Source organism: Billgrantia saliphila (assembly GCF_002930105.1).
GTDB classification, from domain to species: domain Bacteria; phylum Pseudomonadota; class Gammaproteobacteria; order Pseudomonadales; family Halomonadaceae; genus Halomonas; species Halomonas saliphila.
In genome coordinates this window covers 1-56,272 of the sequence record NZ_PJRN01000008.1, presented here as the reverse complement: position 1 = coordinate 56,272, position 56,272 = coordinate 1, and the positions used below count along the sequence as shown (strand labels likewise).

52 protein-coding genes, 1 tRNA gene and 1 pseudogene (1 of these 54 cut by a window edge) are annotated in these 56,272 nt (G+C 62.0%); 36 read left to right on the top strand and 18 right to left on the bottom strand.

The annotated features are described in order from the left end of the window. From CYJ07_RS10700 to kduD, 4 genes are all read right to left on the bottom strand, one after another. Positions 1–563, bottom strand: the beginning of a protein-coding gene (locus CYJ07_RS10700) for a UxaA family hydrolase (protein ID WP_104203693.1). The gene continues 1,078 nt to the left of window position 1, outside the view; 563 of the gene's 1,641 nt are visible here — the first part of the coding sequence; the start codon lies at positions 561–563; its stop codon lies off the left edge, out of view. A gap of 30 nt (positions 564–593) precedes the next feature. Then, positions 594–1,445, bottom strand: coding sequence for a fumarylacetoacetate hydrolase family protein (locus CYJ07_RS10695; protein WP_104203692.1), 852 nt, complete (start codon positions 1,443–1,445; stop codon positions 594–596). A gap of 111 nt (positions 1,446–1,556) precedes the next feature. After that, positions 1,557–2,306, bottom strand: a complete 750-nt coding sequence (locus CYJ07_RS10690; RefSeq protein WP_104203691.1) for an SDR family oxidoreductase — start codon at positions 2,304–2,306, stop codon at positions 1,557–1,559. A gap of 269 nt (positions 2,307–2,575) precedes the next feature. Beyond that, complete coding sequence (gene kduD / locus CYJ07_RS10685; RefSeq protein ID WP_104203690.1) at positions 2,576–3,328, bottom strand: 2-dehydro-3-deoxy-D-gluconate 5-dehydrogenase KduD; 753 nt, start codon at positions 3,326–3,328, stop codon at positions 2,576–2,578. A 784-nt stretch (positions 3,329–4,112) separates the two neighbouring features. Here kduD and CYJ07_RS10680 point away from each other — a divergent pair. Then, a complete protein-coding gene (locus CYJ07_RS10680; protein WP_104203689.1) occupies positions 4,113–4,850 on the top strand; it encodes a Crp/Fnr family transcriptional regulator in 738 nt (245 codons plus the stop codon). A 272-nt stretch (positions 4,851–5,122) separates the two neighbouring features. On the opposite strand, the gene CYJ07_RS10675 is transcribed toward CYJ07_RS10680, so the two are convergent. Then, positions 5,123–5,341 carry a hypothetical protein gene (locus CYJ07_RS10675; protein WP_104203688.1) on the bottom strand — a complete coding sequence of 73 codons (219 nt, stop codon included), beginning with the start codon at positions 5,339–5,341 and terminating at the stop codon, positions 5,123–5,125. Positions 5,342–5,860: 519 nt separating this feature from the next. Here CYJ07_RS10675 and CYJ07_RS10665 point away from each other — a divergent pair. Next, a complete protein-coding gene (locus CYJ07_RS10665) occupies positions 5,861–6,637 on the top strand; it encodes a Crp/Fnr family transcriptional regulator (RefSeq protein WP_104203686.1) in 777 nt (258 codons plus the stop codon). 286 nt (positions 6,638–6,923) lie between these two features. Here the strand turns inward: CYJ07_RS10665 and CYJ07_RS10660 are convergent, their stop codons facing one another. Further along, the gene (locus CYJ07_RS10660) at positions 6,924–7,097 is read right to left on the bottom strand and encodes a YqaE/Pmp3 family membrane protein (protein ID WP_104203685.1); all 174 of its coding nucleotides are present in this window, start codon (positions 7,095–7,097) and stop codon (positions 6,924–6,926) included. A 281-nt stretch (positions 7,098–7,378) separates the two neighbouring features. Here CYJ07_RS10660 and CYJ07_RS10655 point away from each other — a divergent pair, with 281 nt between their 5' ends. Beyond that, entirely contained in the window at positions 7,379–8,392 is a 1,014-nt protein-coding gene (locus CYJ07_RS10655) for a TerC family protein (protein ID WP_104203684.1), read from the top strand. A 1,096-nt stretch (positions 8,393–9,488) separates the two neighbouring features. Here CYJ07_RS10655 and CYJ07_RS10650 read toward each other — a convergent pair. The 3 genes from CYJ07_RS10650 to CYJ07_RS10640 form a co-directional block, all read right to left on the bottom strand. Beyond that, positions 9,489–11,156, bottom strand: coding sequence for a methyl-accepting chemotaxis protein (locus CYJ07_RS10650; RefSeq protein ID WP_197038317.1), 1,668 nt, complete (start codon positions 11,154–11,156; stop codon positions 9,489–9,491). A 614-nt stretch (positions 11,157–11,770) separates the two neighbouring features. Then, a tRNA-Pro gene (locus CYJ07_RS10645) sits at positions 11,771–11,847 on the bottom strand. 169 nt (positions 11,848–12,016) lie between these two features. Continuing rightward, on the bottom strand, positions 12,017–12,373 hold the full coding sequence (locus tag CYJ07_RS10640) for a hypothetical protein (RefSeq protein WP_104203682.1): 357 nt from the start codon (positions 12,371–12,373) through the stop codon (positions 12,017–12,019). Between the two features lie 206 nt (positions 12,374–12,579). Here CYJ07_RS10640 and CYJ07_RS10635 point away from each other — a divergent pair, with 206 nt between their 5' ends. The 5 genes from CYJ07_RS10635 to CYJ07_RS10615 all read left to right on the top strand — a co-directional run bounded on the left by CYJ07_RS10635 (position 12,580) and on the right by CYJ07_RS10615 (position 17,266). After that, a complete protein-coding gene (locus CYJ07_RS10635; protein WP_104203681.1) occupies positions 12,580–12,753 on the top strand; it encodes a DUF2970 domain-containing protein in 174 nt (57 codons plus the stop codon). Positions 12,754–12,935: 182 nt separating this feature from the next. Beyond that, complete coding sequence (coxB, locus tag CYJ07_RS10630) at positions 12,936–14,054, top strand: cytochrome c oxidase subunit II (RefSeq protein WP_104203680.1); 1,119 nt, start codon at positions 12,936–12,938, stop codon at positions 14,052–14,054. Positions 14,055–14,128: 74 nt separating this feature from the next. Next, positions 14,129–15,766 carry a cytochrome c oxidase subunit I gene (ctaD, locus tag CYJ07_RS10625; RefSeq protein ID WP_104203679.1) on the top strand — a complete coding sequence of 546 codons (1,638 nt, stop codon included), beginning with the start codon at positions 14,129–14,131 and terminating at the stop codon, positions 15,764–15,766. A 52-nt stretch (positions 15,767–15,818) separates the two neighbouring features. Beyond that, positions 15,819–16,412 (top strand): cytochrome c oxidase assembly protein, encoded by a 594-nt coding sequence (locus tag CYJ07_RS10620; RefSeq protein ID WP_104203678.1) that lies wholly within the window; start codon positions 15,819–15,821, stop codon positions 16,410–16,412. After that, entirely contained in the window at positions 16,409–17,266 is an 858-nt protein-coding gene (locus tag CYJ07_RS10615; protein ID WP_104203677.1) for a cytochrome c oxidase subunit 3, read from the top strand. Before CYJ07_RS10620 ends, CYJ07_RS10615 begins: the two co-directional genes overlap by 4 nt. Before the next feature lie 43 nt (positions 17,267–17,309). Here the strand turns inward: CYJ07_RS10615 and CYJ07_RS10610 are convergent, their stop codons facing one another. Then, entirely contained in the window at positions 17,310–17,507 is a 198-nt protein-coding gene (locus tag CYJ07_RS10610) for a DUF2909 family protein (protein WP_104203676.1), read from the bottom strand. Positions 17,508–17,550: 43 nt separating this feature from the next. Here CYJ07_RS10610 and CYJ07_RS10605 point away from each other — a divergent pair, with 43 nt between their 5' ends. From CYJ07_RS10605 to ihfA, 13 genes are all read left to right on the top strand, one after another. Then, a complete protein-coding gene (locus CYJ07_RS10605; protein ID WP_331280926.1) occupies positions 17,551–18,255 on the top strand; it encodes an SURF1 family protein in 705 nt (234 codons plus the stop codon). Positions 18,256–18,292: 37 nt separating this feature from the next. Next, positions 18,293–18,829: a hypothetical protein gene (locus tag CYJ07_RS10600; protein ID WP_231489603.1), complete on the top strand. Its 537-nt coding sequence runs from the start codon at positions 18,293–18,295 to the stop codon at positions 18,827–18,829. Positions 18,830–18,913: 84 nt separating this feature from the next. Continuing rightward, the gene (locus CYJ07_RS10595; RefSeq protein WP_231489602.1) at positions 18,914–19,987 is read left to right on the top strand and encodes a COX15/CtaA family protein; all 1,074 of its coding nucleotides are present in this window, start codon (positions 18,914–18,916) and stop codon (positions 19,985–19,987) included. A 40-nt stretch (positions 19,988–20,027) separates the two neighbouring features. Further along, the gene (gene cyoE / locus CYJ07_RS10590; RefSeq protein WP_231489613.1) at positions 20,028–20,927 is read left to right on the top strand and encodes a heme o synthase; all 900 of its coding nucleotides are present in this window, start codon (positions 20,028–20,030) and stop codon (positions 20,925–20,927) included. Positions 20,928–21,173: 246 nt separating this feature from the next. Further along, positions 21,174–21,641, top strand: coding sequence for a DUF2489 domain-containing protein (locus tag CYJ07_RS10585; protein WP_104203672.1), 468 nt, complete (start codon positions 21,174–21,176; stop codon positions 21,639–21,641). A 243-nt stretch (positions 21,642–21,884) separates the two neighbouring features. Beyond that, a complete protein-coding gene (locus CYJ07_RS10580; RefSeq protein WP_104203671.1) occupies positions 21,885–22,583 on the top strand; it encodes an OmpA family protein in 699 nt (232 codons plus the stop codon). 350 nt (positions 22,584–22,933) lie between these two features. Then, positions 22,934–24,832 carry a threonine--tRNA ligase gene (thrS, locus tag CYJ07_RS10575; protein WP_104203670.1) on the top strand — a complete coding sequence of 633 codons (1,899 nt, stop codon included), beginning with the start codon at positions 22,934–22,936 and terminating at the stop codon, positions 24,830–24,832. 31 nt (positions 24,833–24,863) lie between these two features. Beyond that, complete coding sequence (gene infC / locus CYJ07_RS10570; protein WP_479688552.1) at positions 24,864–25,433, top strand: translation initiation factor IF-3; 570 nt, start codon at positions 24,864–24,866, stop codon at positions 25,431–25,433. 83 nt (positions 25,434–25,516) lie between these two features. After that, on the top strand, positions 25,517–25,711 hold the full coding sequence (gene rpmI / locus CYJ07_RS10565) for a 50S ribosomal protein L35 (RefSeq protein WP_104203668.1): 195 nt from the start codon (positions 25,517–25,519) through the stop codon (positions 25,709–25,711). 35 nt (positions 25,712–25,746) lie between these two features. Next, positions 25,747–26,100 (top strand): 50S ribosomal protein L20, encoded by a 354-nt coding sequence (gene rplT / locus CYJ07_RS10560; protein ID WP_104203667.1) that lies wholly within the window; start codon positions 25,747–25,749, stop codon positions 26,098–26,100. Between the two features lie 148 nt (positions 26,101–26,248). Then, positions 26,249–27,268, top strand: a complete 1,020-nt coding sequence (pheS, locus tag CYJ07_RS10555; RefSeq protein ID WP_104203666.1) for a phenylalanine--tRNA ligase subunit alpha — start codon at positions 26,249–26,251, stop codon at positions 27,266–27,268. A gap of 26 nt (positions 27,269–27,294) precedes the next feature. Beyond that, entirely contained in the window at positions 27,295–29,676 is a 2,382-nt protein-coding gene (pheT, locus tag CYJ07_RS10550; RefSeq protein ID WP_104203665.1) for a phenylalanine--tRNA ligase subunit beta, read from the top strand. Between the two features lie 103 nt (positions 29,677–29,779). Further along, a complete protein-coding gene (ihfA, locus tag CYJ07_RS10545; RefSeq protein WP_104203664.1) occupies positions 29,780–30,088 on the top strand; it encodes an integration host factor subunit alpha in 309 nt (102 codons plus the stop codon). A gap of 102 nt (positions 30,089–30,190) precedes the next feature. Here ihfA and CYJ07_RS10540 read toward each other — a convergent pair whose 3' ends face one another. Then, positions 30,191–30,397 (bottom strand): DUF2788 domain-containing protein, encoded by a 207-nt coding sequence (locus CYJ07_RS10540; RefSeq protein ID WP_104203663.1) that lies wholly within the window; start codon positions 30,395–30,397, stop codon positions 30,191–30,193. A 133-nt stretch (positions 30,398–30,530) separates the two neighbouring features. On the opposite strand from CYJ07_RS10540, the gene CYJ07_RS10535 reads away from it, so the two are divergent. Next, a complete protein-coding gene (locus CYJ07_RS10535) occupies positions 30,531–30,995 on the top strand; it encodes a flavodoxin domain-containing protein (protein ID WP_104203662.1) in 465 nt (154 codons plus the stop codon). Positions 30,996–30,997: 2 nt separating this feature from the next. Then, positions 30,998–31,372, top strand: coding sequence for a hypothetical protein (locus CYJ07_RS10530; RefSeq protein ID WP_104203661.1), 375 nt, complete (start codon positions 30,998–31,000; stop codon positions 31,370–31,372). 65 nt (positions 31,373–31,437) lie between these two features. On the opposite strand, the gene ppnN is transcribed toward CYJ07_RS10530, so the two are convergent. Next, positions 31,438–32,802: a nucleotide 5'-monophosphate nucleosidase PpnN gene (gene ppnN / locus CYJ07_RS10525; protein ID WP_104203660.1), complete on the bottom strand. Its 1,365-nt coding sequence runs from the start codon at positions 32,800–32,802 to the stop codon at positions 31,438–31,440. Positions 32,803–32,974: 172 nt separating this feature from the next. Between ppnN and CYJ07_RS10520 the strand changes: the two genes are divergently transcribed. Beyond that, positions 32,975–33,889: a LysR family transcriptional regulator gene (locus CYJ07_RS10520; protein WP_104203659.1), complete on the top strand. Its 915-nt coding sequence runs from the start codon at positions 32,975–32,977 to the stop codon at positions 33,887–33,889. Positions 33,890–33,957: 68 nt separating this feature from the next. Here the strand turns inward: CYJ07_RS10520 and gcvP are convergent, their stop codons facing one another. Together gcvP and gcvH are read right to left on the bottom strand one after the other, a co-directional pair. Continuing rightward, positions 33,958–36,852 carry an aminomethyl-transferring glycine dehydrogenase gene (gene gcvP, locus CYJ07_RS10515; protein WP_104203658.1) on the bottom strand — a complete coding sequence of 965 codons (2,895 nt, stop codon included), beginning with the start codon at positions 36,850–36,852 and terminating at the stop codon, positions 33,958–33,960. A gap of 67 nt (positions 36,853–36,919) precedes the next feature. Continuing rightward, the gene (gene gcvH / locus CYJ07_RS10510; protein WP_104203657.1) at positions 36,920–37,312 is read right to left on the bottom strand and encodes a glycine cleavage system protein GcvH; all 393 of its coding nucleotides are present in this window, start codon (positions 37,310–37,312) and stop codon (positions 36,920–36,922) included. Positions 37,313–37,864: 552 nt separating this feature from the next. Between gcvH and CYJ07_RS10505 the strand changes: the two genes are divergently transcribed. Further along, positions 37,865–39,271, top strand: coding sequence for an alanine/glycine:cation symporter family protein (locus tag CYJ07_RS10505; protein WP_104203656.1), 1,407 nt, complete (start codon positions 37,865–37,867; stop codon positions 39,269–39,271). 77 nt (positions 39,272–39,348) lie between these two features. Continuing rightward, the gene (gene gcvT, locus CYJ07_RS10500; protein ID WP_104203655.1) at positions 39,349–40,461 is read left to right on the top strand and encodes a glycine cleavage system aminomethyltransferase GcvT; all 1,113 of its coding nucleotides are present in this window, start codon (positions 39,349–39,351) and stop codon (positions 40,459–40,461) included. Between the two features lie 142 nt (positions 40,462–40,603). Here the strand turns inward: gcvT and CYJ07_RS10495 are convergent, their stop codons facing one another. The 4 genes from CYJ07_RS10495 to CYJ07_RS10480 are packed head-to-tail and all read right to left on the bottom strand — an operon-like array spanning position 40,604 to position 44,632. Then, on the bottom strand, positions 40,604–42,718 hold the full coding sequence (locus tag CYJ07_RS10495; RefSeq protein ID WP_104203654.1) for a YjbH domain-containing protein: 2,115 nt from the start codon (positions 42,716–42,718) through the stop codon (positions 40,604–40,606). Beyond that, the gene (locus tag CYJ07_RS10490; RefSeq protein ID WP_104203653.1) at positions 42,715–43,539 is read right to left on the bottom strand and encodes a capsule biosynthesis GfcC family protein; all 825 of its coding nucleotides are present in this window, start codon (positions 43,537–43,539) and stop codon (positions 42,715–42,717) included. The genes CYJ07_RS10495 and CYJ07_RS10490 overlap by 4 nt, the downstream gene beginning before the upstream one ends. Positions 43,540–43,580: 41 nt before the next feature. Next, positions 43,581–44,303: a YjbF family lipoprotein gene (locus tag CYJ07_RS10485; protein WP_104203652.1), complete on the bottom strand. Its 723-nt coding sequence runs from the start codon at positions 44,301–44,303 to the stop codon at positions 43,581–43,583. After that, complete coding sequence (locus tag CYJ07_RS10480) at positions 44,303–44,632, bottom strand: hypothetical protein (protein WP_104203651.1); 330 nt, start codon at positions 44,630–44,632, stop codon at positions 44,303–44,305. Before CYJ07_RS10480 ends, CYJ07_RS10485 begins: the two co-directional genes overlap by 1 nt. An 810-nt stretch (positions 44,633–45,442) precedes the next feature. On the opposite strand from CYJ07_RS10480, the gene CYJ07_RS10475 reads away from it, so the two are divergent. The 10 genes and pseudogenes from CYJ07_RS10475 to CYJ07_RS10435 form a co-directional block, all read left to right on the top strand. Then, positions 45,443–46,582, top strand: a complete 1,140-nt coding sequence (locus tag CYJ07_RS10475; protein ID WP_104203650.1) for a polysaccharide export protein — start codon at positions 45,443–45,445, stop codon at positions 46,580–46,582. Next, positions 46,582–47,040 carry a low molecular weight protein-tyrosine-phosphatase gene (locus CYJ07_RS10470; RefSeq protein ID WP_104203649.1) on the top strand — a complete coding sequence of 153 codons (459 nt, stop codon included), beginning with the start codon at positions 46,582–46,584 and terminating at the stop codon, positions 47,038–47,040. The genes CYJ07_RS10475 and CYJ07_RS10470 overlap by 1 nt, the downstream gene beginning before the upstream one ends. A gap of 38 nt (positions 47,041–47,078) precedes the next feature. Next, positions 47,079–49,277: a polysaccharide biosynthesis tyrosine autokinase gene (locus CYJ07_RS10465; protein WP_104203648.1), complete on the top strand. Its 2,199-nt coding sequence runs from the start codon at positions 47,079–47,081 to the stop codon at positions 49,275–49,277. Between the two features lie 135 nt (positions 49,278–49,412). Continuing rightward, entirely contained in the window at positions 49,413–50,729 is a 1,317-nt protein-coding gene (locus tag CYJ07_RS10460; RefSeq protein WP_104203647.1) for a nucleotide sugar dehydrogenase, read from the top strand. A 29-nt stretch (positions 50,730–50,758) separates the two neighbouring features. Beyond that, positions 50,759–51,709: a Gfo/Idh/MocA family oxidoreductase gene (locus CYJ07_RS10455; protein ID WP_104203646.1), complete on the top strand. Its 951-nt coding sequence runs from the start codon at positions 50,759–50,761 to the stop codon at positions 51,707–51,709. Between the two features lie 9 nt (positions 51,710–51,718). Further along, positions 51,719–52,312, top strand: a pseudogene (locus tag CYJ07_RS20455) (acyltransferase); the annotation flags it as partial. Positions 52,313–52,366: 54 nt separating this feature from the next. Then, the gene (locus CYJ07_RS20450) at positions 52,367–53,452 is read left to right on the top strand and encodes a DegT/DnrJ/EryC1/StrS family aminotransferase (protein WP_197038328.1); all 1,086 of its coding nucleotides are present in this window, start codon (positions 52,367–52,369) and stop codon (positions 53,450–53,452) included. Between the two features lie 26 nt (positions 53,453–53,478). Next, on the top strand, positions 53,479–54,930 hold the full coding sequence (locus CYJ07_RS10445; protein ID WP_104203644.1) for a lipopolysaccharide biosynthesis protein: 1,452 nt from the start codon (positions 53,479–53,481) through the stop codon (positions 54,928–54,930). Between the two features lie 65 nt (positions 54,931–54,995). Next, on the top strand, positions 54,996–55,658 hold the full coding sequence (locus tag CYJ07_RS10440) for a GNAT family N-acetyltransferase (RefSeq protein WP_104203643.1): 663 nt from the start codon (positions 54,996–54,998) through the stop codon (positions 55,656–55,658). Then, the coding region (locus CYJ07_RS10435) for a GNAT family N-acetyltransferase (RefSeq protein WP_104203642.1) at positions 55,655–56,272 on the top strand (618 nt) is incomplete at its 3' end. The genes CYJ07_RS10440 and CYJ07_RS10435, both read left to right, overlap by 4 nt.

Genomic DNA, 56,272 nt, shown 5'->3' with positions numbered 1-56,272 from the left:
GGGGGCAGCGTCGTTTCTTCTTCGGCTTGCCCGTGCAGTAGCTCCCTGGCCAGGCGCTTGTAGTCGCGATAGGGGTCCTCGCCCAGCGCATCGGCTACGCTCTGGCGCAGCACCTCGATGTTGCGGTTCTCGCAGAAGACCAGCGGCACCACCAGCCAGACATTGGCGGTACCGACCTGACCGTCCGGCCGGTGATAGCCATCGAACTTTGCGCCGCTGAAAGCGGAAACATCGGGAGCCTGCCAGTGCTTTTGGCGTGTCGCCGCTTTCTCGGTGGCCGTGCTGTGCTCGGTATTGGCGGTGGTAATGGCGGCACCCGCGGCAATGGGGCGGGTTGCCCGGCCCACCGTGACACCATACATGATCACGCTGTCGCCCTCGGCCAGGTCAGCCAGGGAGAACTTGTGCTTGTGGCGGATCGGCTCGACAAGGCGAATACGACGGCCGTCGTCCTCGATCTCGACCCCTTCCGGCAGGTCCTTCAGGGCGACGCGCACGTTATCGGCGGCGTGAACGCGCAGGGTGGCGAGTCGGCCGGCGTCGCTGGCGATGGCGTGGGTCATGGCAAGCTCCTGCTAAGGCGGTATGGGGTCTCAAAGCACTTCGTCGGAGACTACCGTCTGTTGCTGTTCGCCAAGACCCTCGATGCCAAGGCGCATGCATTGACCCGGCTTGAGGTAGACCGGCGGCTTCTGGCCCATGCCGACCCCGGGCGGGGTGCCGGTGGAAATGACATCGCCCGGTTGCAGGCTCATGAAGCGGCTCAGGTAGCTGATCAAATAGGGTATGCGATAGACCATGGTGCGGGTACTACCGTCCTGATAGCGGTGCTCGTCCACCTCGAGCCACATCGCCAGGTCGTGAGGGTCGGGCACCTCGTCCGGTGTGACCAGCCAGGGGCCCAGCGGGCCGAAGGTATCGCAGCCCTTGCCCTTGTCCCAGGTGCCGCTGCGCTCGAGCTGGTACTCGCGCTCGGAGATATCGTTGACCACGCAGTAGCCGGCCACGTGAGCCCGGGCGTCGGCCTCATCGATGTAGCGCCCGGCCTTGCCGATGACCACGCCGAGCTCGACTTCCCAGTCGGTCTTCTGCGAGTCCCGCGGCAGCAGCACGTCGTCGTTCGGGCCGCTTATGGCGCTGGTCCACTTGTTGAACACCACTGGCTCCGGCGGGACTTCGGCGCCGGTCTCGGCGGCGTGGTCGGAGTAGTTGAGACCAATGCAGATGAACTTGCCGACTCCGCCCACGCAAGGGCCCAGGCGAGTGTCGGCGGACACGATCGGGAGGTCGGCGGGATTGAGCGCGGCCACCACGTCAAGCCGTGCCCGGCCGAGATAGGCGCCACCGAGGTCGGGCAAATGGGCCGAGAGATCGCGGATAACGCCGTCGGCATCGAGCAGGCCGGGTTTTTCCTGTCCCTTCGGGCCAAAGCGCAGCAGTTTCATGATCGGTTTCCTTGTCGTCGATTTCTAAAGACGTCGATTCCAGAGTCTTCGTGCCGGTAACGGTCTTGCGGATAATCGCCGGTGCGGCGAGCGCTGCACCGGTTGCCTTGTTCAGGTTAGCCAGCCACCGTCGATGATATGTGCCGTGCCGGTGGTATAGGCCGATTCGTCGGCTGCCAGATAGGTGGCGAGCGCGGCGATCTCATCGGCTGTGCCCAGTCGGCCAAGGGGCTGCCGGGCGAGGAAGGCGTCGAACACTTCCGCCTCCGAGCGTCCTTCCCGGTTGGCCTGGTCGTGTATGCGCTGGCGCAGGGAAGGGGAGTCGACCGTGCCCGGGCAGATAGCGTTGCAACGGATACCCTGGGCCACGTAGTCGGCGGCCACCGACTTGGTCAGGCCGATCACCGCGGCCTTGGACGTGCCGTAGGCGAAGCGGTTGGGCACTCCCTTCAAGCTCGAGGCCACCGAGGCCATGTTGATGATGCTGCCGCTGCCCCGCGCAAGCATGCCGGGAAGCAGGGCGCGTATGAGGCGGTACATGGCGGTGACGTTCAGTGCCAGGGAAAGCTCCCAGTCCTCTTCGCTGCACTCCAACAGGCTGCCGCTGGCCACGTGGCCGGCGCAATTGAACAGCACGTCCGGCGCGTCGATGTCCGCCGCCAAGGCGTTGATCCCGCCGGGGTCGAGAACGTCGAGGCGGCGGGTCTCGATGCCTTCGACCCCGCGTAACGCTTCCAGCTTTTGAGGATCTATATCGGTGGCGATGACACGCGCACCCTCCCGGGCGAAACGTTGCGCGGTGGCCTGGCCGATGCCTTGACCGGCGGCGGTGACCAGGGCCGTCTTGTCGTGCAGTCGCATGGCGGGGTTCCGTGTGTTGTGGTTGTCGGAAGCGTGCCTTGGTTCATGCTGGTATGACAGGATACTAGCCTGACGTTTATCCCGATTATGGTCCAGTTCGATGGAAATGCAACACCGCTTCGGTGTGACTGGGCTTGGCTGCGGGCTGCGGGCTGCGGGCTGCGGCTGTATCGGAGGTACGACTGGGCTGCTGTGCTGCAGCCCTGCCGGCACGGCAATGCGGCGAGCCGGAGCCCGCCGCGATGCAGGAGAAAGTGCTCGCTGTGCGCTCAGCGGGCCAGCCAGCCGCCATCGACAGCCAGCGCGTGACCGTTGACGTAGCTCGCCGCATCCGAGCAGAGAAAGATTGCTGCACCCGCCAGGTCCTCAGGCGTGCCCCAGCGACCGGCGGGTATGCGGCCGAGAATTTCGGCGCTGCGCTGTGGATCGTCACGCAGGGCCTGGGTGTTGTCCGTGGCCATGTAGCCCGGCGCGATGGCATTGACGGTTATGCCGTGGGCGGCCCATTCGTTGGCCAGCAGGCGCGTCAGTCCGAGAATGCCGCTCTTGCTGGCGGTGTAGGATGGCACGCGGATGCCGCCCTGAAACGACAGGACCGAGGCGACATTGACGATGCGCCCCGGCACCTTGCGCGCCACCCAATGGCGCGCCACTTGCTGGCTGAGGAAGAAGGCGGCCTTCAGGTTGACGTCGATCACCGCATCCCAGTCGTCCTCGCTGAACTCCAGTGCCGGAGCGCGGCGAATCATGCCGGCGTTGTTGATCAGGATATCGACACGGTCGGTGTGCTCCAGTGCGCGGGCGACGATCTCCTCCGCTCGGTCATGTCCCAATTCCGCCTCGACGTGGTGATAACGTCGACCCAGCGACTCGACCTTCTTCCTTGTGGCTTGTGCCTCGCTTCGGTTGACCCCGATGATCTCGGCCCCCGCCTCAGCAAGCGCCATGGCGATACCCTGACCGAGTCCCTTGTTGCAGCCTGTGACCATGGCGACCCGACCCTCAAGTGAAAACCGTGTCATGCGTGTCTCCTTTGTTGAGATTACGGCATTGGCGGTTCGTCAGTATGGACCGTGCGGGGCCATTGGATAAGACCATTGGCCCCGGCCTCATTGTGAGGCGGCGAACGGGATAGGGGTAGGCGCTGAGGCTTTGTGAGCCTGGCGAATGAGGCGGGTGAGTGTATCTGGCGAAAAAAAGGGGGGCGGGAGCCGGCATGCGCCCTTCGGACAGGCCCGCAGGGCGCATGTATTGGCAGGAATGGGGCGAACTAGTCGGGACGATTACCGGGTTGACGATTCGGGTCTTTGCCCGGCGGGCCCGGCGGGCGATTATTGGGCTTCTTCCCACTAAACCCACGCCAGGCGTTTTTCACCTTGGTGCGGTTCGCTGGCTTTCTCAGCCAGTTCGCAATGGCTAATCCTAACCACTTCTTCATACAGACCTCCATGCCCGCAGTAAGCGCTTCTCATTGGGTAAGCTGCTGCCGTTCACGCTCGTCGTTGCTGGACGCCTCGGTCTCGAACCGCGACCCGAACGCACCCATTCGACTTCCTTATCCTGGGGAATATGCTCTCTAGGTATGGTTGCCCTCAGCTCATGAGTCAAGCGAGGCGGATATGCTGGGCTCGCAAGGGGCAGGTCAGGTAGTGAAGGTGTGCTGGGGTGAGGATCAGCTCAGCTGCCGTTTGGTCAGCCGTCGGCTAGTGCACCATAATAAGATCTGGGCTAGAGCGTAAGGTTCTTGTCGTCAGACGGGCAGCGTTATGGCCAGGGAGCTTCTTTGTACCGGTATGGAGCGCAAGCATGACCGATGATCCTCGCTCACCCAACCTATTGATGATCAGTAAGTTGGAAAACACGTTCACCTTCTCAAGCGAGGAGAAGCAGGCTCTTTTGGACTTGCCGGTTCAGGTTACCGTTCTCAAGGAGGATCGGGACATTGTGCGCGTCGGCGACCGCCCATCCCAGTCTTGCCTGATCTTGGAAGGCTTCACCTGCATATACAAAGTGACGTCGGAGGGCAATCGCCAGATCATGGCCCTGCATGTCCCCGGCGACATACCGGACCTGCAAAGCCTGCACCTGAGGTTTATGGACAACAACCTTGCTCCGATCAGCCCCTGCACAGTCGGGTTCATCGAGCACAGGGACTTGCTCCAGATATGCGAGCGCTATCCCAGCATTACCGCTGCCTTTTGGCGCGAGACGCTGGTTGACGCCTCGATCTTTCGAGAGTGGCTGCTCAACGTTGGAAGGCGCGAGGCCTACACTCGGATGGCCCACCTTCTCTGCGAGTTTCTGGTGCGCCTGGAGGTGGTGGGCCTTGTCGAGAACAGTACCTTCGACCTGCCGATTACCCAGGCTGAGCTGGCGGACGCACTGGGCATCAGCGCGGTTCACATGAATCGTGTCTATCAGGCGCTTCGTGCCGATGGTTTGATACAGACCAAGGGTACGCAGGTGACTGTCCCTGATTGGGAAAAATTGAAGGCAGCGGGTGACTTCGATCCTCTCTACCTTCATCTGAAAGGGGGCCAGTAAGCATAAGCCTTCCTTTTTCCATAGCGCTGCACTCAACGCACAAGGTGGATGGTCGATAGAGCACAAAATTGAGTCATCATGGTTCGCTCGAAACTGCCATGCTGGTAAGTGCGTCAAGGAAGAGGCTTTGCAACGGGACGGGCCCGGCCGGTTATCGGTCGGGCCCTTCGCTTGTCCAGGTCTGTTGCTGGCGCCGAAACCTCGACAGCTAGCGGTGGAGTCGCTGGGCAATCGCCGATTTGCCAGATGGCGAGGCGCGCGGTGCGCTTCTGTCAGCTTAGCTTTCTCGTGACCGTGCAGTGGCACACATCGCCCTCGATACTGTCAATGCGAACGACAACTGGGCGATCCTCAGCCGGGTCCTCGGTAAACAGCAACCAGCTATTGGAATCGAACCCCCGGACATACTCCTTGCCCACCTCAGGCTCCTTCACCTGATCTGTGCCAATCTTTGTGGTCATGCCGACCTCAAGACGTCTTATATCTTGCATGCCCATCTCCTGTGCCGATTTTCTCGCTGAGACACAGGGCCGCCTGAAGCTACCGTCACTGTGCCTGCGTATTGTCGATGCTTGCGATTACTGTAGATCATGCTTGCCACCCCCATTAGCTTCGTAGGGCCTTTAGGGTAGCGCATATGAATGGGCGTCAAGGAGGATGGGATATGACGTGGCGTGCCAGGGGGAGAGATGTATGGGGTGGAACCGCTTGCGAAGCGGCCGGGTCTGTGTGTCTGGGGTAGGTGCTTTCACCAGATCCTCAACGGCTGGCGCCGGGAGCCGTTGGACATCGTCGATGTATCAGATAGGGACAGCGGTAGGGCGCTGATAGGCAAAGCAAAGCGGCCGTTGGTGTGGCTCTACCATTGAGCTGCACCTGCGTATGACGGCTGGCTATATACCCCGCACATGAAGCATGATTTGGGACTGGAATAGGAAGTTCGTTCACGTTAGACGAGCAGAGACACTGTTGCAGAGGGCTTCAGTCCTGCCAAGATAGGGAGTCCAAGCATGACCGTAAGCTCTTATTCTCCCAATACCCTGATGATCCGTAAGCTGGATAGCATCTTCCCCCTCACCGACGAGGAGAAGCAGGCACTTCAGGAATTGCCAGTGCAGGGAAAAGCCCTTAAGCCCGATGAAGACCTCGTTCGCATCGGAGAGAGCCCGACCCGGTGCTGCTTGATCCTGGAAGGCTTCATGTGTATGTACAAGGTGACTTCCGCGGGCAATCGCCAGATTTTGGCCTTGCATGTTCCCGGTGACTTGCCGGACCTGCAAAGCCTGCATCTGAAGGTTATGGATATGAGTATTGCCCCGGTCAGCCCCTGCAAGGTCGGGCTCATTCAGCATGAAGAAATATACCGTATATGCGAGCGGTATCCCCGCCTTACTGCTGCCTTATGGCGCGAGACGCTGGCACATGCCTCAATCATCCGAGAGTGGATGCTGAATAACGGACAACGCGATGCCTACACCCGGATCGCCCATCTTCTTTGCGAGCTCGTGGTGCGCCTGAAGGCGGTGGGGCTTGCTGATAACAGCCCCATTGACCTGCCCATTACTCAGACTGAGCTTGCAGACGCGACTGGCATGAGCCCGGTCCACATGAACCGGGTTCTCCAGGCTCTTCGTGCCAATGGCCTGATCGAGAGTAAAAAGGCGGAACTGACGGTCCCTAACTGGGAGAAGCTGCGGGAAGCGGGTGAGTTCGACCCTCTCTACCTTCACCTGGGGGAGAGGCGTGACCTACACCCTAGTAAAAGCCAGGGACAGCAGTGGAGTTAGCCGTTGCCAGCATGCATGCCCCGTACAACCTGGCCGTAGCGCCAGTAGCCCACAACGAAAAACCGCCACCGGGCATGGCCCGTGAGTGGCGGTCTGTGCAGTTCATGGAGGGAACGACAGGATTCAAACCTGCGATCTCTCTGCAAACCCAGCCGTATGGCGTGGCCTATCACATGCCCAACGTTGGCCGGCTGGGTACGAAGCCCCGCGCCGCCTTGTGCTGGCCGTGCCGTTGTAGTGGAGAACAAGGCTCAAGACGCCGGCCACCTGGGCTTTACGCCTACGGCTAGTGTTTCAGGATGACGTAGAAAGCGTGAATGATGCCCGGGATGAAGCCCAGCATCGTAAGCAGTATGTTCAGCCAGAAGTGGCCCTTCAGGCCGACCTCCAGAAACACGCCGACTGGCGGTAACAAGACGGCGAAGATTGCTTTGATGGGGTCTGTTGCGGTTAAAGCCATGACTTCCTCCTTGATGGTGACGCTCCTGATCCTGCCTCTAGTCTAGCGCATCTCCAGGCTCTGTCTGCGGGGCTTGACGTTTGGTTTCGAAAGTCAAGCACTTTGCAATATGAAAGCTGCATGGGGTGCCCACGAGGTGAAAAGCCATGAAGGCTCATTGCTGGGCGACGGTTGGCGCTCCTCAGGCGCCGCTTGCCGTGCGAATCCTAGTGATTGCTTGGGCCCGAGTGTGGCACGATCGGCTTGTGCCGCTATTCGGCGGCCTGAGAGAGAGGTAGGGAATGGATACGGTCTGGATGTGGGTGGGCTTCAACCTGTTTGTCGTAGGGTTACTCGCACTCGATCTTGGAGTGTTGCATCGCGGAGAAAGACAGATCACGGTGAGGCACGCCTTATGGCTGAGTCTAGGCTATGTAGTGCTCGCGATGATCTTCGCGGGCGGCATGTTCGTCTTCATGGGCGAGGCGGAAGGGTATCAATTCCTGACGGGTTACCTGATCGAAAAGAGCCTGAGTGTTGATAACATTTTTGTCTTTGTGCTGATATTCAGCCACTTCGCCGTACCGCATCAGTACCAGTATCGGGTCCTATTCTGGGGCATTCTGGGTGCGCTGGTGATGCGAGCCACATTGATCCTGGTAGGAGCAGCCGTGATCGATGCCTTCCACTGGGTTATCTATCTTTTCGGCGCGTTCCTCATCGTCACCGGTATAAAGATGTTGGTAACCGTTGGGCAGGAGCCAGACGTAGATAACAACCGTATTGTTCGTTTCATGCGCCGCCGCTTCAGAGTGACTGAAGGCTACGAGGGTAACCGTTTCTTTGTGATCAAGGATAAGGTGCGTTACATGACCCCCTTGTTCTTGGTTTTGATTTTAATCGAGCTGACCGATGTGGTCTTTGCCTTGGATTCCATTCCGGCAATCTTTGCCATTACGACGGACCCCTTCATCGTCTACACCTCGAATGTATTTGCAATTCTAGGTCTTAGAGCGCTTTACTTTGCTTTGGCGGGTGTCATCCACCGTTTCCATTATTTAAAGTATGGCTTATCACTGGTCCTAGTTATTGTGGGGATGAAGATGGTGCTCAACGCTTGGTTTGGTACCAAGGTGATTCCTACCGAAGTAGCTCTGTTGATCACCGCTGTACTCATTGGTGGTTCGATTCTGTTCTCTATCTGGAAGACACGCAGCCTACCTGTCGAAAAAGCTGAGCAAATAGCGAATCAATGGTGGGTACCGGGTAGCCCGCCCAAGAGTGACTCCAAGCCGGACGGTAAACGTAAAAGTTAAACGAGCAGACGCAATTGAGTAAGAGGGGCCGCAGAGGCCCCTCTGTCTTTTAGCGTGCTCTGCTAAAGCCTGACTGGTAAGCCGATTTAATGGCACACATTTCATCGATGCTATAAGGTTCGACGCCGGGGGAAATCCTCGATCACTGCCTTCGCTCGGGCTGACATGTCTCCATAGAGCTACGCAACCATCGTTATTTGAGAGCACGCCGACGGGACGGCCGTTCAGCCGTGTCTGGATATAACCGAGAGCCCATGCTGTAAGCGATTTCGCACAATGCGGAGGGGCGAAGGCTCACAGATTTCATCTGTCCTGCCTGACCTCGAAGATGGCAGGATGAGCGTGTGCCAGGGAAGGCATACCAAGGAACAGGAGTGCAGGAAGGCGCAACGAGAGGGGCCCGGCCGGTTATCGGTCGGGCCCTTTGCGTGCCTGGACCTTGATCGTACCCTCGGCGGGACCCGGTGAAGCGATATTCAGCCTGGAGTAATAGGTGGCTTGGGAAAGGGCGGTATGTCGTGAGGCCGCTGTTTGTTGGGTTCGTCTTCGGGACGAGGAGGCTGCTGAGGCTGTTGCTCATCCGGAAGGGGATCAGGCGGGGTCGGATTCTCCTCTGGGCGAGGCGGTTGCTTTGGGTGTTCACCGTTCGAGGAAAGCCCCACAAAATATGGCTGATTCATAATGATGCAGCTCCCAATGGCTGTGGCAGTCAATTCAGGATAGGGCATCTGCGAGGAGGCCATGGAAATAGACTGTGGTGTTATGGGGTCAAGGGAGATGCAGCGGGAGAGGCCCGCCCATAATCGGCTGGGCTTTCATGTGTCTGGGCTGGTGCTGGCGGCCGCCGTTGTCAAGGTCCTGAGCTTCGACCATACGGAGTATATATACTGTATGTGTCTGCTTTACAGCAATGTTTTAGGCGCACAGCTATGCAACACTGGAGAGTTAAGGTGCGTGAAGTACTCAGCCAACGAAGTGAACATCATTTGGGAACGGAGGAGGCCTTGTGGAGTTAAGGCCAAGATAGTTCCTTCTAAGAACACAAGCCCACCATGAGGATGGGCTTGTGCAAGTTCGATATAACCTGCCTAACTATTTAGAAGGTCTCCCATTCCGCCTCTTCTGCCTTCTGACGGGCTACCGGCTGGCGTTCTGGTTTGGGATCGCGTTTTAGGAGTTTTGAAGGGGTGTTTTCCGTTGCATCGCCCACATCAAAGTAGTCAACGGCACGCTGAAGGTCTTGTGCTTGCTGCTCCAGCGAAGCTGAGGCATTAGCGGTCTGCTCCACCAAGGCGGCATTATGTTGTGTGACTTCGTCCATTTGATTAACAGCAATACTCACTTGACCGACCGCTGCAGTCTGCTGTTCTGATCCTCGGGTAACTTCCTCCATTAAAGAAGACACTTTCTGTACACGATCAAGAATTTCTTGCATAACCGAGCCCGCTTCGCCTACGTACTGGCTGCCTACGTTAACAATGTCAGCATTTACGTTTATCAGCTGCTGGATTTCCTTGGCAGCATCTGCGGAGCGCTGAGCCAATTTGCGCACTTCCTGAGCCACAACGGCGAACCCGCGGCCCTGCTCGCCGGCGCGGGCAGCTTCTACAGAAGCATTGAGCGCCAGGATATTTGTTTGAAAAGAGATGCTGTCGATGACTGCGATAATACCATTAATCTTGCTAGAGCTCTCGGTGAGCTCCTGCATCTTGCCGATCGCCAGGCGTGTTTTGTCACCTCCGTCAGTGGCTGAAACACGGGTTTGTTGCACAAGCTCGTTGGCCTCGGCAGTATTCTCTGTGTTAGTGGCTACGGTGCTAGCCACTTGCTCCATGCTGGTGGCGGTTTCCTGAAGGCTCGAGGCTTGTTCCTCGGTTCGTTGCGACAAATCGGTATTGCCCGCCGCGATCTGCCCGGCTCCCGTGGCAATGCTTTCTGCCGATTGTTGGATAGACAGAATGAGTTGGCGTAGCTGGGATTGCATATTGTCTAGCATCACAAGCGTTTGGCCAATCTCGTCTCTGGAGTCAATCTGGATATGGTTATCCAACTTGCCATCAGCCATTCTTGAAAAATAACCCATCATACGCTTCAGCGGGCGGTCGATTGAGCGCGTGATCCACCAGCCGAGAGCGCTGGCAACAATAAGTGAGGCCAGCATAGCTATAAGGCTAATTTTAATATTATTTTGCCCGGTGGCCTGGGCTTTGGTGAAGAGCTCATCGGCTACCGTGTCCTGCAAAAGAATCAATTCCTGTAAGGGAACGTTTGCGGCATAAAATTGTGGCGTGGCCGTGCGATACATGACGATGTTAGCTGCACGGTAATTTTTCTCCTCATAGAGCCGCATGGCTTGGCCTAGACCCTCATCCAAAAAGGCTGCGCGCAGATCGCTAAACTCATCGGCTAGTAACCGTTCTTCGTGGGTTTGGTAAGAGGTCATGTAACGCTCCCATACGGCACTTATTTCCTCTGAGTTACTGCGAATCCTCTCTAGAAATTCTTGGGTATCCTCTTCGAAGCGGGCACTCTCTTCGAGCCGTGGGTCATGGCTGGAGAGCATTCCGAGCAACATTTGATTGTCACGCATCAGAGCATTAATACGCCCGAGTTGGCGGGTCGGGACTAAGCGCTCTATATATAGATCTTCCATAGAGCGCTCTATGCTATTCATGCTATGTAGACTGAATCCTCCTATAGCAAGGAGAAGACCGGCTAGCAGGACGCAAAGAAGAACGACTCTGGCTTTTATCGAAATACTCATTCTAATTCTCATTCTCATTTTGAGTTGTGAAATGCTTGCGCAGACTGGCTTATCGCGAGCATGCCTAGCTTCGGCGATAGCAAAGAAAACTTAAGAGTAGAAGCTTTTGAATAAGCGTTTTGGCATATTGCTAGCAAAAACGGCTTGATTGGCGGCCAAATGCTATCTAAGTGAAGCAATACTGAACGTAGGCCCAGAGGAAGCGTGAATGGCGAAGGGTAGGCTGGCTGTTATCCCTGTGGTTCGACCTTAAGAACAGCCGATAGAAAATCCAAAACCAGCAATGCGTTGCGCGCGCCGATAATAGGCGGCCATTCATAAATGTTGGCAGTGAAGGTGTCGCCATCAGAGATCGCCGCGATCTCATCGACCCGAAGGTCTCCGTAATCGGAGTAGGGGTAGGGGTAGGACGTGCTTCCGTAACCGCGAGTGCCGATTCCCAGTGATGTGGTCCATGAGAGCAAGCATGCCTTAGCTGCGCCGAAAGCCTGAAGTTCTCTGCCTGGGTCGGTGTTGCAGGCGCGTAGTGTTACCAGGATTTTGCGAGAATTTTACCATCAACGAAAAACCGCCACCCGGCATGACCCGTAAGCGGCGGTTTCTCTTGGTGTTCGTGGTCGGAGCGACAGGATTCGAACCTGCGACCTCTGCAACCCCATTGCAGCGCGCTACCAAGCTGCGCCACGCTCCGATACTTAGGACTTCCGGTTCGACCGGCGCCCTCAGAACGAGGCGTATACTAGCGCGTTCGCAGATAAATGAAAAGCCTCCTTTGTACTTTCCTTTCAGAAGCTTGCCTATCGCCTACCGCTGCATGGCCCGACCGTGCGTCCCAAATGCCGACCGCGGTTCTGTGTCAATCAGAGCTCTTCCCAGATTCGACTGCGAAGCTCGTGGGGCAAGGAGGCGACCTGCTTCAGGCGTTCCATCTGCTGTTCGGCCACCTCCCGTGCCAGTTCCTGATAGCACTCGCCCATCTTGACGGGATCGCTGCCGTGGTTGTTATAGCAGTGCTCGAACCGCTGGCCGGCTTCGGCCAGGGCGGCGAGGAAGCGCGCCTCCTGCTGCAACGTCTCGCAGGCGCACTCCATCCAGGCGAGCTGGACACGGGTCAAGGGAGTGAAGCCCTGCATGCATTGTCGCGACCACCACGCCACCATCGGCTGTGAGACTGCTAGGGCGGGGGTGAGGCCCTCGGATGACAGGGTGCTGGGCATGGGAGTCTCCAATCGTGGGCAGCCTTGGTTAGCCGGGTGAGGATACTGATCTGAGTGTAGCCCACGGCCTGCGCGGCCCCATGTTTTTTGCTGCGCTGCGTTATGAATTTTTTGCGTTTCCGAAACATGTCTCTTTACGCCCCGTTCATGGCATGCTTTGTTGGTACGGCTGGAATCGCTGGTACGAGCTGGATAGGGAGCTTGGCATGTGGGAAGTCATCAAATCCGTACTGGCCGCCTTCCTTGGCGTGCAGCGTGAGCAGCAGCGACTCAAGGACTTCGAGAAGGGGAATCCGGTTGCATTCATCGTCACAGGGATCGTGCTGGCGGCGGTACTGGTGGGGCTGATTGCGCTGGTGGCCGTCCTTGCGGCAGGCTGATGGCAGCCGACGTTGCGTTGATTGGCGCGTTAGCCAGAAGGCGTAGGCGAAGGCAGTGACTTTCAAAATTTGATCTCTATACTCGATAAAGAAGCGGCTAATGTTCTCCAAGGATGAGAGCCCCCGATCCCTGACACTCGGGGCTGCCGTTATCTAGACAACTACAAACTCGGGAGGCGTCGATGCGGACTCTGCTCGTCTGGCTGGCAGGGGTCTTGGCTCTTGTTGGCTCGAGCCAGGTGGCTCTGGCTAGAGGCTGGAACATGCCCGTTGGGGTTTCGAGCCTCAGTGGCGAAATCTATGGCTTACACATGACCATCTTCTGGATCTGTGTGGTCATCGGGGTGGTCGTGTTCGGGGCGATGTTCTATTCCCTGTTTCGCTATCGCCACTCCAAGGGCGCCAAGTCAGCCAATTTTCACGAGAACACCACCGTCGAGATCATCTGGACAGCGATTCCACTGCTGATCCTGATCGGCATGGCGGTGCCTGCCACCGCAACGCTCCAGAAGATCTACGATCCTTCCGATGCCGATCTCGACGTCATGGTCACGGGGCAGCAGTGGCGCTGGCGCTACGAGTATCTCGGCGAAGACGTTTCCTTCAATTCGAACCTGGCCACGCCCAGGGCGCAGATCAACGGCGAGGAAGAGCGAGGTGAGCACTACCTGCTCGAAGTGGACGATCCGCTCGTGCTTCCCATCAATCGCAAGGTTCGCTTCCTCTTCACCTCCGATGATGTCATGCATGCTTGGTGGGTGCCCGATCTGGCCGTCAAGCAGGACAGCATCCCCGGCTTCGTCAATGAGAACTGGGTGCGCATCGAGGAGCCCGGTATCTACCGGGGTCAGTGTGCCGAACTCTGTGGTGTCGACCACGGCTTCATGCCGATCGTCGTGCACGCCGTCGAGGAGGAGGAGTTCGACTCCTGGCTCGCCGAGCGCAAGGAAGCGGCGGCTGAGGAGGCCATGGGCGTCGACCGGGAGTGGGGTATGGATGAGCTGATGGAGCGCGGCGAAGGCGTCTTCGGCAGCATATGTGCTTCCTGCCACCAGGCAGAGGGTCAGGGCGCGCCGCCGGCCTTCCCGGCCTTGGCCGGCAACCAGCAGTTGATCGAGGATGCCGACTGGCATATCGACACCGTCCTCAACGGCGTGTCCGGAACCGCCATGCCGGCGTTCCGCAACACGCTCAACCCCGTCGAACTGGCGTCGGTTATCACCTATACGCGTAACGCCTGGGGCAACGAGACCGGGGATGTGATTCAACCCTCGGACATTGCCGAACAGCTGGAAGAGTGATGGCGGGCACGGCGCGAGCGCCGTGCCCCCTGACGCGATGCGCGATAACAAGACCTTGTTTATGGAGTAGTCCGATGGCCCCCAAGGTACCTCCTCAACCGATTCTCGAGCAGAGCAGCACCGCCGCGGAAGCCGGGCATGGACATGCCCATCACGCCCCCCCGAAGGGCATATTGCGGTGGCTGCTGACCACCAACCACAAGGAGATCGGCAGCCTATACCTGATCTTCTCGCTCACCATGTTCTTCATTGGCGGCATCTTTGCGCTGGTGGTCCGGCTTGAGCTGTTCCAGCCGGGATTGCAGTTCGTCAGGCCCGAATTCTTCAACCAGATGACCACCATGCATGGTCTGATCATGGTATTCGGGGCGATCATGCCGGCGTTCACCGGCTTGGCCAATTGGATGATACCGCTGCAGATCGGTGCCCCCGACATGGCATTGCCGCGCCTCAACAACTTCAGCTTCTGGCTGTTGCCGGTGGCCTTTGGGCTGCTGCTTTCCACGCTGCTGATGCCCGGTGGCGGCCCCAACTTCGGCTGGACCTTCTATGCGCCGTTGTCGACCGTCTACGCGCCGCCGTCGACGACGTTCTTCATCCTGTCGCTGCATATCGCCGGTATCAGTTCGATTCTGGGGGCGATCAATATCATCGCCACCATCCTCAACATGCGCGCGCCGGGCATGCGCTTGATGGACATGCCCCTGTTCGTATGGACCTGGCTGATCACTTCCTTCCTGCTGATCGCCGTCATGCCGGTGCTTGCCGGGGTGGTCACGATGATGCTCATGGACATCAACTTCGGCACCAATTTCTTCAATGCCGCGGGGGGCGGTGATCCGGTGCTGTTCCAGCACTTGTTCTGGTTCTTCGGTCACCCCGAGGTCTACATCATGATCCTGCCGGCGTTCGGCATCGTCTCGGCGATCATCCCGACCTTCGCCCGCAAGCGTCTGTTCGGCTACGCCTCCATGGTATACGCGACCGCCGCCATCGCCATTCTCTCGTTCCTGGTGTGGGGGCACCATATGTTCGCCGTGGGGATGCCGCTGGTTGGTCAGCTGTTCTTCATGTACGCCACCATGCTCATCGCGGTACCCACCGGGGTGAAGGTCTTCAACTGGGTGGCGACCATGTTCCGCGGTTCGATCAGCTTCGAGCCGCCGATGCTGTTCGCCCTGGCCTTCGTGGTGCAATTCACCATCGGCGGCTTCTCGGGCCTGATGCTGGCTATCGCGCCAGCCGATTTCCAGTATCACGATACCTACTTCGTGGTGGCGCACTTCCACTACGTGCTGGTGCCGGGGGCTCTCTTCGCCATTCTGGCGGGGGCCTACTACTGGCTGCCCAAGTGGACCGGACACTATCCGAACTTGCGTCTGTCCCAGTGGCACTTCTGGCTTTCGGTGATCGGCGTCAACCTGACCTTCTTCCCCATGCATTTCTCGGGGCTGGCCGGCATGCCGCGACGCATTCCCGACTATGCGTTGCAGTTCGCCGACTTCAATCTGGCGTCCTCGGTCGGGTCGTTCATCTTCGGCTTCTCCCAGTTGCTGTTCGTCGCGGTGATCGTGCTCTGCGTGCGGGGTGGTCAGAAGGCGCCGGCACGGGCCTGGGGCGATTACACGGACGATCTCGAGTGGAGCGTGCCGAGCCCGGCCCCGCTGCATACCTTCGAGACGCCGCCGACCTTTCATCGCCCGGCGCATTGAGTGCGGGCTTCCGGCCGAGATGTTGGGGCCGGAACGTGAGCAGGAGTGACGCATGGTTCGTAACGAGACGGATGAGCGTCAGGTGGGAGTCAAGCGCACGGTCTGGCGTAGCGTGGCTGCGCTGGCCGGCATGTTCGCCTTCGCCTTCGCCCTGGTGCCGTTGTATGACGTCTTCTGCAAGGTGACGGGCATCAACGGCAAGGTCGATACCACCGCGCAGGCCCTCGTTCACGAGGATGTCGATGAATCCCGTACGGTTACCGTGCAGTTCATCACGCGCAGCGGATCGGGGCTGCCGTGGCGGATGGAGGCGGAAACCCGTCAGGTTCGCCTGCACCCGGGGCAGACCTCCGAAGTGTATTTCACTTTCGTCAATCAGAGCGATGCAGTGAGTTGGGGGCGGGCGGTTCCCAGCGTCTCGCCTTCCACGGCCACGCGCCATGTGCGCAAGGCGAGCTGTTTCTGCTTCGAGGAGCAGCAATTGCAGGCGGGAGAGCGGCTAGAGTTGCCGCTGGTGTTCCAATTGGATCGCGACCTGCCTCCCGAGGTCGGTACCGTCACCCTGGTCTATACCCTCTATCCGATCGAGGGCAGGAGTGAGCCGCTTCAGGCGGATGTCCAGACCAAACAAGGAGAAGAGGCATGAGTGGCAGTTATTATGTCCCGGCAACCAGCAAGTGGCCCGCGCTGGGCTCTTTGGCCCTTGGGGTGATGATGATCGGGACCGGCATGATGCTGGTTCACGATCGTGGTAGCATCGTCATGCTGATTGGCTTGGCGGGTGTCCTGGCGGTAATGGCGCTGTGGTTCCGCGATGTCGTCGTCGAGTCTCGAAAGGGACTGTACGACGCGCAGATGGATCGTTCCTTCCGCTGGGGAATGGGCTGGTTCATCTTCTCCGAAGTGATGTTCTTCGCCGCCTTCTTCGGTACCTTGTTCTACATCCGCTTCTTTGCCGTGCCCTGGCTGGCCGGCGAGGGTACCAAGGGCGCCACGGCACTGCTCTGGCCCGAGTTCACCGCACACTGGCCGTTGATCAGCCCGCCGGATTCCTCCATCGCCGGCCCGGCTCAGGTGTTCAGCCCCTGGCAGTTGCCGCTGGTCAACACGCTGATCCTGATCTCTTCCAGCATTACCCTGACCGTTGCCCACGAGGCGCTCAAGGAGGGCCAGCGCAAGGTCTGTCGCAACTGGCTCGCCGGCACCGTGCTGCTGGGTCTGTGTTTCATTGCCATTCAAGGTGTCGAATACTACGAAGCCTATACCCATTACGGCATCACCCTGGAAGCCGGCATCTATGGCGCAACCTTCTTCATACTGACCGGCTTCCATGGGCTTCATGTCATCGTCGGTACGATTATCCTGATCGTTATGCTGGCGCGGATCGTGCGTCGCCATTTCACACCCGAAGAGCATTTCGGCTTCGAGGCGGCCAGCTGGTACTGGCACTTCGTCGATGTGGTCTGGGTCGGCCTGTTCCTCACCGTTTACGTATTCTGACGCTAGCCCGGGCGAAGAGCGAGGCGGCCGAGGATGGCCTGGGTCAAGCTTCGCCCAGGCTGCCGAAAAAGAAGCCGTAGAACAGCAGGGCGAGAAGCAGCGCGGCGAGCGTGACGCGAATCTTGAGCGACACCAGGAGCCGACGCGACTGACTGTCGTCGCGCAACAGAAAGCCGACGCCGGCTGCCAGACTGGCTAACATGGCCAGGAACACGACGGCTATCAAGGTCTTGAGAAACATGGGTCACTCCGTTGGAGGTCAGGGGGCGATGCCTGGAAAGCGCTTGCCCCGCTGGCGATCGAGCGTGTGGTATCTGCTCTGGTCGCTGCTGGTGGCATTGGGGTTATTTCTTGGACTATGGCAGTGGGAACGGGCCGACGACAAGCGCAGCTATCTCGCCCGGCTCGATGCGGCGCCAACGCTGGAAGCTCCCGAGGAGGCGCCGCCGCCCGGTTCTCACCTGATCCTGCGAGGCGAGTACCTGGCCGATGCGACCCTTTTTCTCGACAATCGCACCCATGATGGGCAACTGGGGGTGGCGGTGCTGACGCCGCTGCGAGGTGAGGATGGGCGCCTGTGGTTGGTGCAGCGTGGCTTCCTGCCGACCGGGCCGAGTCGGGCCACGCCGGAGGCCGAGACGCCGGTGGGTGAAGTCAGGCTGCGCGGGCGCTGGCAGGCCGCGGGTGATGCGCCGCCGCTTTTCGGGCCCAACCGGGAGGGCATGCGCCTGCAGCGCCTGGACCTCTCCGCTTGGGATCTGCCGGGCGGCTTTGCTCATGATGGCTGGTTGCATCTCGAGCAGGGCCCGGGGCGTCTGGAGCCCTGGTGGACGCCCAACGTGGTGCCGCCCAGTCGCCATGTCGGCTATGCCATCCAATGGTGGGGGTTGGCTCTGGCGGCCTTGGCGGTGATGATCATCGGTGGGCGTCGGCTGGCCAAGGATAGACGCCATGCGCGAGGTGACTCCCCTCAGGAAGGTGATGAGTGATCGGTAAGTCTTACGGGGGAATGTTGTGCAGGAAGCCATGAATACTCGCCATCAGCGCTTGAAGCTGCTGGCTTTGATTGCCGTCTTCGCCCTGCCGATGTTGACGGCGTGGATCATGCTGCACTGGCGCATCGGTATTCCCGAACAACACACCGCGCATGGTGAGCTGGCTCCACCCGTGCCATCTTTGACGGAGTGGCCGCTGGCTGAGCGACAGGATTCGTTCGATGGCGGCGATTGGGTGCTGGCATTCGACTGCACGCGTGACTGCGAAACCCAGGCCGACCGCTGGTGGCGTCTGCATCGGGCGTTGGGCCGCGAGGCGCCGCGCGTCACGCGGCTGAGGATTGGCGGCAGCGCCGAAGCCCTACCGGGAGAGGCGGCCACCCGTTGGAGGGAAAAGCCCGAATGGCAGGCGGCGGGCGCTGTCTGGCTACTCGATCCGCAAGGGCGGGTGGTGTTGCGCTACGGCGATGGCGTCGCGGAGCGTGACGTCCTGGACGACCTGACCCATCTGCTGAAACGTAACCCCGATCAGCGTGCGGTAGAGGAGCTGGATGGCGACCCGCGTTGAAGTCAGCTTGCCCAGCCGCCTCGCGGCTCGACAAGCGTTATGGCAAGGTCGATTCGAGACATGACAGGATCAAGGATGCCATTCATGCAGGGTGCATCGATGCCAACTCTTTCCGATACGGCGCGTGTTCGCCGGCTACGCCTGCTGTTGAGCCTCAGCCTGGTGGGCATCGCCTTTACCAGCGTCGTGATTCTGATCGGCGCCTGGACGCGCCTGGTCGATGCCGGCCTCGGCTGCCCCGACTGGCCCGGCTGCTATGGCGCGCTGGTGGTGCCGGATGCCGAACGCGCCTCGCTCCATTCGCCGCATGCGCCCCTGGAAGCCTTCAAGGCCTGGGTCGAGATGATTCATCGCTATCTCGCATCCACGCTCGGACTGCTGGTGATCGGCCTGCTGCTGCTGGGTGCCGGGCTGCGCCACACCCCTGGTTATCCGTGGAAGACCAGCGTGGCCCTGCTCGGCGTGATCCTGCTGCAGGGCGCCTTCGGCGCCTTCACGGTGACGCTCAAGTTGTGGCCGCAAGTGGTGACCATGCATCTGCTGGGAGGGCTTTCGGTATTGGTGCTTTTCCTGTGGCTGCATCTCGGGCTGCGCCGTTTCGTCAGGGGCGAAACCACCGTGCCGAAGCGCCGGCTGACGCCGCTGTGGATGGCGGCCGTGGCGCTGCTGGTCCTGCAGCTGGCTCTGGGGGGGTGGGTGTCGAGCAATTACGCCGGCATCGCCTGCCAGGGGTTTCCCACATGCAACGGCCAGTGGTGGCCCGAGATGGACTGGAGCGAGGGGTTCCATCTGACACAGACAGTGGGGCCCAACTACCTGCATGGTCAGTTGCACGCCGATGCCCGAGTGGCCATTCATCACGGCCATCGGCTTGGCGCCCTGCTGCTGGGGCTGGTTCTGGTGAGTCTGGCGGTGCGTCATTGGCCGCAGGCGCGCATGCGTCCCTGGCTCGGTGGGCTGGTGATTGCCTATGGTGTTCAGCTGGGCTTGGGAATTGCCAACGTCCTGATGTGGCTTCCCTTGTGGTTAGCGCTTCTGCATACGGCCGGGGCCCTGTCGCTTGTGCTGTTACTGGCACTTGCCGTGTGGCATTGGCGCGAGCCGCTCGAGGAAGCCGAGGATTCGACACGAAGGGATAAGGAGTGGGTGCATGTCTAACGCACTGACCAAGCGTGAGGGGATCAAGGGCACGCTGTTGATGCAGCTGGGCTTGCACGAGTCGGCTGCCTGGACCTGGCAGGATCTGCTCACGTTATGCAAGCCCCGGGTTGTAGTCGTGATGCTGGCCTGTGCCCTGGTGGGAATGGCATTGGCTACGCCGAGCCTGCCTTCGTTGTCGACCGTCATGGCCGGATTGGCGGGTATCGGCTTGGCTGCCGGCGGTGCGGCGGCCTTCAACCATGTGGTCGATCGCAGGCTCGATGCGATGATGCTGCGTACCTCGCAGCGGCCCCTCGCCAGTCAGCGCATGCCGACTCCGTTGGCGCTGGGCTGGGCGACGCTACTATCGGTGGCGGGAATCTCGCTGCTGTTCTGGCAAGTGAATGCGTTGACGGCGTGGCTGACGCTGGGTTCGTTGATCGGCTATGCGCTGGTTTACACCGCCTTTCTCAAGCGGGCAACGCCGCAGAACATCGTGATCGGGGGCGTTGCCGGCGCTGCACCACCGTTGCTCGGCTGGACCGCCGTGACCGGCCAGTTGGGGCCGGAGCCGCTGCTGCTGGTATTGATCGTCTTCGCCTGGACGCCACCGCATTTCTGGGCCCTGGCGATTCACAAGCGCGACGAGTACGCGCGCGCCGGCGTACCGATGCTGCCGGTGACTCATGGTGAGGCCTTCACCCGCTTGCAGGTCTGGCTCTACGGCTGGCTCACGGTGGCGGTGACGCTGCTGCCCTTCGCTATCGGCATGAGCGGGGCGGTGTATCTGTTCGGCGTGATGGCTCTGAACCTGCGTTTCATGTACTGGAACTGGAAAGTCTGGCGTGGTGGCGATCCCAAGGCGCCGCTGGCGGCGTTTTGGTTCTCGATTCGCTATATCCTGGGCGTGTTCGGGGTGCTGCTGCTGGACCACTACGCAACGCTCTGGAGCTGGTAGCGCTGCCACTCGGCGACGGGGCGAATGCCAAGGGCGCCCGGTACCGCAGGGTGCCGGGCGTCCGTCGTTCGGTCGTTGGCCACGGCAAGGTGAACAGAACAGGCCAGTAGCGTAACCAGCACATTGCTCAGCATCGCTACCACTTGGATGGCAACGTGGCATCCATGCTTGACTGATTAGCATGCCGTGTCCCGTCCGCTGGCTTGGGTTACACTGCTCGCGCACAGAGACGACCCGGGAGACTCGATGACGACGACCACCGCACTGATCCTGCTGGCCCTGGGGCTGGCCATCGTCGCCGGATTGGCAGCCTACGCCTTTACTCTATGGCGGGAAGTGAAGCGTCGTGATGCCTTTCACGAGCAGGAACTGCGACGCGCTCACGAGAACTGCCTGTCCAATCTCGAGATCGTGGCGGCCTCGCTGCTGCAGGAACAGGTCGATATCACCGAGGGAGCCTGGCGCTGCAAGATGCTGCTGGACATCCTCGACCCACGCCTGATCGAGAGGCCTGCGTTTCAGGCATTTGGCGAGGTTTATGCCCGTACGCGGCATCTGCATACCCACTCGGCTCGCAAGGCGCTGGCACCGCGTGACAGAATGCGCGAGGACCGCGAGCGCCTTGAGATCGAAGCGGAGTGGCGGCAGCCGGTTCTGAGAGCGGCACATGAAGTGATCGAATTTCATCGTGGCTGGCCGGACAGTCTTCACTGACCTCTATACAGCGTTTGTACGGTCGAGTATGTTTGCACCGCTTTGCATACTACGGCAAGCTAAGCAGTGGCTGTTGCGAGTTTTTTCCTGATCGGGAAGAGCCTGTAGTCACGCAAAGGAATGAGGTCGCGCTTTGAGCGCGGCCGAAAGCGGCCTACACTTTGAGCCGTTAGGTCAATGAGTGTCCTGACAGCGGGAGCTCATAATGTGTAGCCCCGAGATGAATCGAGAAGGAGTCTTGCAATGAAAAAATCTACGACTGGCTTACTGTTGGGTTCTGCATTGGTGATTGGCCTCTCGGGCTGTGCCACGGATTTCCAGAGGGGCGGCGAAAGGTCGGGCAGTGGCGCGACCACCGCTTCCAGCGATCGTGCCTGGTACCAGCAGCCGGTGGTTTGCGGCATTGCCGGTGGCCTGATCGGTGGCAGCATCGCTTACGCCACTAGCGGTAGCTCCGATGAGGAAGAGAACACCGCCCTCGGGGCGACCGCCGGTGCTGCTGTCGGCGGCCTGCTGTGTGCCGACCGTACACCGGAGCCCGAGCCGGTAGCCGAGCCCGAGCCGATGCCTGAGCCGGAGCCTGCACCGGTGACTGAGTTCGAGACCGTAACGCTCGATAGCGAAGTCACCTTCGCGTTCGATTCGGCCGAGATTCGTCCCCAGGCACATCGGACACTCGACGAAGTCGCCACCACGTTGCGCGAGAACCCGGACCTGCGCGTACGCATCGAGGGTCATACCGACTCGGTCGGTTCCGCTCAGTACAACCAGGATCTCTCCCAGCGCCGTGCCGACTCGGTCAAGGAGTACCTGGTTTCGCGCGGTATCGACGAGCGCCGCATGACAACGCGCGGCTTCGGCGAAGAGAATCCGGTTGCGACCAACGAGACCGATGCCGGGCGGCAGCAGAACCGTCGCGTGGAAATCATCAACTGGGATTGATCCACGTTTCTCTCCGATACGTCGGAGCGCGGCATCGGCAGGGGCACCTTCGGGTGCCCCTGCTGCGTTAGCTCTCTCGCAACCGTCCGATTTTCGCCGTCCTCTTGTGGTCCTCCCGGCTGCTTTGGTCTTTGAAATCAGTACTTGCTTTGATCGGGGCATGGCGAAGGTCATGGCCATTCTGTTAGTCTTGTGCGCTGCCGCGACGCGCAGCGGGGCCGAAGCAATGGCACCCGATCGCCCAGCGTAGTGGGTGGGCTGCGCAATTCGCGCCATGTTTCGTTACCCGTTTGCCATAGCCGCGACACGTGATCCCTGGTATGGATCACCACTGCGCAAAGGACGCCTCAATGCCCATCGTGACCCTGCCCGACGGCAGTCAGAGAACCTTCGAAGAACCCATTTCCATCATGCAGCTCGCCGAGTCCATCGGCCCCGGGCTTGCCAAGGCGTGCGTGGCCGGCAAGATTGACGGCAAGCTGGTGGATGCCGCCGACCTCATCGAGCATGACGCCGAGGCGGCCATCGTCACCGCGCGCGATCCGGAGGGGCTGGAAGTCATCCGGCACTCCTGCGCGCACCTGGTCGGCCATGCCGTCAAGCAGCTCTATCCCGAGGCCAAGGTGGCGATCGGGCCGGTGATCGAGGACGGCTTCTATTACGACATCGATTTCGGCCGATCCATCACGCCTGATGACTTGGCCGCGATCGAGGAGCGCATGAAGGTGCTGATCGACAGCGAATACGACGTGGTTCGCGAGTACGTCGACCGCGACCATGCGATGCGCACCTTCGAGCAGCGCGACGAGCCCTACAAGCAGGAAATCATCCGGGATATTCCTTCGGGAGAGACCATCCGTCTCTACTATCACAAGGAATACACCGACATGTGTCGGGGGCCGCACGTGCCCAACACTCGGCACCTGAAGGCATTCAAACTGACCAAGCTGGCCGGCGCCTATTGGCGCGGGGATGCCAGCAAGCCGATGCTGACGCGGATCTACGGCACTGCCTGGGGTGACAAAAAGCAGCTCAAGGCCTACCTGCAGCGACTCGAAGAGGCCGAAAAGCGCGACCACCGCAAGCTGGCCCGCAAGCTCGACTATTTCCACATGCAGGAAGAAGCTCCGGGTATGGTGTTTTGGCACCCCAAGGGGTGGACGCTGTGGCAGGTGGTAGAGCAGTACATGCGCAACGTCTATCACGAAGGCGGCTATCAGGAGATCCGCTGCCCTCAGATCATGGACGTCTCGCTATGGAAAAAGTCCGGCCACTGGGACAACTACGCCGAGAACATGTTCTTCACCGAGTCGGAGAAGCGCGAATACGCGCTCAAGCCGATGAACTGCCCCGGCCACGTCCAGGTCTTCAATTCGGGGCTGCGCAGCTATCGTGAGCTGCCGGTTCGTTACGGCGAGTTCGGTGGTTGTCATCGCAACGAACCGTCGGGTGCATTGCACGGCATCATGCGCGTGCGCGCCTTCACTCAGGACGACGGCCACGTCTTCTGTACCGAAGCTCAGATCGAGCCGGAAGTAACGGCTTTCCATCGGCAGGCGCTCAAGGTGTACCGTGACTTCGGCTTTGAGGACATTGCGGTCAAGATCGCACTGCGGCCGGAGAAGCGCCTGGGCAGCGACGATGTCTGGGATCGCGCTGAGGCCGCGCTGCGAGGGGCGCTGTCGGCCTGTGAGGTCGAGTGGGAGGAGCTGCCCGGGGAGGGCGCCTTCTACGGGCCCAAGATCGAGTACCACATGAAGGATTGCCTCGGTCGCGAGTGGCAGGTCGGCACTATGCAGGTCGACTTCATGATGCCGACGCGTCTCGGTGCCCAGTACGTGACCGAAGAGGGGGATCGCAAACCGCCGGTCATGCTTCACCGCGCCATCGTCGGTTCGATGGAGCGCTTCATCGGCATCCTGATCGAGCACTATGCCGGCGCGATGCCGTTATGGCTGGCGCCGGAGCAGGCGGTGATCATGACGATCACCGATGCGCAGCGCGATTATGCCGTGGAACTCGAGCGTCGCTTGCAGAAAATTGGTCTTCGCGTCAAGGCGGACTTGAGGAACGAGAAGATCGGCTTTAAAATCCGCGAACATACGTTGCAGAAAGTTCCCTATCTCTTGGTAGTGGGGGATAAGGAAGTCGAAGCCGACTCGGTTGCCGTGCGTACGCGCACTGGCGAAAACCTGGGTACCATGACCGTTGATGCCTTCATTGAGCGGATTCGGGCAGAAGGGTGGTAGCATAGGTTGGTAAAGACAGGTTGGTAACGACATCGTCAATTACCGGAACGGAGACGGAACGATCAAGCGAAGCAGCCCGCGCGGACGTCCTCAGGACAAGCGCCCCCCAATGAACGAGCGGATTACCGAGGATCAGGTTCGCCTGATCGATAGCGACGGCGAGCAGCTGGGTGTCGTGCCTACCAGCGAAGCGCTCGAGCGTGCCGAAGCGGCCGGTCTAGACCTCGTGCAGATTTCCAATGCCGATCCGATCGTCTGCAAGATCATGGATTACGGCAAGTTCGTCTTCGAGCAGAAAAAGCAGAAGTCAGCTCAGAAGAAGAAGACGAAGCAGATTCAGGTCAAGGAAGTCAAATTCCGGCCTGGCACCGACGAGGGCGACTATCAGGTCAAGCTTCGAAACCTGATTCGTTTCCTCGAAGGTGGCGACAAGGGCAAGGTCACGCTGCGTTTTCGCGGCCGTGAGATGGCGCACCAGGACATCGGCCGCAAGCTGATGGAGCGGATCGCCGCGGATCTCGAGGATATCGGGACCGTGGAGTCCTTCCCCAAGATGGAAGGGCGCCAGATGACCATGATCGTTGCCCCCAAGAAGAAGTGATCCGTAGGCCAGTCCAACGGGTGACCGGCTCTGCCGGCCACCGGCCTCGGGTTTTCTGAAAAATCTCGAGCGGAGTTAACCTCATGCCGAAAATCAAGACCAACAGTGGCGCTGCCAAGCGCTTCAAGAAGACGGCCAACGGCTTCAAGCACAAGCAGTCGTTCCGTAGCCATATCCTGACCAAGAAGTCGACCAAGCGTAAGCGGCACCTGCGCGGTATGAAGCAGGTACACGACGCCGACAAGGCCCTGATCCAGCGCATGTTGCCGAATCTGTAAGCCTTGGGTTGCCAATTTAACGTCAGGAGAAAGCCATGACTCGTGTCAAGCGTGGTGTCGTCGCACGTCGTCGTCACAAGAAAGTTCTGAAGCTGGCCAAGGGTTACTACGGTGCCCGTTCGCGCGTTTTCCGCGTCGCCAAGCAGGCGGTCATCAAGGCCGGCCAGTATGCCTACCGTGACCGTCGTCAGCGGAAGCGTCAGTTCCGTGCCCTGTGGATCCAGCGTATCAACGCCGGTGCCCGCCAGCACGGTCTGTCCTACAGCCGCTTCGTCGGTGGCCTGAAGAAGGCCGGTATCGAGATCGACCGCAAGGTGCTGGCCGATCTGGCCGTGCACGAGAAGGCCGCCTTTGCTGCCATCGTCGAGAAGGCCAAGGCTGCCCAGTAAGTGCACCGACCGTTGGCGTCGAGCCGGTAAGCCGGCTCGCACGATGCCAGACCGTCGCAGGGGAAGAGCAGCCGCTCTTCCCCTGTTTTTTTGCCAATGCGTGGCTGATGCGAATTCAGCAGGAACAAACGACTTCGGAGCTCAACGGATGGACCATTTACCGACACTGGTCACCGAGGCCCGTCAGGCCATTCAAGCGGCCGAGAGCATTGCCGCACTCGATGAGCTGCGGGTGCGCTATCTCGGCAAGAAAGGCGAAATCACTGCCCAGCTCAAGGGGCTGGGCAAGCTGCCGGCGGAAGAGCGCCCTGCGGCGGGTGAACGCATCAACCAGGCCAAGCAGGCGCTCGCTCAGGAGCTCGACGAGCGGCGACAGGCGCTATCCAGGGCCGCTCTGGAAGCGCAGTTGTCTGCCGAGCGCATTGACGTGACATTGCCAGGCCGTGGGCAGGCAAGCGGTGGCCTGCATCCGGTAACGCTCACTCTAGAGCGCATCGAGGGGTTGTTCCATCGCATCGGATACGATGTCGCCGTGGGGCCGGAAATCGAGGACGACTACCACAATTTCGAAGCGCTCAATATTCCCGCACATCACCCTGCGCGCGGCATGGCCGATACTTTCTATTTCGATGCCACCCGTCTGCTGCGCACCCACACCTCGCCGGTACAGGTGCGTACGATGAAGGAGCAGACACCGCCGATCCGGATCGTCTGCCCGGGGCGTGTCTATCGCAGCGATTCCGACCTGACTCATACACCCATGTTCCATCAGGTGGAGGGGCTGCTGGTCGATGAGGACGTGAGCTTCGCCGATCTCAAGGGCACGATCGAGGATTTCCTGCACGCCTTCTTCGAGCGCGATGACCTCTCGGTACGCTTCCGCCCCTCTTATTTCCCCTTCACCGAGCCATCCGCAGAAGTCGATATCCAGTGCGTGATGTGTAGCGGCAAGGGGTGCCGGGTCTGCTCCCACAGCGGCTGGCTGGAAGTGATGGGTTGCGGCATGGTACACCCCGAGGTGTTCCGTCACTCGGGCATCGACGCCGAGCGCTATAAGGGCTTCGCCTTCGGCATGGGCGCCGAGCGCCTGGCCATGCTGCGCTATGGGGTCAATGACCTGCGCATGTTCTTCGACAACGATCTGCGCTTCCTGCGCCAGTTCGCCTGACCGACCGCTGCAGAACAGGATTTGTCATGAAATTTTCCGAACAGTGGCTGCGTGAGTGGGTATCGCCGCAGCTGGGCGCCCAGGGGTTGGCCGACCAGATCACCATGGCCGGCTTGGAAGTCGATGCGGTGGAGCCCGTCGCTGCCGCCTTCGAGGGCGTCGTGGTGGCCGAGGTGGTCGACAAGCGACAGCATCCGGATGCCGACAAGCTCAATGTCTGTCTGGTTGACGACGGCAGCGGCGAGTCGGTCCAGGTAGTGTGCGGTGCGCCCAACGTGGCGGTGGGGCAGAAGGTACCTTTCGCGCGCGTCGGGGCCGTGCTGCCCGAGGATTTCAAGATCAAGAAGGCCAAGCTGCGCGGCGTCGAGTCCCGTGGCATGATCTGCTCCGCCTCCGAATTGGGGCTTGATGAGGAGGCTTCCGAAGGCATCCTGGTACTGCCGGACGATGCGCCGGCAGGCGAGGCGTTTCGCGCCTGGATGGGCCTTGACGATCACACCATCGAAGTCGACTTGACGCCCAATCGTGGCGACTGCCTGAGCCTCAAGGGGCTGGCGCGTGAAGTCGGCGTGCTCAATCGACTGGCCGTGACCACTCCTGTCATCGAGCCCGTCGCTCCTGCGCATGACGAGACCTTTCCGGTGCGCGTCGAAGATGCCGAGCGCTGCCCGCGCTACATCGGCCGGTTGGTCAAGGGGGTCGACGTGACCGCCGAGACGCCCTTATGGATGGTCGAGCGGCTGCGGCGCAGCGGCGTGCGCTCCATCGACCCGGTGGTGGATATCACCAACTACGTGATGCTCGAGCTGGGCCAACCGCTACACGCCTTCGACCGTGAGAATCTGCACGGGGCGGTGGTGGTGCGCCTGGCCCGCGAGGGCGAGCGGCTGGTGCTCCTCGACGGCCAGGAGATTACCCTGAACGCCTCGACGCTGGTCATTGCCGACGAGCGCGGCCCGCTGGCGATTGCCGGCGTGATGGGCGGCGAGGACTCCGGCGTCGGGCCGGCGACACGAGACATCTTCCTGGAGTCGGCGTTCTTCTCTCCGCTGGCGGTGGCCGGCCAGGCGCGCGCCTACGGTCTGCACACCGATGCCTCCCATCGCTTCGAGCGCGGTGTCGACCCTCGGCTGACCCGCGACGCGGTAGAGCGTGCCACGGCGCTGCTGCTCGAGGTCACCGGCGGCGAGCCCGGCCCATTGGTCGAAGTGACGAGCGCTGCGCACCTGCCCGGCGAGCGGCAGGTAACGCTGCGCGCGGCGCGGCTCGAGCAGGCACTGTGCAAGGCGCTGCCCGGCGATGAGGTCGCCGACATCCTCGAACGGCTGGGCATGGCGGTCAGCTTGGTGGACGATGGCTGGCAGGTTCAGGTGCCGAGCTGGCGCTTCGACATCGCCATCGAGGAGGATCTGATCGAGGAAGTGGCGCGTATCCACGGCTACAATCGCCTGCCGGTGCGCCGCCCGGCGGCGCGGCTGGCGCTACGTCCCGATCATGAGGCCCGCACCCCGCTGTCGCGGTTGCGCCGCCAGATGGTCGCGCGTGGCTACCAGGAGGCAGTGACCTACAGCTTCGTCGCGCCAGAGTTGCAGAAGGCCCTGTTGCCGGATGCCGTATCGCCGAGGCTGGCCAACCCCATCTCCAGTGACCTGTCGGTGATGCGGGCCAGCTTGTTTCCGGGTCTGGTAAGGGCGCTGGAATACAACTTGAACCGACAGCAGACGCGCGTTCGGCTGTTCGAGACCGGCCTGGTATTCCGCGGCGCGCTGGATGAGTTGCAGCAGACCCCCATGCTCGGGGCGTTAGCGTGCGGTTCGCGGTTACCCGAAGGCTGGGCTGGCGCTCGCGACAAAGTCGACTTCTTCGATCTGAAGGGCGACCTGGAGAGCTTGATCGCCATGGGTGGCGAGCCTGAGGCCTGGCGCTTCGAGCCTGGCGATCATACGGCACTGCATCCCGGACAGAGCGCGCGCATCCTGTATCGGGGTGAGCAGGTCGGTTGGATCGGTGCGTTGCATCCCGGAGTAAGAGCTGAGTTGGGGCTCAAGGTCGAAGCCTTCCTGTTCGAGGTGCGACAGGATGCGCTGACCCGTGGCCGGCTGCCGGCCTTCGATCCGCTGTCACGGTTCCCCGAGGTGCGACGAGACCTGGCTTTCCTGCTCGATGAGCGTCAGCCGGTCCAGGCGCTCCTGGATTGCGTGCGCCACCAGGCCGGCCAATGGCTGCAGGAATTGAGCCTGTTCGACGTCTATCGGGGCAAGGGAGTCGCGGAAGGCTACAAGAGTGTCGCGCTGGGCTTGACCTGGCAGCATCCTTCGCGCACGCTGAATGACGAGGAAATCAATCAGTTGGTCGATGCCATCGTCGCCGAATCGCATCAGAACCTGGGTGCCGAACTGCGCGGGTGAGCCGGAATGGCGTGCGAATGTACGCACGCCACCCCTTCACGGATCACGCTTGATGCGTGAAGGGATGCGGCGACGGGCTGGACCGCCACTCTGAGGAGTAGACATGGGAGCGTTGACCAAGGCGGAACTGGCCGAACATCTTCACGCCGAGCTGGGGCTGACCAAGCGCGAAGCCAAGGCCATGGTGGAGGCGTTTTTCGAGGAAATCCGTGCCTGCCTGCGGGAGAACGAGCAAGTGAAGCTGTCGGGTTTCGGCAACTTCGATCTACGTGACAAGCGTGAACGCCCTGGGCGCAATCCCAAGACCGGTGAGGAAATCCCCATCTCGGCACGCCGTGTCGTGACGTTCCGGCCCGGGCAGAAACTCAAGAGCCAGGTGGAGCGCTACGAAGGTCCACCGCCTTCCAACTGAGTCAGCGTGAGCCTGAATGCCACCCCATCGGGTGGCATTCTGCCATTGGCGCGTGGATCGTTGGCGCGTTGACGAAGCGGGGCCAGGCTGGGCACGAATAGCCTAGACGCCGCCACGCTCCAGCATCCATGTAATGACTACCTTGAAGACGTATCCCATCATACCGGCACCGAGCACCACGAAGAGCATGATGGTGCCGAATCGCCCGGCACGTGACTTCTTGGCCAGGTCCCAGATGATGAAGGCCATGAATAGCATCAATCCCCCGATCATGATGGGGGTGATCCAGGCCTCGAAGGTCTGCAGCATGTCGCCTCCTTGAGATAAGTCCGAGCATTATACTCAGGCTTGGCTCGGGCTGCATGTCGTGACGCGGGTTGCTGCCTGTGTCACGAGGCCGCATCATGTTAATATCGATGGAAATTTCTCAGGTTCCCCCGACATGCCAGAGCTGAAGATATTCGTCGGCACCATGTATGGTGGTGCGCTTGATGTTGCCGAGCAGGTGGCCCCGCTGTTCGAGACGGCAGGTTACGAGGTGAACGTGCTGGAACAGCCGAGCCTCGGCGATCTCACTGAAGCGCCGCCAGATCTGGCCCTGTTCTGCGTTTCCACCACGGGCAGCGGCGACTTTCCGGGCAACTTCGTGCCCTTCGCTCGCGAGCTCGACGAGAAGAGCCCGGCGCTCACGGACCTGCGCTATGGCCTGATTGCGCTGGGCGACAGCTCTTACGGTGAAACCTTCTGTGGTGCCGGGCGCCGGCTTGACGAGATGCTCCAGGGGCTGGGCGCCACCCGCCTGGGTGAGCGACTCGAGGTCGATGCCATGGAGACCTTCATGGCTGACGATGCTGCGCTGCCATGGGCGGAGGCTTGGATCGAAGAGCAACGGCTGGCGGTTCTCTGACGATGGGAGCCACGCCAACAGCCGAACGTCTCAGTCTGCTGACGGGCCTGCTGATATTGATGCTGGCTACCATTCCCCGCTATGTGGCCGGCGGAAACGACAACCGCCTGACCCTGATCGTAATGGCTCTCGCGGTGGTCGCCGTCGTTGCGCTGATGCACTGGCGCATGCTGGAAAAGAGCGAGCGCGAACGGTTGCCGCAGCTGTTCAAGCGCCTGCTTCTGTCACTGGCGGCGGGTATGGCCTTGATGGGGATATGGCATGCGCTGTTCACCGCCTGGATCAGCTGGCAGCTGCTGATTGCGCACGGCGCCACCCTGGGCCTGCTGCTGCATGCCCTGTGGCTGTGGTGGCGTCCGGTCGACGAGAGACACTGACCGGCGGCGTCCGATCGAGACGCCGCTGTATAGACCTTGGCTCACCGAATCACACCAGCTGCCAATCACACCAGCCGATAGCAGGGCACGTATTCCTGCCCTGGCAGTTTCATCCGCCCCTGGGCGACGAACGAGCCGAGCAGTTCGTCCAGACGTCGCATCAGCTCGGGCTCGGCATGCAGCGAGAAGGGGCCATGGGCCTCGATGGCGCGCAGCCCCCGCTCCTTGACGTTACCCGCCACGATGCCCGAGAAGGCGCGTCGCAAGTTGGCCGCCAGCTCATGCACTGGCTGTTTGGGGTGGAGTGCCAAACCGGCCATGGCTTCGTGGGTCGGCTCGAAGGTTTCCTGGAAGTTGCGTGCGATAGTCAGCCGCCAGTTGAAATGGAAGGCGTCCTGATGGGCGCGACGGAACTCGGTCACGGCATCGATGCCTTCGCGCATGGTGCGGGCCACCTCGACGGGGTCGTCGACGATGATGCGATACTTGGCGCGCGCCGATTCGCCCAGCGTGTAGACCAGGAACTCATCGATGCGCTTGAAGTAATCGGCGGCGCTGGCCGGGCCGGTGAAGATCACCGGCATTTCCATGTCGGCGTTGTCGGGGTGAAGCAGGATGCCCAGGAGATAGAGGATCTCTTCCGCCGTACCGACGCCTCCGGGAAAGACCACGATGCCATGGCCGATGCGGATGAAGGCCTCCAGGCGCTTCTCGATGTCGGGCATCACCACCAGTTCGTTGACCAGCGGATTGGGCGCCTCGGCGGCAATGATGCCGGGCTCGGAAATGCCCAGGTAGCGACCATCGGGTACGCGCTGCTTGGCATGAGCCAGGTTGGCGCCCTTCATGGGGCCCTTCATGGCACCCGGGCCGCAGCCGGTACAGATATCGAGCTCACGCAGGCCAAGGTGGTAGCCCACGTCCTTGGTATAGTCGTATTCCTCCCGCGTGATCGAGTGCCCGCCCCAGCAGACCACGATACCGGGGTCGCGGCCGGGCTTGAGCGTGCCGGCCTTGCGCAGGATGTGGAAGACCGCGTTGGTGGTGCCCTCGCCGGTGCTCAGGTCGAAGCGCGCGTGATGCTGGATCTCGTTGTAGACGTAGACGATGTCACGCAGCACGGAGGAGAGATGTTCGCGGATACCGCGGATCATCTTGCCGTCGACGAAGGCCTCCGCCGGGGCGTTGGTGACCTTGAGCCGGATGCCGCGATCCTGCTGGATGACCTCAATGTCGAAATCGTGGTAGGTCTCCATCAGCACCAGGCTGTCGTCGGTGACGCTTCCGGAGCTCAGCACGGCCAGCGCGCAGCGGCGCAGCAGATCGTGCAGACCCGCCTTAGAGGTATCGCGCAGGCGGTTCACTTCGTGTTGTGAAAGCACTTCCAGGCTGCGAAGCGGAGAGACGATGCTGGAAATGGTATCAGGCATGAAAACGGTCCTTGTGTGATCGGTGCGTCGAGTGCCGTCAAGGACGGGGCCGGGCGCAATGAACTCGTCATGATGCTAACACGCCGGCCGGCAGGGCGCAGCGCTGCGCCGTCGGGGCCGGTTTGTTACAATGGCGGCACCCGGTTTCGGCCGAACCCGCAGGCGATGCGACATGTTCAACGCCCAGTATTTTCGCACTTTCATCACTTTGGTCGAGACCGGCAGCTTCACCCGGACCGCGCGACGCCTGGACATGACCCAGCCCGGGGTCAGCCAGCACGTGCGCAAGCTCGAGCAATACCTCGACAAACCGCTGCTGGTACGGCAGGGCCGACGCTTCATGCTCACCGAAGCCGGACGCCGTGCCTACGATTACGGCCTGCGCCTGTTCGCCGAGCATGAGCAGTTCCGGCATTCGCTGGATGACGATGCCCTGGACACAGGCGAATGCCGCATTGCGTCGCCGGGCAGCGTGGGGCTGATGCTGTATCCCTATATTCTCGGCCAGCAGCAGATGACGCCGGGGTTGACGGTAAACTACAGCTTCGCCTTCAGTCATGAGATCGTCTCCGACGTGCTGGCCGGCCGCCACGACCTGGGGATCGTCACCGAGCCGATCCGCCATCCGGAGCTGGATTGCCGGCTTTGGCACCAGGAGCCACTGTGCCTGGTGGTGCCGGCCGATTTCACCGGCACTTCGCTCACCGAGCTGATGGGCATCGGCTTCATCAACTATTCGGACGGCGTGAGTCACGCCGGGGCGTTGCTTCGCAGCAATTTTCCCGAGGAGTTCCGCTCCATGAACCAGTTCCGTCGCCAGGGGTTCACCAACGAGGTGGCAATGGTGCTGGATGCGGTGGCTCGTGGCCTGGGCTTTACCGTGGTGTCGAGGCTGGTGCTCGAGACCTCGCCCTGGCAGCGTCAGGTCAAGGAGCTCGACCTGCCCGTGGCCGAGCATGAGGCGCTGCATCTGGTGAGCCGAGCGGGAAGTCGCGTGCCGCGCCGTTACGAGCGGCTGCTCGAAGGCTTCCGCGAGCAGCGGTTGCGCGAGCGCTTCGGATACGGCGAGGTGGTGTCACCGCTATAACCTCGGCATTTCTCGAAACGGAAACGGCCCGCCGAGTAGGCGGGCCGTTTTGCGTGCAGCGGCAGGATTCAGTCGCGGTAGGCCTCGATGCTGGGGCAGGAGCAGATCAGTTGCCGGTCACCGAAGACGTTGTCGACGCGATTCACCGCCGGCCAGTATTTCGCGGCCTTGACGGCATCCGAGGGGAATGCGCCGATTTCGCGAGGGTAGGGGCGCTCCCAGGCCGGGTCCATGAGGTCGGCCATGGTATGGGGCGCGTTGATCAGCGGGTTGTCGTCGGCCGGCCATTCGCCGCGCTCGACACGGGCGATCTCCTCGCGGATCGCGATCATGGCGTCGCAGAAGCGATCGATCTCGTAGCGCGACTCCGATTCGGTGGGCTCCACCATCAGCGTGCCGGGCACCGGGAAGGACATGGTCGGCGCATGGAAGCCATAGTCCATCAGGCGCTTGGCGATATCCTCCTCGCTAATGCCCGAAGCGGCTTTCAAGGGGCGAATGTCGATGATGCATTCGTGCGCCACGGTGTCGTTCACGCCGCGGTAGAGGACCGGATAATGGTCCTCGAGGCGCTTGGCGATGTAATTGGCATTGAGAATGGCGAGCTCGGTCGCCTGGCGTAGCCCGCGGGCGCCCATCATCTTGATATAGGCCCAGGAGATCGGCAGGATCGAGGCGCTGCCATAGGCGGCGGCCGAGACGGCGCCACACTCTTCTTTCACCCCGGGAATCGGCGTGACCACGTGATTGGCGACATAGGGGGCCAGATGCTCCTTGACGCCGATCGGGCCCATGCCCGGGCCACCGCCGCCGTGCGGAATGCAGAAGGTCTTGTGCAGGTTGAGGTGGCTGACATCGCCGCCGAAGTCGCCGGGGCGGCTCAGGCCGACCTGGGCGTTCATGTTGGCGCCGTCGATGTACACCTGGCCACCATGGCGATGCACGATGGTGCACGCCTCGCGGATACCCTCCTCGAACACGCCATGGGTCGAGGGGTAGGTGAGCATGATCGCCGAGAGCGCCTCGCTGTGCTGCTCGGCCTTGGCGCGCAGGTCGTCGAGATCGATATTGCCGTTGCTGTCGCACTCCACCACGACCACCTTCATTTGCGCCATGGCGGCGGAGGCGGGGTTAGTGCCGTGGGCGGAGCTCGGGATCAGGCACACGTCGCGGTGGCCTTCGCCCTGGGCCGCCTGGTAGCGGCGAATCGCCACCAGACCGGCGTACTCGCCCTGAGCGCCGGAGTTGGGCTGCATCGAGATGTGGTCATACCCGGTGATCTCGACTAGGAAGGCGGCCAGCTCGTCGATCATCTGCTTATAGCCGGTGGCCTGCTCCTGCGGGGCGAACGGATGCAACTGACCGAATTCGGGCCAGGTCACGGGAATCATCTCGCTGGTGGCGTTGAGCTTCATGGTGCACGAGCCCAGCGGAATCATCGCGTGCGTGAGCGAGAGATCCTTGTTCTCCAGGCGCTTGAGATAGCGCAGCATTTCGGTCTCGCTGCGGAAGCGCTGGAAGGTCGGGTGGGTGAGGAACGCCGTCTCGCGGCGGCAGGCGGCGGGTATGCCGCTGATACCCTCGGTCGCGATCCGCTCGTCCAGGGTACTGACCGACAACCCGTGCTCTTCGCCGAGCAGCACGTCGAACAGGACGTCGACATCGTGGGCGGTGGTGGTCTCGTCGAGGCTGACGCCGATGTCGCCGTCGGCGAAGTAGCGCAGGTTGATCTCGTGGGTCATGGCCCGACCCAGGACCTTGCCGGCATCGATACCGGTCAGGCGCAGGGTGTCGAACCAGCTGTCGTGTACCAAGGCCACGCCCTTGGCCTTGAGGCCTTCGGCAAGGATCGTGGTCAGACGGTGAATGCGGGTGGCGATAGTGGTGAGGCCCTCGGCACCGTGATAGACGGCGTAGAAGGCCGCCATGTTGGCCAGCAACGCCTGGGCGGTGCAGATGTTCGAGGTGGCCTTCTCGCGGCGGATGTGCTGCTCGCGGGTCTGCATGGCCATGCGCAGGGCGGTGTTGCCGCGGCTATCCTTGGACACGCCGATGATGCGACCCGGAATCGATCGCTTGAGCTTGTCGGTGGTGGCGAAGTAGGCGGCATGCGGGCCGCCGTAGCCCATGGGCACGCCGAAGCGCTGGGTGTTGCCGACGACGATGTCGGCGCCCAGCGCCCCCGGTTCCTTGAGCAGCACCAGGCTCATGATATCGGCGGCCACGCAGGTCATGATGCCCTTATTGCGAGCCGTGGCGAGCAGCGGAGCCAGGTCCGCGACCCGGCCGCTCTCGCCGGGGTATTGCAGCAGGGCGCCGAAGACATCGTGATCGGCCAGGGTGTCGGCCGGCGCCACGATCAGTTCGAAGCCGAAGTAGTGGGCACGTGTGCGCACCACGTCGAGCGTCTGCGGCAGCACGTCGTCGGCGACGAAGAAGGCCAGGCTCTTCGACTTCTTATTGGCACGCTGGCACAGCGCCATGGCCTCGGCGGCGGCGGTCGCCTCGTCGAGCAGCGAAGCGTTGGCCAGCTCCATGCCGGTGAGGTCCATCACCATCTGCTGAAAATTGAGCAGCCCTTCCAGCCGACCCTGGGAGATTTCCGGCTGGTAGGGGGTATAGGCGGTGTACCAGCCCGGGTTTTCCAGCACGTTGCGCTGGATCACGGCCGGCACGTGAGTGTTGAAATAGCCCTGACCGATATAGGTCTTGAAGACTTTGTTCTGGCGGGCCAGGCGCTTCAGGTAGTCGAGCGCCTCGGCCTCGCTGCGCGGCGGGTCCAGATCGAGCTCACGGCTGAGGCGAATATCGGCCGGCACCGTGCGCTCGACCAGTGTGTCGAGGCTGTCCATGCCCAGCGCCGCCAGCATGGCGGCAACGTCGTCGGTTCCGGGGCCGTTGTGGCGGCGGATGAAGGCGTCGTGATCGGCCAGTTCGGCCAGGCGGCGGTTGTCGATAGCCATGGAGAACCTTGTGCGGTATGTCGGAGGAGCCCGGCCAGCGGAGTGGCCGGGATAAGGTCAATTCGGTTCAGGACTCGCTGTCGACGATGGCCTGGTAGGCATCGGCATCGAGCAGTGCCTCGACGGCGGCGGCATCGTCGACGCGCACCTTCATGATCCAGCCACCCTCATAGGGGGCTTCGTTGACGGTCTCGGGTGCATCTTCTAGCGCTTCGTTGACTTCGACAATTTCACCCGCCAGCGGGGCATATAGGTCGGAAGCGGCCTTTACCGATTCGATGACACCGAACTCTTCGCCCTTGGCCAGGGTGCGTCCCACCTCGGGAAGCTCGACGAACACCACGTCGCCGAGGGCTTCTTGAGCATGGTCGGTAATGCCGATGGTGACGGTGCCGTCGCCGTTGTCCAGCACCCATTCGTGGCTGTCGTTATAGCGCAGGTTGGCGGGAATCGAGCTCATGGTGTTTTCCTATACGAAAAAGGTTTTCTGACTGGGCGAATGCTAACGCCATTGATGGCATTTGGCGAGCCCGACAGCACGGTTTCGCAAGCGTTATCGGCCTCTGCCTGAACAGCGTGGCGCGTGTTTTAGCATACGTCCAGCCTTCGCGCCGAGAGGAGCGACATACCTTGGCGCCAGTACCGTCGCGGCATTCGACAGGTTTGGCCTGGCTCACTAATCTGTAGGGGCCATGACCGCCAGAGACGGGCGATGCGCCATTGTTTCCAATACGAAACCCGCGGTACGCTAGCGCCAGATCGAGCGTTGGCCGCCCATCCCTGGAAAGCATTTCGACGGACTAGTGTATTCCTGGCTTTTTCCGCTATGGTACGCCGGATTGCATTGTCGATCGTTCGCGCATGCCGCCGTACGTCATATGAAAGCTCTGCTGTGGTTCGGTTGACCGCATGCAGTGGCCAAGGCAGCCAAAACGGTGGGCGGGATGCGTGGCCATCGATCGTGGGGCCGATAAGAATCCATACAAATCGCCAATAACAGAGGGAAACGTTCGTGGAAACCTTGAATTCGATATTCACAGCGATCAACGGGGTCGTTTGGGGGCCGTTGATGCTCATCCTGCTGCTGGGGGTGGGCCTGTATCTGCAGCTCGGACTGAAGCTGATGCCCATCCGCAAATTGGGCACCGGCTTCAGGCTGATGTGGGCGGGGCGCGACAGGAAGCCTTCGCCCGACACGGCCAAGGCGGCCGTTGACGAAGGGGAAATCTCGCCGTTCAACGCCCTGATGACGGCGCTCTCCGCCACTATCGGAACCGGCAATATTGCAGGTGTCGCCACCGCTATCGCGCTCGGTGGGCCCGGGGCGGTGTTCTGGATGTGGATTACGGCCCTGGTGGGCATGGCGACCAAGTTCGCCGAGGCGGTACTGGCGGTGCGTTTTCGTGAAACCGACAGCACCGGCTACCACGTCGGTGGTCCGATGTTCTACATCAAGAACGGCCTGGGCCGGAAATGGCTGTGGTTGGGTGGCGCCTTCGCTTTCTTCGGCGCGGTTGCGGCCTTCGGCATCGGTAACACGGTACAGTCCAACTCGGTGGCCGATGCCCTCGCTTCTACCTTCGGTCTGCCGCACTGGATCACCGGCGTTGTGATCATGGTGCTTGCCGGTGCGGTGATCTTGGGCGGTATCAAACGCATCGCCAAGGTGGCCGGCAAGCTGGTACCGATCATGGGGATCGCCTATGTCATCGCCGGGGTCGTTGTACTCGCCATCAATGCCGGCCAGCTCGGCGAGGCGTTCAGCATGATCTTCTATTACGCCTTCAACCCGCACGCGGCCATGGGCGGTTTCGCCGGCGCGGCGGTGATGGCGGCGATTCGCTTCGGCGTGGCGCGCGGCATCTTCTCCAACGAGGCGGGGTTGGGCAGCGCGCCCATCGCCCACGCCGCGGCGCAGACCAAGAACCCGGTGCGCCAAGGGCTGATTGCCATGCTCGGGACCTTCATCGACACCATCATCGTCTGCTCCATCACCGCCCTGGTCATACTGACCGCAGGTGTCTGGGAGACCGGCGAGGCGGGGGCATCGCTGACAGCGCTCTCCTTCGATGAAGCCCTGCCGGGCATGGGCAACCAGATCGTCTCCCTGGCGCTGGCCGTGTTTGCCTTCACGACCATCCTGGGCTGGTCCTTCTACGGCGAGAAGTGCTTCCAGTTCCTGTTCGGCACCCGCTCGATCATGCTGTATCGCGTGCTGTTCGTGTTGGCCATCCCGCTGGGTGCCATGGCGCAACTGGGCTTCATCTGGCTGATGGCCGATACCTTCAACGCCATGATGGCGATTCCCAACCTGATCGCGCTGGCGCTGCTGTCGCCGGTGGTGTTCAAGCTGGCCCGAGACTACTTCGACGGCAAGGACATCCTGCCGGGCGAAGAGTTGGACCACGACAAGTCCTGAGGCTATCTGCCAGCCGAGAGGTGCCCTCAAGGGGCACCTCTCGTCGTTGATGGCCCTGCTACGAGAGTGATGACGTCATGAGTAACCTCAAGCACACCCCCCTTCATGCCTTGCACCTGGAGCTGGGTGGAAAGATGGTGCCCTTTGCCGGCTACGAGATGCCGGTGCAGTATCCGCTCGGCGTGAAAAAGGAGCACGAGCATACCCGTACCGCCTGTGGCCTGTTCGACGTGTCGCACATGGGACAGATCCTGCTGCATGGTCCGAGTCCCGCCGAAGCGCTGGAGACCCTGGTATGCGCCGACATCGTCGGCCTGCCTCAGGGTATGCAGCGCTATGCGTTATTCACCGAGCATGAAGGTGGCATCCTCGACGATTTGATGGTGGCCAACCCTGGCGATCACCTTTACCTGGTGGTGAATGCGGCCTGCAAGGATCAGGACCAGGCCCTGTTGGAAATGGGGCTGGATAGCGAGCATGGAATCGAGGTGCTGGATCGCGGCCTGCTGGCGCTGCAGGGACCCAAGGCGGCGGACGTGATGCAGCGGCTGTGCCCCGAAGCCTGCGACATGGTCTTCATGCAGCATGGCCATTTCGAGATGGACGGTACTCCGGTATGGATCAGCCGCAGTGGTTATACCGGCGAGGATGGTTTCGAGATTTCGGTGCCGGCCGAGGCCGCTGAAGCGTTGGCCCGCCGCCTCTTGGCCGAGCAGGAAGTCGAGGCGATCGGCTTGGGCGCGCGCGATTCGTTGCGCCTGGAAGCAGGGCTGTGCCTCTACGGTCACGATATCGACACCGGGACCACGCCGGTCGAGGCGGGGTTGATCTGGGCCATCGGCAAGGCGCGGCGTCACGGCGGCGAGCGTTCGGCAGGGTTTCCCGGCGCCGACGTCATCCTGCATCAGGTCGATGCCAAGGATCATCATCGCAAGCGGGTCGGGCTGCTGGGTGAAGGCCGGGCCCCGGTGCGCGAAGGCGCCGAACTGTTCAACGAGGACGACAAGCGCATTGGCACGGTCACGTCGGGCGGTTTCGGTCCCAGCGTCGGCAAGCCGGTGGCGATGGGCTATGTCGATATCGAGTACGCTGCGATAGACACCACCGTGTACGCCGAGGTGCGCGGCAAGCGCCTGCCGATGACGGTGAGCAAGATGCCGTTCGTCGCACCGGGCTACTACCGCGGATAACGCGAATCTTTATACCGTTATCTACAAAGCCGCCATATCTCTCTGCTACGGTGCCTTGCCGTTTCGTCACTGCGCGTTGATATCCTCGTGCCGACAGGCGAAGCGGATGAGGCCGGCATTGCCTCATCCGCTCGCATCGACCTCAACGCATCATGGCGGCGTGGTCTTTCCAATAGCGACCCATGCTGCGTTCCTCGGTCAGATCGTAGAGGGTCGCGCGGCGCGCCAGTCGCGCACCGCCGTCTCGAGTGAGCGGGCTCCAGGCGACCTGGGCGCGCTGTCGTGTGGAGTGAACGAAGAAAGCGTCCAGCGGCAACGAGAGATAGATGCCCTTGTCGAAGCTGCCTTCGCCGAAGGCGTCGCCGGCATCGGTGAAGGTGGCCCAACCGCCAAGGCGGACGCCGGAGTCGAATTCGCGCGACACGTCGAAAGTCAGGCCCAGATCACCGGCCAAGTAACGACCGACGCTGACCTTGGCCAGCACGTCCTCGTAGTCGGTCTGCCAGTAGCCGGTGACGTGTCCGGTCCAGGTGCTGTAGTCGAGCAGGTCGAAGCGCTGGTCGAAATCGCGTTGCTTGACCCAGTTGATGTCCAGCCCCAGCGCGACGTCGCTGTTGAAGGGGCGGTAGAGCAGTTCCGCGCCGGCGCCGGCGAACATCGTCTCGAGCAAGCCGCCGTAACCCATGGCATACCAGTCATCACCCAGCCGTGAGGTGCGCGTGTACTGCAGGTTGCTGATCCCAATGTCCGTTTCGGCCAGGTAGTCGGCAATGCGCGTGCGCACCCGCGGCAGATCGGAGGGGCCGATGTAGCGGTACTTGTCGAGATTGTCGTCGAGGGTGTAGGTCAGCGTAGCCGCCAGCCAATCGTTGGCGCCGAGTCGGTACTCACCGTCGAGGCTGGCGGAGAGCCGGTAGAGATAGCCGTCCGGGCCGCCGAAGTTTTGCTCGAGCTGTGGTTGCAGGCTATAGACCAGCCCGTGCGGCGTGGCCTCGTGAAGGACCTCGCCCTCGGCTGGGAGCAGTGCGCCATGGGCGTAGATGCTGTGATGGTGCTGTGTGGAATTGGCGCTGGAGGTTGTCGCGGCGACCATGGCGTCGCGATCGTGAATGCTTTCCCGAAGTGCCATGCCGCGCTCGTGCCAGCGGAAGCGGAAGGTTTTCACCTCGTTGCCCAGGTTATTGTGCAGCAGGCGTCCGGCGCGCTGCTCACTCTCCGCCAGGGAGCGATAGCGGGTGGGTTCGCCCTCGACCGTCACACTCGTCCCCTCCTGGCGAAGCCGGTAGACGGCAATGCCGGCATTCTCGTCCAGTGCCCGCCCGAGTCCCGACCAATCGGCGGTGTGGCTGGCCGGGGCGGGCTCCAGCGCAACGGGAGACGGATCGCGCTTGGCCTGGGACAGCGTAGCCAGGTTGGTCGACATGCTGATACCTAGCATGGCGGTGTTGCCGCGCTGCCAGCCGGCTCTCAATTCTATGTTGTCGGTCAGGCGCAGGCGGGCGCCATAGTTGAGGCGCGATGATTGCTCTTGATGGTTGCGCTGCGGCTCGTGCTGGTAGTCGTTACCTTCCAGTTCCACCTGGAGCACGAGGGGGTCCCAAGGCGTCTGGTACTCGATGCCGCCGAAGAGGGCAGTGCGTCCGCTGAATAAGCTGCCCAGATTGAAGTTGCCGCCGTCGCCTCCCGAGCTGAAGCCCGAGCGACGCTCGAAGCGTTCGTCCAGGCGGGCCAGCGGATTGGTGAAGTCTTCCTGATTGCCGAGGTAACCCCAGCCGATACCCAGCGTGACGTCGAAGTTATGCCAGCGTTTGTTGGCGACCAGGTACTCGCCGGAGAACAGTCCGGTACCGCCGATGTCGCGAGTTCCCACGGCGATCTGCGGCCAATGGCGGCTCTCCTCGCGCAGGCGCAGCTTGAGGTCGATGCCCTTATCGAGGTTGTTGCGATCGCCGGTGGCGGCCAGGTAGCGTCGGTTCTCCACTTCGACGTAGCGAAAGCCCGTCTCCAGCCACTCGGTGGGTTGAAAGAACACGCTGTAACGGCGATAGGGTTCGGTGCGCGACATCGAGAACGCAAAGCCGCCGAGTGGCGCCATGCGGGCGGAGGGGGTCTGCATCAGACCCACGCCACCGAAGTCTCCCTGCCCTTGGCCGAGCCGGGGTTGGCTCGGGTCGGCCAGGGTGGCGCCGGGCGCGGCCAAGAAGGTAGCCAGAGCCAGCGGGGCCAGGCGTACTGGCTGGATGACGGAGCGGGTCATGTACCCATCTCCTCGGGTGCGGCGGGCTCTGCTGAAGACTCTTCCACGGAAGCTGAGGGCTCCGGGCCTTTCGCAGGGGTGAGGGCGCTGCAGGTGTCGCCAGGGAGTCGGGTGGCCAGGAAGTTTGGTAGCGTACGGTTGACCCAGTCTGCTTCCTGTACCGCACCGGGCAGGGTCAGGACGATGCGACTGCCGGCCACCAAGGGGGCGTCGCCGGCATTCCATGCCGCAATGCCGATACGCCGGGGAGCGCCCTGTGGCGTGATCAACCAGGCGTACTCGGCGGCGGCCCAGTCTGCACGCGGACGCTGCCGTATCAGCGCTTGCAGGGTGAGGTTCGGCGACCAGCGCTGCCGGATCACGCCGCCGAAGTGCCAAAGTTCCACCCAGTCGGGTACGGCGCAGTGACCTATCTCGGCCAGCGAGGTCAAGGTTGGGTCGTGACGCGGCGAGGCGAGCAGGGCGGCGAGATCGGCCCTGGCTGGCGTTCTGCCTGTCCGCTCGCGGTGCAGGGCAACAGCGTGTTGCCATTGTTTCAGGCCGTTGGCCATCGCGGTGCGCCCATCGAGCGTATTCCAGTCGATGAGAGTGGCCAGCTCTTCCTGCAGGCGGATGCCTTGTCGCTGCTGCGGCAGGCGATCACGCTCCAGCAGGTAATAGCTATAGGCGGGTGCCTCGGGGAGCGCCGGTTGCTCGAGCCAGAAGCCGGATAGCCTGGCATCGTCGGCGAGAGTCGACAGGGGCAGGCCGACAATCAGCAGCAAAGCCCCCAGGCCAGGCAGCCTTGGGGCGCAGGCGAAAGGGTGGTGACGGTGAATCATTCTCGTTCTCTATATCAGGGTCTGGCGCATCGTGACGGATGTCATTCCTCGACGCGCCCTGGATCCTCGGCATCGCTCCACCAGGGTCTTGCCACCTGCCACTGCAGGCGGTGGCCGTCCGGCCAGAGCGTCATGTCACCCCCCCAGATCCGCAGACTGCCGGGCTCACGCCAGAACATCCCGCGGCTGTGCGTATTGCTCTCCTCCCAATCGAGCCGCTCGGTACATCGCTGCAGGGCGAGCTCGATCAATGGCAGGTCGACGGGGCGGGCCGCTTCGCAGGAGAGCGTCGCGACCGCCACGTCCTGATGTTCCTGTCCGCTGGCGTCTTGCCAGTGCGCGTGCACCCGATATCGGGACTCCGTCTCGTAGCGGGTGGACCAGCGACCCAGCAGTACCTCTTCGAAGCCGGCAGTGCTGGCCGGTAGGCCATCTCGCAGCTGCAGCGTGGTGTAATCTCCGGCCTGCCAATAGGTGTCGCGCCCACGCTCCCCGGTGCGGTGCGCCATGATCATCAACGCCTGATTGCCCTCGCTCTCAACGACCAGAGAAGCGTAGGGCAGCGCCTCGGCCTGCTGGGCGAGATCGACTCCGGGCCCATCGCCCAGAAGCGTTGCGCCCAGCGGCGTCAAACCTCCTCCCTGAGCGCAGGCGGTCAAGGTAGTCGCTATACCGGTCATCAGCAGAAGGCGTCGAAGCAGGACCGCCTTGCGGCGGCCCTGGATCGGTACACGCGATTCGCTGCACCGTCTGTGGTGATTCATCAACGTGTCCCGGTGCCGGTACCCGTTCCTGTACCCGTTCCGGTACCGGTTGCCCCGACCGCCACGCCGATGCCGGCGGCTCCACGATTCACCGCTCCGGCCAGGGCCTGGCCGGAACTGCCCGGTGCTTCGCCGGCTGCGCCGCGGCCGGCGGCCAGCCCGCCGCCCGCAACGTCCCCGGGGGCCGGCGTGTTGGCGGAGTTGCCGGGGGCTCCCTGGCTGCCCTGAGCGGGAGCGGCTTGTTGGGCCAGCGCCAGAGGCGCCAGGCCCAGCAATGCCACGCCCGCCAGGACGGCCACGCGTCGTCGAAACTTCCTGTAGTCGATCATTTCACTATTACTCCTGTGTTGCGCCGGACACTCCGGCGGGGCGAGTGGCCGGGTAGTGCATCCCGATAATGTGACGACGGATAGACTACCCGGCCGACCTGCCGTGGCAGGCCAAGTTGGCAGGCTCGCACGGGAAATAGCCCATGATATGTGAACGTCATAAGTATTTGTTATTCAGACGTTGAAGTTGATACACCATTTGGTGAGTATATAAAAGAAACTGATGTTATGTGACCTTATCTGAGCGTATTTAAGTGTAAAAAAATGTATAAACTTAAATCCAAGGGGGTGACATGGCAGCAAAAGTCATTATGCTAGCTGCCAGCCACCTAAAGCTTTTTCACGGATGGGAAAAGCTCGCCTCGTCTCTTCCTTTGAATTCAACGTCGCCGCTCGATTCCGGTCGGGTGTGTGTATGTGTCTGATAAATATGTTTTTTTATGGTCCTCGGGAATGGCCAGTGAACCTCGTGGCGGTAGCGTGCCCAGCGATTGCGAGATCTCGGTTCCGGCCGGTGGCGAGAAATAAAGAATGATTCGGATCTGCCTGAAGTGAGGTTGAGTGTCGAAAAGAAGCGACAGGCTTGAAACGATTATGTCGCCATTCGCCTACAGGAATGTCTTTTAATGGTGTCAGGCTTCGAAACTAGACGAGTGAGTTTGTTAAATAACGGTTTCTCACTGTGTCACTGACTGGCGACATTAATGGGGATTATTGGCGACAGTGGCGACTTAAAACAACGACGTTTAATGACTAATAAAAGAGGCAGGGCATTCTCAAGTTGGTAATGACCACGCGAGTAAAAAGTCGATGAACGAGTATTTCACGCGGCCGCGATTGGGTCGGGCCCTATTGATGTTGGGGGTTTTCACCATGGGCGGGTGCGCCTTCGCCCCTGGCGGGCATATCGATTATCAAACGGATTCGGCACCGATCGATGATCTGGTCGACATCGAGCCCATCACTTTCGGACTGGTGCGCGCCCAGCGCCAGGAAGCGCTGGGCCCGGAGGATATCGCCACGGTCAGTGAGACGCGGCGCGACGACATCGGCAACTACGACTATCGCATCGGCAAGGGCGACGTGCTCAGCGTCATCGTCTATGGCCATCCCGAGTTGACGATCCCCGCCGGGGGCGAGCGCAGCGCCGCGGAATCGGGCAATACCGTCCATAGCGACGGCACCATCTTCTACCCCTTCATCGGACGCATCGATGTGGCGGGGCACACGGTGCGGGAAGTGCGGGACACCATCGCCCAAGGGCTCGAGCCCTATGTCGCCATGCCCCAGGTCGAAGTCCATGTCGCCCAGTACAACTCGCAGAAGGTCAACATTACCGGTGCGGTCGAGGAACCCGGACCGTTGCCCATTCAGAACGTGCCGCTGACCGTGCTCGATGCGATCAACCTCTCGGGCGGTCTGGCCGACAACGCCAACTGGCACGACATCATCCTGACACGGGACGGTGAGGAGATGCGGCTGTCGCTGCACGACATGCTCAATCGCGGGCGGCTCGATCAGAACCAGCTGTTGCGCGATGGCGATATATTGCACGTGCCCGACAACAGCAACCAGAAGGTCTACGTAATGGGTGAGGTGCGCGAACCCCGAAGCCTGCCGATGGGGGCGAGCCGCCTGACGCTCACCGATGCGCTCTCGGAGGCCGGTGGTATCAACGAGAGCAATGCCGATGCATCGGGCATCTTCGTCCTGCGGCAGGCACCGGAAGACAGCGGCAAGTTGGCCACCGTCTATCAGCTCGATGCTCGCAATGCCGCAGCGCTAATGCTCGGCGCGGAATTCCCCCTGCAGCCGACCGACGTGGTCTATGTGACCACCACGCCACTGGGTCGTTGGAATCGCGTGGTGCGCCAGTTGCTTCCCACCGTCAGCAGTGTCTACCAGACCACGCGTACCGGGCGTGAGCTGGAAGATCTAAGGGGGGAGTGATGTTCCACAAAATCCTGGTGGTGTGCACCGGCAACATCTGCCGCAGCCCGGTCGGCGAGGCGCTGTTAAGGCAGGCGCTTCCCGGTCATCGCATCGCGTCGGCCGGCCTGGGAGCCCTGGTCGGGCATGCCGCGGAACCCACGGCAGCGCGTCTGGCCGAGGCGGAGGGGCTTGATCTGTCCGCCCATCGCGCCCGTCAGATCGATGCTGACATGGTCAGGGAAGCCGACCTGCTGCTGGTCATGAGCGAAGGTCAACGCCTCGCCATCGCCGAACGCTTCCCCTACGCCACAGGCAAGGTCATGCGCTTCGGGCGCTGGTTGACGAATGGCCAGGAGCAAGGCGCGGACATACCCGATCCCTATCGCAGGAACGAAGAGGTCTTTGTGCGCGTGCATCGTCAGCTGAGCGAGGCGGCCCGCCTCTGGCAGGCCCGTCTCGGAAGCGCAAGACGCTGACGCAATCGATCCCACCCTTTACACCAGGATTTTTACCAATGGTGAAAGAGATCAAGACGAGCTCACGCCCAGGCCACGACGATATCGACCTGGGGAGGCTGTTCGGCGTCCTGCTGGATAACAAGTGGTTGATTCTCCTGGTCACGGCAACTTTCGCCGTGGCCGCAGTGATACACGTGCAGCTGGCAACGCCGATCTACCGTGCCGATGCGCTGGTCCAGGTGGAAGGCAAGACCGGGCTGAACAACCCACTGGCCGAGGTGCGCTCCCTTCTCAGCGAGGAACCCAAGGCCGACGCCGAACTGGAAATCCTGCGCTCGCGCATGGTGCTCGGCCAGGCCGTCGACCAGGAACGACTCGACATCGTCGTGGTCCCGACCCGTCTCGCCCTGGTCGGTGACTTCCTGGTGCGCAGCGGCATGGGGCGGCCCGATTTCGCTCGGCGCAGCGTCTGGGCCGGGGAGTACCTCAACATCGGCGAGTTCCACGTCGATCCGACATGGCTAGGCCGTGCGTTGCGGCTGGTGGCCGGCCCATCGGGAACTTACCGGCTCTACCACGACGACACGCTATTGGGAGAAGGGCGGGTAGGCGTGACGGAGCGGTTCGATGAAGGACGGATAGATCTACGCGTGGTCGAGCTCGAGGCGGGCGATGGGGCTGAGTTCACCGTGGTGCGGCGAACCCGCCTGGCGGCGATCAATCATCTGCGCTCACGTTTCAGTGTCGCCCAGCGCGGCCGCGACAGCGGCGTGTTCAATATGACCCTGCTGGATGAGGACCCCCGTCGAGCCGCACGAACCCTGAGCGCCATCACACAGATTTACCTGACCCAGAACGTCGAACGCCAGAGCGCCGAGGCGGAGCAGAGCCTGGAGTTCCTCGAGACTCAGGTGCCACAGGTGCGCAGCGACCTCGCCGCCGCCGAGAATGCGTTGAATGCCTATCGCATGCAGCACGAGAGCGTGGACCTGTCCCTCGAGACGCGCTCGGTGCTCGATAGCGTAGTGGAAATCGACGCTCGCCTCAGTGAACTGGAGATGGAGCAGGCCGAGCTGACACGTCGCTACAACCCTTCGCATCCCCTCTATGCCGCCCTGATGGAAAAGCGCCATAGCCTCGAGCGGGACCGTGAGCGGCTCAATGAACGCATCCAGTCCCTGCCCGAGACTCAGCAGCAAGTGCTGCGCATGTCGCGCGACGTGGAAGTGACCCAGCAGGTCTACGTGCAGCTTCTCAACAAGATCCAGGAGATGAGCATCACCAAGGCCAGTACTGTCGGCAACGTGCGCATTCTCGACGATGCGGTGGCTCAGCCGGGGCCGGTGGAGCCGCGCAAGCCGGTCACCGTAGCCATGTTGACCCTGGTCGGCGCTTTCCTCGCCGTAGCCTTCGTGATCGTGCGCAGCATCCTCAACCGTGGGGTGGAGAGCGCCGAACAGATCGAGGACCTGGGCCTGCCGGTATACGCCACCGTGCCGCTCTCCGACGATCAGCAGAAGCTGGTGCGCCGGGTCAAGCGACGCAACCGTCGCCGCGGCCGTGAAGTGGCCTGTGGGGTTCTGGCGCAGAATGCGCCCGACGACACCGCGATCGAGGCGCTACGTGGTCTGCGTACCTCGCTGCACTTCGCCATGCTCGAAGCCAGCGACAACCGGCTGATGATCACCGGCCCGAGTCCGAACATCGGCAAGAGCTTCATCAGCGTCAACCTGGGCGCGGTCATTGCCCAGGGCGGACAGCGCGTGGTGATCCTCGATGCCGACATGCGCAAGGGGCACGTACATACCGCGTTCAACGCCGACAGCAAGGGTGGATTGTCTGAAGTGCTGGCCGACAAGGCCGAACTCGACGAGGTCATCCGTCAGTCGCCCATCAACGGGCTGAGCTATGTGGCGCGCGGCAAGGCACCGCCCAACCCCGCCGAGCTGCTCATGGGCGAGCGCTTCGCTCGTCTGCTCGAGGCGTTGAGCGAACGCTTCGATCTGGTCGTCGTCGATACGCCGCCGGTCCTCGCCGTGACCGATGCCGCCGTCGTCGGCCATCACTGCGGCACCACGCTGATGGTGGCCCGCTTTGGCCTCAACCCGCCACGCGAGATCGATGTCGCCATCCGTCGTCTGGAGGGCAGCGGCATCCAGGTCAAGGGCGGGATCCTCAATGCCATCGAGCGCAAGGCCGCCACCAGCTACGGCTATGGCTATTACCACTATGCCTACAAGACTACCCAGACCTGAGCGCTACCCAAGCGCGCGGGCCTTGTCCGCGCCTGCCTCGGCAGGCCGTTCCCTGGCGTGGAGCCGGCTATCCGCATCGCTACGCGCGGCATGGCGACACGTCGATCATAACCACTCGAAAACCATGGAAGCGTTATGACCACTATCAAAGATCGTCTGATTGGCCGGCTCGAGCGCAAGGATGCCGTGATCGGGATCGTCGGGCTTGGCTATGTGGGGCTGCCCCTGATGCTGCGTTATAGCGAGATCGGCTATCGCGTGCTGGGTATCGACATCGATGATGCGAAGGTCGACAAGCTCAACGCGGGCCGCAGCTATATCGAACACATCTCGCCCGAGAGAATCGCTCGCGCCTGCGATGCCGGCTTCGAGGCCACCAGCGACTTTTCGCGGGCGGCCGAAGTCGATGCCATCATTCTGTGCGTGCCGACCCCGCTCAACAAATATCGTGAGCCCGACATCAGCTTCGTCATCGGTACCGTGGACGCGCTCAAGACGCACCTGCGCGAAGGCCAGGTGATCTCGCTGGAGAGCACGACCTATCCGGGTACCACCGAAGAGGAGCTGCTGCCGCGGGTCGAGGAGGGCGGGCTCAAGGTCGGCGAGGAGCTGTTCCTGATCTACTCGCCGGAGCGCGAGGACCCGGGCAACCCCAACTTCGAGACCCACACCATTCCCAAGGTGGTGGGCGGGCATACCCCGGCCTGCCGCGACGTGGGAGTGGCGCTCTATCGCCCGGCCATCGACCAGGTGGTACCGCTGAGCTCGACCCGTGCGGCAGAGATGACCAAGCTGCTCGAAAACATCCATCGTGCGGTGAACATCGGTCTGGTCAACGAAATGAAGATCGTCGCCGACCGCATGGGAATCGATATCTTCGAGGTGGTCGATGCCGCCGCCACCAAGCCCTTCGGCTTCACGCCGTACTATCCCGGGCCGGGGCTGGGCGGTCACTGCATTCCGATCGATCCTTTCTATCTTACTTGGAAGGCTCGCGAATACGGCTTGCACACCCGCTTCATCGAGCTTTCCGGCGAGATCAACCAGGCCATGCCCGAGTATGTGGTCGGCAAGCTGATCGAGGGACTCAACCAGCAGGGGCGTCCGCTCAAGGGCAGCCGGATACTGGTGCTCGGCATCGCCTACAAGAAGAACGTCGACGACATGCGCGAGTCGCCCTCGGTTCACATCATGGAGTTGGTGCGCGACCGTGGGGGCGAAGTGGCCTACAGCGACCCGTATGTGCCGGTCTTCCCGCCCATGCGGGAGCATCACTTCGATCTCGAGAGCGTGCCGCTGACGCCTGCCACCCTGGCCGAGTACGACGCTGTGATCCTGGCGACCGACCACGACCGCTTCGATTACGACATGATCCACGCCCACGCCCGCTTGATCGTCGATACCCGTGGCATCTACCGCGGCGAGAGCGATGAACGAGTGATCAAGGCATGAACCAACAGCCAACCGGACGGAATGACGCCATGAAATACTTCGCCCTGATCGGTGCTGCCGGCTACATCGCTCCCCGGCACATGAAGGCCATCAAGGAGACCGGCAATCACCTGGCGATGGCCTACGACATCAACGACTCGGTGGGGATCATCGACTCGATCTCGCCCGAGAGCGAGTTCTACACTGATTTCGAGCGCTTCCTGGAGAGCGCCTGGCAGCGTAAGCGCGACCCCTATACCGCGCTCGATTACGTTTCTGTGTGCTCGCCCAATCACCTGCACCATGCCCACATCGCCGCGGGTCTGCGACTGGGCTGCAACGTGATCTGCGAGAAGCCGCTGGTGCCCACCCCGGCGCTGCTCGATGAGCTGGAGCGGGTCGAGCGGGAAACCGGTCGCCGCGTCTACAACATTCTCCAGTTGCGTCATCATCCGGCGATCGTCGAGCTCAAGGAGCGTGTGGCCGCCATGCCGCGCGACGACAAGTACGACGTCGAGCTCACCTACATCACCTCGCGCGGCAAGTGGTATCAGGAGAGCTGGAAGGGCGATCCGCGCAAGTCGTTCGGTGTGGCCACCAACATCGGAGTGCATTTCTTCGACATGCTGCACTTCGTGTTCGGCGAACTCGAGCGCAACGTCGTCCACTACGCTGATGACTATCGGGCAGCAGGCTACCTCGAGTACCGCAAGGCCCGGGTACGCTGGTTTCTATCGATCGACAGCGACGATCTCCCCAGCAGCGTCCAGGGGCAGCAGACCACCTATCGCTCGATCCTATGCGAGGGCCGCGAGATCGAGTTCTCGGGCGGTTTCACCGACCTGCACACCGTCTCCTATCAGGAGATCCTTGCCGGTCGTGGCTACGGTATCGCGAGTGCCCGCCACTGCATCGAAACGGTCGATACGATTCGCAACGCCACTCCCGAAATGCCGGCCCGCAACGAGGCACATCCCTGTCTCAAGAAGCACGCGATGTGAGGAAACGGCATGGATAATCAACCCACTGAAACCCGCTATCCCGGGGTCCGGATCCACCCCAGCGCCGTCGTCGACGATGGTGCCGAGATCGGCGAATCGTCGCGCGTCTGGCACTTCGTCCACGTCTGCGGTGGGGCTCGTATCGGTCGCGGCGTCTCGCTCGGGCAGAACGTCTTCGTCGGCAACCGTGTCGTGATCGGCGACCACTGCAAGGTGCAGAACAACGTGTCGGTCTACGATAACGTGACCCTGGAGACGGGGGTGTTCTGCGGTCCGAGCATGGTCTTCACCAACGTCTACAACCCGCGTTCCCTGGTCGAGCGCAAGGACGAATACCGCGACACTCTGGTACGTGAGGGTGCCACTCTCGGCGCCAACTGCACCATCGTCTGCGGCGTGACCATCGGTCGCTACGCCTTCGTCGGCGCCGGCGCCGTGATCAACCGCGACGTGCCCGATCATGCGCTGATGCTTGGCGTGCCGGCCCGTCAGCACGGCTGGATGAGCCGGCATGGCGAGCGCCTTGACCTGCCGGTGGAGGGCGAGGGCGAAGCGATCTGTGCGCAGACCGGGGATCGCTATCGGCTCGAGGGAAACCGGCTCGTCTGCCATCCCGCGCAAGAAGCACCCACTCCCGCTGCCAAGGATAAACAGCGCATGGATTTCATCGATCTCAAGGCTCAGCAGGAGCGGATCCGCGAGCGAGTCAACGTCGGCATCCGCAACGTGTTGGAGCACGGCAAGTACATCCTGGGGCCGGAAGTGGACGAGCTCGAGGCGCGCCTGGCCGACTACGTGGGGGTGCGTCACTGCATCACCTGCGCCAACGGCACCGATGCGCTGCAGATCGCTCAGATGGCGCTGGGCATCGCGCCAGGCGACGAAGTCATCACGCCCGGCTTCACCTACATTGCCACCGCCGAGACCGTGGCGCTGCTCGGCGCGCGACCGGTCTACGTCGACATCGACCCGCGCACCTACCTGCTCGACCCGCAGAAGCTGGAGTCCGCGATCACGCCGCGCACCCGGGCCATCATCCCGGTGTCGCTCTACGGTCAGTGCGCCGACATGGACGCCATCAACGAGATCGCCGCGCGCCACGGCATTCCGGTCATCGAGGATGCGGCCCAGAGCTTCGGTGCCACCTATCGTGGCCGGCGTTCCTGCGGCCTGACGACCATCGCGACCACTTCGTTCTTCCCCAGCAAGCCGCTGGGATGCTACGGCGACGGTGGGGCACTGTTCACTGATGACGACGAGTTGGCCACGGTGCTGCGCCAGATCGCCCGCCACGGCCAGGGGCGGCGCTACTATCATGTCCGGATCGGTGTCAACAGCCGGCTGGATACGCTGCAGGCGGCCATTCTGCTGCCCAAGCTCGACATCCTCGATGAGGAATTGATGCTGCGCGAAAAGGTGGCCGAGCGCTATGGGCGACTGCTGCGGGCGCATGGTTTCGAGACACCGCATGTGGAGACGTACAACACCAGTGCCTATGCCCAGTACACAGTGGAGGTGGACGATCGCGAGGTGGTGATCGCGAAGCTGGCCGAAGCAGGCATCCCGACCGCGGTGCATTACCCGATTCCGCTCAACAAGCAGCCGGCGGTCGCCGACCCGTGTGTCGACCTGCCGGTGGGCAATGCGGCATCGCGTCGAGTGATCAGCTTGCCGATGCATCCCTACCTGTTGGCCGAGGATCAGGATCGGATCATCTCGGCGCTCAGGGAAGCCGTGGTCTGAAGCGCACGGTCAGGGAGAGACATCACGTGTTGAATCGGCTTGTGGTTCCGGCCCGGCGTTTATTGCCCACCCAGGCCTTCGCTCGCGGGGTGAGCGTCCTGGTGGGGGGGACTGCCAGCGCCCAGTTGCTGACGATTGCCGCGGCGCCGTTGTTGACTCGGCTCTACGCACCGGACGACTTCGGCCTGATGGCGGTATACGGCGCACTGCTGGCGCTGTTCACGGTAGTGGCCAGCGGCCGCTACCAACTGGCGATTCCGCTACCCGAGACGGAACGCGAGGCGGCCGAGGTGCTGGCCCTCGCCCTGACGATGGTGGCGCTGACTACCCTGGTTTCGCTGTTGATCGTGGCACTGGCCGGCCGAATGCTCGCTGAGGCGCTCGGGGTGCCGGCGCTGACGCCCTGGCTGTGGCTGTTGCCGCTGGGAGTGGCGCTGTCGGGTGGGTACCAGGTGGTCAGTCACTGGTCGGTGAGAACCCGTGCCTTCCCGGCAATTGCCGCCACCCGGATCAAGCAGTCGCTGGCGCAGCTAACGGTCCAACTCGTCGCCAATCCGCTCGGCGGCGGCGGCCTGCTGCTCGGTTACGCCGCCGGGCAGGGTGCCGGTACGCTGGGCCTGGCGCGACCGGCGCTACGCGCCGTCATCGCGCACCGGGTCGGGCTGAGCGGGATGTGGGCCGTGGCGCTTCGCTATCGCAAGTTTCCGCTGTTCTCCACTTGGTCGGGGCTGTTCAATACCTTGGGCAAGCAGCTGCCGCCACTGCTTTTCGCGGCTCTGTTCAGCCCCGTTGCGGCCGGCCTCTACGCGCTGGCGCACCGGGTGCTGGCGATGCCGATGACACTAATCGGCGAGGCGGTGGGCAAGGTGTTTCTGTCCAGCGCCGCCGAGGCGCATCGCCGCGGCGAGCTCGGCTCGCTGGTGGCCAGGGTCCACGATGCGCTGGCGCAGATCGCCATGCCGGTGGCCATTCTGCTGGCGGTCGTTGGTCCGGACCTGTTCGCGCTGGCCTTCGGCGAGCGCTGGCGGGAAGCCGGCGACTTCGCGCGCTGGATGGCACCCTGGCTCTATCTGGTGTTCATCACGGCGCCGCTCAGTCATCTCTTCGCGGTGCTCGAACGGCAGGGGCAGGGCTTGGTCTTCCAGATGCTGATGCTCAGCGTGCGAATAGCGGCGATCGCCATCGGCGCCATGCTGGATGATCTCATGCTCACCGTGGCGCTCTACTCGCTGGGAAGCGCCGTCTGCTGGGGCGGCTTTCTGGCCTGGATTGCCCGGCTGACCGGCCATTCACCGCTCTTCCTGGCGACCTCGACACTATCGGCACTGGCCTGGAGCCTGCTGTTACTGGCACCGCTGATCATCGCCGAATGGCTGGTGCCGATGCCGACCTGGTCGCTGCGACTCGCCGCGTTGATGCTGAGCGGCGCCCTGGTGGGCGCGCGCTACTTCTTCCTGTTTCGAAAGGCCTACTCATGAGTGGGGCAACTCGCCGCCAAGCTTTTCCTCGACGCCAAGCTTTTTCTCGAGAGGTTTCCTGAGCCATGAGCAACAACGCACCGGGTCGATACCTGCGCGTCGCCGTCGAAGCGGCAGGGCTGATCGGCCGAAATCTACGCCGAGTTCGCCGGTTTACTCCCGTGCCGCTGCGTTGCCATGAGGCGTATCGGCTGTGCGCCATGCGACGTATCCACTTGAATGGCGCCCTGGCACTCTACGCCGAGCTGCACGAAGGGCGACCGCTGGACCTGCCGAGGCGTCTGCTGTACCGGCTCGCCGGGGACCGGCTCGGAGTGGTGGCCCTGGATGTCGAAGGCCGCGTGGTGGGGGCCGCCTTCTATGGTTTCAACCGCCGCGATCTGCGTGAAGGGCGGGTGCACTCGAACTTCAGCGGCGTACTGCCGGAGCATCGCGGAAGGGGGCTGGCCACCGAGCTGAGGCGCAGCGGCATTCTGCATTTTCGCGCCAACGGGGTGCGCGGCTATTCCGCGCGGATCACCGCAGACAACGTGGCATCGCTCAAGCCCAGCCTGAAGCTCGGTTTTCGCATCGTCGAACGATACCAAGAGCCGGGCAGCGGTGAAGAGCGCTACTACCTGGTCTGCGATTTCGATAGCGACTATCGCGAGGCCGAGAATGACGAACACCCGAACTCACATCCAGCGCCGCTTCTCTCCACGACGCCGCAAAGGAATGCCGCGCCATGATGATTGATCCGCTTTTCCATCCCGGATGGATTCGCTTCAACGAGCAGCGTTGGGGGCTCGAGGCCGAGCCGCTGATCCTGACGCCCGAGAAGGGCGATGGCTGGCGACTGGAGACGGTGCTCTATCGCAACCGCCAGGGACGACTGGTGACGCCGCCACGCAATCCGCATCTGCCCATCGACTTTACCTGCGCCAGCGAGCGGCCCGCCTCGCGCAATCGGCGCAAGCGCCTGGCACTGACCCGGCTGGCCGAGCACCTGCAGGAATGCGAGTTCGGCGGCAGTCTCAGCCTCTCGTCGGTGGCGGACGACATCCGTCCGTTCGAGTGGGCCAACATGGCGGCACGGCCGCGCTTCACCTATCACCTCGACATCGCCACCCGGGACGACTGTATCGATCCCAATGCGCGCAAGAAGGCACGCAAATGCCGCCGGCTCGGCTATCTGTGTGAGGTCACCGAGGACTACGCCGCCGTGGCCGACTGCCTGGCGGGGCCCGAGGCGCGCAAGGGTTTCGACTACCGCCTCGATGCCGAGGAGCTCGCGCGGTTGGCCGACGGGATGGGCCCGGAGCACTTCGTCTGCTTCCTGGCGCGCAACGCGCAGGGCGAGGCA

What these genes read in the sequence shown, in the direction of transcription:
- CYJ07_RS10695 (WP_104203692.1), bottom strand. Translation starts at nt 1,445, where the DNA reads ATGAAACTGCTGCGCTTTGGCCCGAAGGGACAGGAAAAACCCGGCCTG.
- CYJ07_RS10690 (WP_104203691.1), bottom strand. Translation starts at nt 2,306, where the DNA reads ATGCGACTGCACGACAAGACGGCCCTGGTCACCGCCGCCGGTCAAGGC.
- kduD (WP_104203690.1), bottom strand. Translation starts at nt 3,328, where the DNA reads ATGACACGGTTTTCACTTGAGGGTCGGGTCGCCATGGTCACAGGCTGC.
- CYJ07_RS10680 (WP_104203689.1), top strand. Translation starts at nt 4,113, where the DNA reads ATGACCGATGATCCTCGCTCACCCAACCTATTGATGATCAGTAAGTTG.
- CYJ07_RS10675 (WP_104203688.1), bottom strand. Translation starts at nt 5,341, where the DNA reads ATGCAAGATATAAGACGTCTTGAGGTCGGCATGACCACAAAGATTGGC.
- CYJ07_RS10665 (WP_104203686.1), top strand. Translation starts at nt 5,861, where the DNA reads ATGACCGTAAGCTCTTATTCTCCCAATACCCTGATGATCCGTAAGCTG.
- CYJ07_RS10660 (WP_104203685.1), bottom strand. Translation starts at nt 7,097, where the DNA reads ATGGCTTTAACCGCAACAGACCCCATCAAAGCAATCTTCGCCGTCTTG.
- CYJ07_RS10655 (WP_104203684.1), top strand. Translation starts at nt 7,379, where the DNA reads ATGGATACGGTCTGGATGTGGGTGGGCTTCAACCTGTTTGTCGTAGGG.
- CYJ07_RS10650 (WP_197038317.1), bottom strand. Translation starts at nt 11,156, where the DNA reads ATGAGTATTTCGATAAAAGCCAGAGTCGTTCTTCTTTGCGTCCTGCTA.
- CYJ07_RS10640 (WP_104203682.1), bottom strand. Translation starts at nt 12,373, where the DNA reads ATGCCCAGCACCCTGTCATCCGAGGGCCTCACCCCCGCCCTAGCAGTC.
- CYJ07_RS10635 (WP_104203681.1), top strand. Translation starts at nt 12,580, where the DNA reads ATGTGGGAAGTCATCAAATCCGTACTGGCCGCCTTCCTTGGCGTGCAG.
- coxB (WP_104203680.1), top strand. Translation starts at nt 12,936, where the DNA reads ATGCGGACTCTGCTCGTCTGGCTGGCAGGGGTCTTGGCTCTTGTTGGC.
- ctaD (WP_104203679.1), top strand. Translation starts at nt 14,129, where the DNA reads ATGGCCCCCAAGGTACCTCCTCAACCGATTCTCGAGCAGAGCAGCACC.
- CYJ07_RS10620 (WP_104203678.1), top strand. Translation starts at nt 15,819, where the DNA reads ATGGTTCGTAACGAGACGGATGAGCGTCAGGTGGGAGTCAAGCGCACG.
- CYJ07_RS10615 (WP_104203677.1), top strand. Translation starts at nt 16,409, where the DNA reads ATGAGTGGCAGTTATTATGTCCCGGCAACCAGCAAGTGGCCCGCGCTG.
- CYJ07_RS10610 (WP_104203676.1), bottom strand. Translation starts at nt 17,507, where the DNA reads ATGTTTCTCAAGACCTTGATAGCCGTCGTGTTCCTGGCCATGTTAGCC.
- CYJ07_RS10600 (WP_231489603.1), top strand. Translation starts at nt 18,293, where the DNA reads ATGAATACTCGCCATCAGCGCTTGAAGCTGCTGGCTTTGATTGCCGTC.
- CYJ07_RS10595 (WP_231489602.1), top strand. Translation starts at nt 18,914, where the DNA reads ATGCAGGGTGCATCGATGCCAACTCTTTCCGATACGGCGCGTGTTCGC.
- cyoE (WP_231489613.1), top strand. Translation starts at nt 20,028, where the DNA reads ATGCAGCTGGGCTTGCACGAGTCGGCTGCCTGGACCTGGCAGGATCTG.
- CYJ07_RS10585 (WP_104203672.1), top strand. Translation starts at nt 21,174, where the DNA reads ATGACGACGACCACCGCACTGATCCTGCTGGCCCTGGGGCTGGCCATC.
- CYJ07_RS10580 (WP_104203671.1), top strand. Translation starts at nt 21,885, where the DNA reads ATGAAAAAATCTACGACTGGCTTACTGTTGGGTTCTGCATTGGTGATT.
- thrS (WP_104203670.1), top strand. Translation starts at nt 22,934, where the DNA reads ATGCCCATCGTGACCCTGCCCGACGGCAGTCAGAGAACCTTCGAAGAA.
- rpmI (WP_104203668.1), top strand. Translation starts at nt 25,517, where the DNA reads ATGCCGAAAATCAAGACCAACAGTGGCGCTGCCAAGCGCTTCAAGAAG.
- rplT (WP_104203667.1), top strand. Translation starts at nt 25,747, where the DNA reads ATGACTCGTGTCAAGCGTGGTGTCGTCGCACGTCGTCGTCACAAGAAA.
- pheS (WP_104203666.1), top strand. Translation starts at nt 26,249, where the DNA reads ATGGACCATTTACCGACACTGGTCACCGAGGCCCGTCAGGCCATTCAA.
- pheT (WP_104203665.1), top strand. Translation starts at nt 27,295, where the DNA reads ATGAAATTTTCCGAACAGTGGCTGCGTGAGTGGGTATCGCCGCAGCTG.
- ihfA (WP_104203664.1), top strand. Translation starts at nt 29,780, where the DNA reads ATGGGAGCGTTGACCAAGGCGGAACTGGCCGAACATCTTCACGCCGAG.
- CYJ07_RS10540 (WP_104203663.1), bottom strand. Translation starts at nt 30,397, where the DNA reads ATGCTGCAGACCTTCGAGGCCTGGATCACCCCCATCATGATCGGGGGA.
- CYJ07_RS10535 (WP_104203662.1), top strand. Translation starts at nt 30,531, where the DNA reads ATGCCAGAGCTGAAGATATTCGTCGGCACCATGTATGGTGGTGCGCTT.
- CYJ07_RS10530 (WP_104203661.1), top strand. Translation starts at nt 30,998, where the DNA reads ATGGGAGCCACGCCAACAGCCGAACGTCTCAGTCTGCTGACGGGCCTG.
- ppnN (WP_104203660.1), bottom strand. Translation starts at nt 32,802, where the DNA reads ATGCCTGATACCATTTCCAGCATCGTCTCTCCGCTTCGCAGCCTGGAA.
- CYJ07_RS10520 (WP_104203659.1), top strand. Translation starts at nt 32,975, where the DNA reads ATGTTCAACGCCCAGTATTTTCGCACTTTCATCACTTTGGTCGAGACC.
- gcvP (WP_104203658.1), bottom strand. Translation starts at nt 36,852, where the DNA reads ATGGCTATCGACAACCGCCGCCTGGCCGAACTGGCCGATCACGACGCC.
- gcvH (WP_104203657.1), bottom strand. Translation starts at nt 37,312, where the DNA reads ATGAGCTCGATTCCCGCCAACCTGCGCTATAACGACAGCCACGAATGG.
- gcvT (WP_104203655.1), top strand. Translation starts at nt 39,349, where the DNA reads ATGAGTAACCTCAAGCACACCCCCCTTCATGCCTTGCACCTGGAGCTG.
- CYJ07_RS10495 (WP_104203654.1), bottom strand. Translation starts at nt 42,718, where the DNA reads ATGACCCGCTCCGTCATCCAGCCAGTACGCCTGGCCCCGCTGGCTCTG.
- CYJ07_RS10490 (WP_104203653.1), bottom strand. Translation starts at nt 43,539, where the DNA reads ATGATTCACCGTCACCACCCTTTCGCCTGCGCCCCAAGGCTGCCTGGC.
- CYJ07_RS10485 (WP_104203652.1), bottom strand. Translation starts at nt 44,303, where the DNA reads ATGAATCACCACAGACGGTGCAGCGAATCGCGTGTACCGATCCAGGGC.
- CYJ07_RS10480 (WP_104203651.1), bottom strand. Translation starts at nt 44,632, where the DNA reads ATGATCGACTACAGGAAGTTTCGACGACGCGTGGCCGTCCTGGCGGGC.
- CYJ07_RS10475 (WP_104203650.1), top strand. Translation starts at nt 45,443, where the DNA reads ATGAACGAGTATTTCACGCGGCCGCGATTGGGTCGGGCCCTATTGATG.
- CYJ07_RS10470 (WP_104203649.1), top strand. Translation starts at nt 46,582, where the DNA reads ATGTTCCACAAAATCCTGGTGGTGTGCACCGGCAACATCTGCCGCAGC.
- CYJ07_RS10465 (WP_104203648.1), top strand. Translation starts at nt 47,079, where the DNA reads ATGGTGAAAGAGATCAAGACGAGCTCACGCCCAGGCCACGACGATATC.
- CYJ07_RS10460 (WP_104203647.1), top strand. Translation starts at nt 49,413, where the DNA reads ATGACCACTATCAAAGATCGTCTGATTGGCCGGCTCGAGCGCAAGGAT.
- CYJ07_RS10455 (WP_104203646.1), top strand. Translation starts at nt 50,759, where the DNA reads ATGAAATACTTCGCCCTGATCGGTGCTGCCGGCTACATCGCTCCCCGG.
- CYJ07_RS20450 (WP_197038328.1), top strand. Translation starts at nt 52,367, where the DNA reads ATGGATTTCATCGATCTCAAGGCTCAGCAGGAGCGGATCCGCGAGCGA.
- CYJ07_RS10440 (WP_104203643.1), top strand. Translation starts at nt 54,996, where the DNA reads ATGAGCAACAACGCACCGGGTCGATACCTGCGCGTCGCCGTCGAAGCG.